The sequence below is a fragment of the Citrobacter sp. wls619 genome (assembly GCF_005281345.1).
Classification (GTDB): domain Bacteria; phylum Pseudomonadota; class Gammaproteobacteria; order Enterobacterales; family Enterobacteriaceae; genus Citrobacter.
On record NZ_SZXJ01000044.1, the window covers coordinates 409,179 to 466,145 of the forward strand.

Genomic DNA, 56,967 nt, shown 5'->3' on the forward strand with positions numbered 1-56,967 from the left:
GTCATGGTGATGGATGGCAAGGCTGGCAGGCTCGAGCGCCGTTTGACGCTATCATTGTGACGGCAGCACCGCCTGAGATCCCAACGGCATTGATGATGCAGTTGGATGAAGGCGGCATTCTCGTCTTGCCCGTGGGCGATGAGCACCAGTTTTTGAAACGGGTTCGTCGTCGGGGAGGCGAATTTATTATCGACACCGTGGAGGCCGTACGCTTTGTTCCCTTAGTCAAAGGGGAGTTAGCGTAGCTAACGCTGCTGAATACCTGGAGTTTTCCTGGATATTCTGGAATTAGTAAGCGTATCGTGGTCACGTTTTCCAGTGTCCAGTCCGATGCCTTGCACGGTGATTACGTCACTGGGTATTAACCAAATTTTCCTGGGGGATAAATGAGCGCGGGAAGCCACAAATTTACCGTTCGCCGTATTGCGGCATTGTCACTGGTTTCATTATGGCTGGCAGGTTGTTCAAACACCTCGAATCCACCAGCGCCGGTCAGCTCTGTTGGCGGCAACTCATCGTCGAACACCAGCTCCGGTATGCTGATCACGCCCCCACCAAAAATGGGATCAACGGCGACAGTACAACAAACGCCACAGATCCAACCGGTGCAACGCCCGGCGACTCAGCCAACACAGGTTCAGCCGGTTGCAGAGCAGCCTGTCCAGATGGAAAACGGGCGGATTGTGTACAATCGTCAATATGGGAATATTCCGAAAGGTAGCTATACGGGTGGCAGTACCTATACTGTTAAGAAAGGCGACACGCTTTTCTATATTGCCTGGATTACCGGGAACGATTTCCGTGACCTCGCACAACGCAATAACGTTCCGGCCCCGTATGGCCTGAATGTCGGACAAACTCTGCAAGTGGGCAACGCGTCGGGTGCACCGATTACCGGTGGTAATGCCATCACCCAGGCGGATGCAGCACAGCAAGGAGTTGTGACCAACCCTGCACAAAATTCCACCGTTGCTGTTGCTTCGAAACCAACAATTACGTATTCTGAGGATTCAGGTGAACAAAGTGCTAACAAAATGTTGCCGAACAACAAGCCTGCTGGGACCGTCGTCACAGCGCCTGTAACGGCTCCGGCAGTTAGTGCAACCGAATCGACTGCAAGCTCAACTTCTACCAGTTCGCCGATTTCTACCTGGCGCTGGCCGACTGACGGCAAAGTGATCGAAAACTTCGCAGCTACCGAAGGTGGCAATAAAGGGATCGACATTGCAGGCAGCAAAGGACAGGCTATTGTCGCGACCGCAGATGGACGCGTCGTGTATGCCGGTAACGCGCTGCGTGGTTACGGTAATCTTATTATCATCAAACACAACGATGATTACCTGAGTGCCTACGCCCATAACGATACAATGCTGGTCCGGGAACAACAAGAAATCAAGGCGGGGCAGAAGATAGCTACCATGGGTAGCACCGGAACCAGTTCTACACGCTTGCATTTTGAAATTCGTTACAAGGGGAAATCCGTAAACCCGCTGCGCTATTTACCGCAGCGATAATTCGGCGGAACCAGGCTTTCACGTGCTAGTTCCGTTAGGGATCACGGGTAGGAGCCACCTTATGAGTCAGAATACGCTGAAAGTTCATGATTTAAATGAAGATGCGGAATTTGATGAGAACGGAGTAGAGGCTTTTGATGAGAAAGCCTTGAGTGAAGAGGAACCCAGTGATAACGACCTGGCTGAAGAAGAGCTGTTATCGCAGGGGGCCACACAGCGTGTGTTGGACGCGACTCAGCTTTACCTTGGTGAGATTGGTTATTCGCCACTGTTAACAGCCGAAGAAGAAGTTTATTTTGCGCGTCGCGCACTGCGTGGAGATGTCGCTTCTCGCCGCCGCATGATTGAAAGTAACCTGCGTCTGGTGGTGAAAATTGCTCGTCGTTATGGCAATCGTGGTCTGGCGTTGCTGGACCTGATTGAAGAGGGCAATCTGGGGCTTATCCGTGCCGTCGAGAAGTTTGACCCTGAGCGCGGGTTCCGCTTCTCAACATACGCGACCTGGTGGATCCGCCAGACGATCGAACGGGCGATTATGAATCAAACCCGAACGATCCGACTGTCGATTCACATTGTAAAAGAGCTGAACGTCTATCTGCGTACCGCGCGTGAGTTGTCGCATAAACTGGACCACGAACCGAGCGCAGAAGAGATTGCGGAACAACTGGATAAACCGGTTGATGACGTCAGCCGTATGCTCCGACTCAACGAGCGCATTACCTCGGTAGACACCCCGCTGGGTGGCGATTCCGAAAAAGCGTTGCTGGATATTCTGGCCGACGAAAAGGAAAACGGTCCGGAAGACACCACGCAAGACGATGATATGAAACAGAGCATCGTCAAATGGCTGTTCGAACTGAACGCCAAACAGCGTGAGGTGCTGGCACGTCGTTTTGGTCTGCTGGGGTACGAAGCTGCGACACTGGAAGACGTGGGCCGTGAAATTGGCCTGACCCGTGAACGTGTTCGCCAGATTCAGGTTGAAGGTCTGCGTCGTCTGCGTGAAATCCTGCAGACGCAGGGGCTGAATATCGAAGCGCTGTTCCGCGAGTAAGCACAAGTTCTATCAAGAAAGGCCAGTTCTATTGGGACTGGCCTTTTTCTTTAGTGGATATGCAGACCGGGTAAGGCGGAGCCGTCATCCGGGACATTACCCCATCATCTTACGCACCAGATACGTAAACTGTTCGCGTTCTTGCGCGCTAAGCCGCCCGAGAAACTCATTATCTATACTGTCTCCCAGTTGTGTCACATGGGTAAGCAATGCATCACCCTCAGGCGTCAGATAGACAAATCGCCTGCGCTTATCTGCCGGATCGTGCTCGCGTTTTACCAGCCCCCGACTCTCCATCCGGCTCAGCATTTCCGCCAGTGTTGCTTTCGTACTCACCGCGGCCTCTGTTAAGTCAACTTGCTCGATACCAGGACGTTCAGCAATGGCCCGCATCACTGCGTACTGAGGTTTAGTCAGTTCCGGTAATGCCTGCTGCCAGCGAGCCGTATGCTTTTGAAAAAGCTGGCGTAGTAAGTGAAACGCGGTATTTCGTAACTCCATGGGAACTCCGGGCAAACGATCGGTCTCTATCATAGCGGGTAACGCGTGATTTTTTAACAAGCGCGACTTTAGCTATCTGTGCCAGGTGTCCTTGCCCGGAGTCGGTTGTGGGAGTATGTTAAGCAAAATGTTCGTACACGAACAATATTGAGAGGTTGAATGAGACTCATCGTAGGAATGACCGGGGCAACGGGAGCGCCGCTTGGCGTGGCGCTGCTACAGGCGCTGCGGCAAATGTCGGAAGTGGAAACGCATCTGGTGTTATCGAAGTGGGCGAAAACGACCATTGAGCTGGAAACGCCGTACAGCGTTCACGATGTGTCTGCGCTGGCGGACTACTGCCACCATCCGGCGGATCAGGCGGCGAGTATCTCCTCCGGATCGTTTCGGACCGACGGCATGGTTGTTATCCCCTGTAGCATGAAAACGCTGGCCGGTATTCGGGCTGGGTATGCGGACGGGCTGGTGGGGCGGGCTGCTGATGTGGTGCTAAAAGAAGGGCGCAAGCTGGTGCTGGTTCCGCGTGAAATGCCGCTGAGCACCATTCATCTGGAAAATATGCTCGCACTTTCCCGTATGGGTGTCGCAATGGTTCCGCCGATGCCCGCGTTTTATAACCATCCGCAAACGGTCGATGACATTACGCAGCATATTGTTGCTCGCGTTCTCGATCAGTTTGGTCTGGAACACCCAAACGCCCGTCGCTGGCAGGGATTACGGCAGGCGCAGAATTTTTCACAGGAGAATGAGTAATGGCATTTGATGATTTGCGCAGTTTTTTGCAAGCGCTGGACGACCAGGGACAATTGCTGAAAATCAGTGAAGAAGTGAACGCTGAACCGGATTTAGCGGCTGCTGCCAATGCCACCGGGCGTATTGGTGACAGCGCGCCTGCGCTGTGGTTTGACAACATTCGTGGATTTACCGATGCCCGTGTGGCGATGAACACTATCGGCTCCTGGCAGAACCACGCAATCTCGTTGGGTTTGCCACCGAATACGCCGGTGAAAAAACAGATCGATGAATTTATTCGCCGCTGGGATAAATTTCCGGTTGCACCAGAACGTCGCGCCAATCCGGCGTGGGCGGAAAACAGCGTCGACGGCGACGATATTAACCTGTTTGATATTCTGCCGTTGTTTCGTCTGAACGATGGTGACGGTGGTTTCTACCTTGATAAAGCCTGCGTGGTTTCGCGCGATCCGCTGGATGTCGACAATTTCGGTAAGCAGAACGTCGGTATTTACCGTATGGAAGTAAAAGGCAAGCGTAAGCTGGGCCTGCAACCGGTGCCGATGCACGATATCGCGCTGCACCTGCATAAGGCGGAAGAGCGCGGCGAGGATCTGCCAATTGCCATCACCCTTGGCAACGATCCGATCATCACTCTGATGGGGGCGACGCCGCTGAAGTACGATCAGTCTGAATACGAAATGGCGGGGGCACTGCGTGAAAGCCCGTACCCGATCGCCACCGCGCCGCTCACTGGTTTTGACGTACCGTGGGGCTCTGAAGTGATCCTTGAAGGGGTCATCGAAAGCCGTAAACGTGAAATAGAAGGGCCATTTGGTGAATTTACCGGTCACTACTCTGGCGGACGCAACATGACCGTGGTGCGCATTGATAAAGTGTCTTACCGTACGAAGCCGATCTTTGAATCGCTCTATCTCGGCATGCCGTGGACGGAGATCGATTACCTGATGGGCCCGGCGACTTGTGTGCCGTTATACCAGCAACTGAAAGCAGAATTCCCTGAAGTGCAGGCGGTTAACGCCATGTATACCCACGGTTTGCTGGCGATTATCTCCACTAAAAAACGCTACGGCGGCTTTGCCCGTGCGGTGGGGCTGCGGGCGATGACGACGCCGCATGGTCTGGGCTATGTGAAGATGGTGATTATGGTTGATGAAGATGTTGATCCGTTCAACTTACCGCAGGTGATGTGGGCGCTGTCGTCGAAGGTTAACCCGGCGGGCGATCTGGTGCAGTTGCCGAATATGTCGGTACTGGAACTGGACCCAGGCTCCAGCCCGGCAGGTATCACTGACAAGCTGATTATTGATGCCACTACCCCGGTTGCCCCGGATAACCGTGGCCATTACAGCCAGCCGGTATGTGATTTACCGGAAACGAAAGCCTGGGCTGAAAAGCTGACCGCCATGCTGGCCAACCGTAAATAAGGAGATGCAGATGATTTGTCCACGTTGTGCAGATGAACAGATAGAATTGATGGCGGTCTCGCCGGTGAAAGGTGTCTGGACGGTATATCAGTGTCAGCATTGTCTGTACACCTGGCGTGATACCGAACCGCTACGGCGTACCAGCCGTGAGCACTACCCGCAAGCGTTTCGCATGACGCAGAAGGATATTGATGACGCACCGATGGTGCCGAGTATTCCGCCACTGCTGGCAGAAGATAAGCGCTAATCAACATTGCCGGGTGCGGCTTCGCCTTACCCGGCCTACACATAGCGGTATTTTGTAGGCCCGACAAGCAAAGCGTCATCGGGCAGAACATACCAATATTAAGCCTCGGAATATCCGGGGCTTGTTATTTTGCGAGCAGGCTCGTAGCAAATGGCTTAATTTGTTCGAGGAGATGACACCTGGAATAGAATAGCTACGGGTGCTTGAGGCTTTCTGAGCTTTGAGCATTTGCAAGGTCCCGGAAAGACAAAAGCCCCAGGAGATAGTTCTATCAACCTGAGGCTAGCGTACAAACCTGAACAATTTGGATGTTAGTCTCTTCTTTGCAGGGAGGCAAGACATGCTGACAAAATATGCCCTGGTGGCGATTGTAGTGCTGTGTTTCACGGTGCTGGGATTTACGTTAATGGTACGAGATTCGCTGTGCGAGTTAAGTATCAAAGAGCGTAATATGGAGTTTAAAGCTGTTCTCGCTTACGAACCGAAGAAGTAGCAACAACGCGGGGGAAACCCCGCGTCTTGATGGTCTGGTTTCGGCCTCTCGCACCCATTTCAGAAGTACTCGCTTGTTGCCGTAGGCCCGATAAGCAAAGCGCCATCGGGCATTACAACGTTACACCAGACTCTTCAACCGGTAGATCCACTCCAGCGCCTGGCGCGGCGTCAGCGAATCCGGGTCGAGATTTTCCAGAGCTTCAACGGCAGGTGATGTCTCTTCCGGGGCACTGAGCAGTGACATCTGCGTACCATCAACCTGCGTTGCCGCGGCGTTTGGCGTGATGCTTTCCAGTTCGCGCAGTTTTTGCCGTGCGCGTTTGATAACCTCTTTCGGCACGCCAGCCAGTGCCGCGACCGCCAGACCATAGCTCTTACTCGCCGCGCCATCCTGTACGCTGTGCATAAAGGCGATGGTATCGCCATGCTCTAACGCATCCAGATGTACGTTCGCTACGCCTTCCATTTTTTCCGGTAACTGAGTCAGCTCGAAGTAGTGGGTAGCAAACAGCGTGAGTGCTTTGATTTTATTCGCCAGATTTTCAGCACAAGCCCAGGCCAGAGATAAACCGTCATAGGTAGAGGTCCCGCGTCCAATCTCATCCATTAGCACCAGGCTGTTCTCAGTGGCGTTATGCAGAATATTGGCCGTTTCGGTCATTTCTACCATGAAGGTTGAACGACCGGATGCGAGGTCATCCGCCGCGCCCACACGGGTAAAGATACGGTCGATTGGACCTATTTCTACCTTTTGTGCCGGCACATAGCTGCCGATGTAGGCCAGCAACGCAATCAGCGCGGTCTGGCGCATATAGGTGCTTTTACCGCCCATATTTGGCCCGGTAATAATCAGCATCCGCCGCTGCGGGGTAAGGCTAAGTGGGTTGGCGATAAACGGCTCACTCAGCACCTGCTCCACCACCGGGTGGCGACCCTCTGTAATACGGATACCGGGCTTATCGCTGAATGTCGGGCAGGTATAGTTCAGGGTATAAGCGCGTTCGGCCAGGTTGACCAGCACGTCCAGCTCTGCCAGTGCGCTGGCGCTCTGCTGTAAATCCGCCAGATGCGGCAACAGCATGTCGAACAGCTCGTCATACAGCTGTTTTTCCAGAGCCAGCGCTTTACCTTTTGAGGTCAGAACTTTGTCTTCGTACTCTTTCAGTTCAGGAATGATGTAGCGCTCGGCATTTTTCAGCGTCTGACGGCGCACATAGTTAATCGGCGCCAGGTGGCTCTGTCCACGGCTGATCTGAATGTAGTAACCGTGGACGGCGTTAAATCCAACTTTCAATGTGTCCAGGCCGGTGCGCTCGCGTTCGCGGATCTCCAGTCTGTCCAGATAATCAGTTGCGCCATCAGCCAGCGCTCGCCATTCGTCCAGCTCTTCGTTATAGCCCGGTGCGATAACGCCACCATCGCGTACCAGCACTGGCGGGGCATCAACCACGGCACGCTCCAGCAGTTCACGCAGTTCTGTGAACTCGCCCATTTTTTCGCGCAGCATCTGCACGGGAGCGCTGTTTACGTTTTCCAGTTGAGCGCGCAGTTCCGGTAATTGCTGGAAGGCGTGACGCATACGCGCCAGATCGCGTGGACGCGCGGTACGTAGTGCCAGACGCGCCAGAATACGTTCCAGATCGCCCACCTGACGCAGCACGGGTTGTAATTCGCTGGTGGCATCCTGTAGCGCGCCGATGGTCTGCTGGCGCTCGATCAGTATCTGCGTATCGCGCACCGGCATATGCAGCCAGCGTTTGAGCATACGGCTACCCATTGGCGTCACGGTACAATCAAGCACTGATGCCAGCGTGTTTTCTGCGCCACCGGCCAGGTTCTGGGTAATTTCCAGATTGCGGCGCGTGGCGGCATCCATAATGATGCTGTCCTGCTGGCGTTCCATGGTGATGGAGCGAATATGTGGCAGTGAGGTGCGCTGGGTATCTTTTACATATTGCAGCAGGCAGCCGGCAGCGCATAACCCACGCGGCGCGTTTTCCACACCAAAGCCGATCAGATCCCGAGTGCCAAACTGCAGGTTTAACTGCTGGCGGGCGGTATCAATTTCAAACTCCCACAGCGGACGACGACGCAGGCCGCGACGGCCCTCGATCAGCGATGTTTCTGCGAAATCTTCGGCATACAGCAACTCGGCAGGGTTGGTGCGCTGCAGTTCCGCAGCCATTGTCTCGCGGTCTGCGGGTTCACTGACGCGAAAACGCCCAGAGCTGATGTCCAGTGTGGCGTAGCCAAAACCTTTACTGTCCTGCCAGACGGCGGCCAGCAGGTTGTCCTGACGTTCCTGTAACAGCGCTTCATCACTGATGGTACCCGGCGTGACGATGCGTACCACTTTGCGTTCAACCGGCCCTTTGCTGGTCGCCGGATCGCCAATCTGCTCACAAATAGCGACAGATTCCCCCTGATTGACCAGCTTAGCGAGGTAGTTTTCCACCGCATGGTGGGGAATGCCCGCCATCGGGATGGGCTCGCCTGCCGATGCGCCACGTTTGGTTAGCGAGATATCGAGTAGCTGCGACGCACGTTTCGCGTCGTCATAAAACAGTTCGTAAAAGTCGCCCATGCGGTAAAACAGCAGGATCTCCGGGTGCTGAGCCTTCAGCTTGAGATACTGCTGCATCATGGGGGTATGGTTGGTGAAGTCCGTATCAAGTGACTCTTTCATATCGCCTTTGCTCTTTTTTTAATCTTTTTGGGTACCGGGGAAGTCTCATGTGAGCCCCTGGAAACTCACATAAACCCACAAATTTGTCATTCGAAAGCCGCCTAAAAGACAGTAACGGTGAGCGTTGGCTCAGACTGAATGCTGTATCTTATCACTGACAACCACTGAGATTCATCCGTCGGTTGTACCGGCAGAATGCCTGGCGATTACTCATTTTCCGGCAGAGCATAATTCTGGCAGTACAGATAGGGGATCCCTTCTTTGGTAATCAGATAGGTATCTCTGTTCAGTGCGAAAAGATCGACATTAGAGACGCTGGTGTTGGTCAGGAAGAAATCGGGCAGGATCTGCTGGATTAAACTGGCGGGAGCCGTTTCACGATTTGATACATGAATTTTCTGTGAGACCCATACCGGGCTGGTGCCGTAACTGGAGTGCGTAAAGAGCACCATGCGTTGTACAGTCTGTTCTTTATTAGTGGTGTCGCTAATAATGCCATCAATATTCACAATACCTTTAGTATCACCGCTTTTGATATCAATGATCCCCTTAAACGAGGCGGTATTACGCACGATATCAATGGCTGCCCGACAGGAAAGATTATGCAGGTGATTATGATTATTTCCGAGCCGCCAGATGCTGGCAATTGCAATTACGCAAAGGCAAAGCATCAGGATAATACCCGTCTGGGTACGGAAGCGGGGAGTGCGAGGAAGTAAATTCATTAGCTATCATACCGTGGGTAATAGACTGACTGACACGCGTTTTCTTGTTCGCCTTTCATTGGCGAGCGGCACAACAGCACCGACAATTTTTTTGATTCCGGATAGGTCGTGATATAGATAAATTTATTGTCCTGACACAACGCAGGATTTTTGTCGATAAACGCAGTATGCCGGGAAAAATTACTGGCATCGTTATTAAAATAATACTGACAGTCAGTTGATACTTGTGGCGCAGCAATATATCCGGAAAAATAATCATCACTGCTTTTCCACGGGAATACGATCAGCACGCAGATTATCAGTGTCAGTGCCATCATTATCGTTTCAGTGGGGGTTACCCGTGGTTTACGTGGTGTCTCTGCCAACAACGCCTCTATACCCGCTCCTGGTGTTAAGCCAGATTCGGGTGCTACCGGTATGTCAATGGCTAAAGGGATACTCTCCGGTGTTGCAATCTCCAGGATTTCAAACTCTTCATTAATAATCAGTCCCTTGCGAGGTATCGTTGTGATGAACGTTTGCTCCAGCTCCAGTTGCAGCAGGCTTTTGCGTAAAGACAGGATGCTCTGATAAAAGGCATTGAAGCTGACCTGGCGATGATTGCTACCCCAGCCAAACTCCAGCAATTCGTTCTGTGAGACGACCTTTCCGCGATGTTGAATAAGTAATAAAAGACATAGTGATGCCGAGTGTTTAAGTTTTATCTGCAGCCCGGGATGGTCTACCCGCGTCAGACACTGTGTGCCTGGCGTGAAGATTATTTTATTTTCAATTAGATAACTGACATTGCCAGTCTCGGACATAATGCCTCAGCTCTTGATGATGCACCCAGTGGTCAGTGGCTCATGATAACACTTTGTCCAAAAAAGACGCCAGAACCGCGCAGTGTTGCAATTCGATAGCATAATATTACAACAATAGTAACTTTTTAATGAAAATAAAGAGCATATAAATCAACGAATTGTGTCTTTTTGGCTATTGTACAAAGAGCAAAAAGACGAAATTGTGATGACAAAGGTGATAAACATTAATTCTTTGTGGACAGCGCAATATACTGCTCGACGCCACCACGCGAGAACAACGTCAGTGCCGTTAGCGCGTCAAAAGCACCAGGGAATGCTGGTGGTAGAGGTAGATAGGGATAAATGTCAGCTTGTATTAAAGCTGACATTTATTTTATCCGTTAACTAAATTCCACCATTATTTTGATGAAGCAATTATTTGCGTTAGAGAGTCCCATGTTCCAGAACGAAATAGACAAATCTGTAGTGCTGATTGGTGATGAAATAAAGAAATCGGATAACGCCTGGCTGTCCTTGCGTAAAAAACGTCAGCGCATAGATCTGAAAGTCGATGGAAATATCTTGTTTCTGGAGAAAGGGACGGTCTCTGTATATCGTGTAGAAAATGACTTAGTGACGGTAAGTATTTCTGCGCCGGCGATCCTTGGACTACCGCAAATGCGCACGGAGGTCGCTGGACACTATTTACGCTGCGACACCGATTGTGAAATGTGGGCCATGAGTGTACAGAACGCCGATCTTTTATTTACCGCTAAAAATCTCTGGAATCAGGCGTTTGATATCCTCGCGCACCATCTGCAACGCTATTTCCAGCGTGAAACATTGCAATCGCACAGAACCATTCGAGAGCTGATTATTGAACACGTTAAATATATTTGGGGGATGGAGCCCGCGGTACGTGAGAAAACATCCGTATATACCTTTATTTTGACCCGCAATCATATCTCGCGCAGTGCTATTCATAAGGTATTACAGGAGCTGGTGAATGACGGAAAAATCACTCTCAATCGGGGAAAACTGTCTGCTTATTCCGCGGCATAAACAGATGTTGTAATCTACGGCTAATATAGCCTCCTGCAGGAGGCTATATTAATGTCATGGCTATTTATCAACGTCAGAAATATTAGTCAACATGCCATTAAATGTTATTTATACATCATGCGACTGAAGCCGGCTTTCTGAATGACGATCGCGCAGCGTTGAATAAATAAAGGTGATGACAAACAGCAGGGAAAATAAAACGACAATCGTCGGCGCGGGGGCACTGTCGATGAAAAATGACAGGTATACACCCATAAATGACGTTGCAACCGATATGGCGGTAGCCAGTAACAATGCCTGGGCGAACCTGCGTGTCATTAAAATCGCAATCGCACCGGGGGCAATCAACAAGGAGATCGACAAAATAATACCCACCGACTTTAGCGTCGCGACGATAGTCAGGGCGATCATACACAGCAGACCATAATGCAGCAGTGTGGTGTTAAGACCGCTGGCCTTTGCCTGGTGCGGATCGAACGCATGAAGTAGCAGATCTTTCCATTTGAGCCCGATGATAAGCGCTATCCCTAAAGCGATAACCGCAGTCTGCGCAATATCGCCCAGCGAAACGCCCAGCATGTCACCGAACAAAATATGGTCCAGATGAATTTCAGACTGGATTGACACATACAGCACCAGTCCGGCGCCAAACATACCGGAAAAGACGATCCCCATCAGGGTATCGCGCTTGATACGGCTGTTATCGTCAAGATACCCGGTAGCGACCGCGCAGAACAATCCGGCGACAAAAGCGCCAATCGCCAGCGGAATACCCGCAATCCAGGCCAGTACAATCCCCGGAAAGACCGCATGGCTCATGGCATCACCCATCAGCGCCCAACCTTTCAACACCAAAAATACCGACAGCAGCGCGCAGGGTATGGCGACGATAACGGAGATAGTCAGCGCATTGACCATAAAGCTGAACTGAAAGGGTTCCAGTAATGTGGTTAAGAACATGAGGACTCCTTGTTCACCTGCCGGGCGCGGCGGCGGTTTGCCAGCAGACCGTGTTTGGGCGCAAACACGAACGCCAGCAGGAATAACAGCGTTTGCAGAACCACAATAATTCCTCCGGTTGCGCCGTCCAGCCAGTAGCTTAGCCAGGCACCAAAAAAGCTGGTCAGGCTACCGATAGCGACTGCAATAGTGAGCAGGCGTGGAAAACGATCCGTCAGCAACCAGGCGGTCGCGCCAGGCGTGACTACCAGGCAAATGACCAGAAACGCGCCGACGGTTTGCAGTGCGGCAACGGTGGAAACGGAGAGCAGCGTAAAAAATAGCAGCTTCAGCCGACCAGGATTCAGACCGATAGAGCGTGCATGGTTTTCATCGAAAAAGACCACCATCAGGTCTTTCCACTTCAGCAGCAGGATGGTCAGTGAGATAACGCCGATGATCGCCAGTTGCAAAATATCTTCCGGCGCAATCGCCAGCACGTTGCCGAGAATAATGGTCTGGATGTTCACCGACATCGGATTGAGCGACACCATAAACAGCCCGATACCGAAGAAAGAGGAAAATATCAGCCCGATGATGGCATCTTCCTTCAGTCGTGAGCGCTGATTGAGAAACAGCATACTGCCCGCAGCCAGTCCCCCGGAAAGAAATGCCCCCAGCGCGAAGGGAAGTCCTAACATATAGGCTCCGGCAACACCGGGTACGATGGAATGCGATAGCGCATCACCAATCAGCGACCAGCCTTTGAGCATCAGGTAGCACGAGAGGAACGCGCACAGGCCGCCGACCATCGCCGAAACCCACATGGCGTTGAGCATGTACTGGTAACCAAAGGGTTCTGTCAGCCAGTTCATGACTATTCCCCCTCGCGTGCCGCGCGACGCGAAATAAACGGGCGCTCATCATCGGTAATCACATGCTGCTCACCCCCGCTCAATGCGACGTGACGCAGAACGCCGCTAAATGCCTGTTCAAGGTTCTCGGTGGTAAAGGTGGTGTCAGTTGGGCCGCTTGCCAGCACGGTGCCTTTAATCATTACCGTGTAATCACAAAACTCGGTGACCGAGCCCAGGTTATGGGTGGAGACCAGCATGGTTCGGCCCTCATCACGCAATTCTCGCAGCAGACCGATGATACGTGCCTCGGTTTTTACATCTACGCCGGTGAAGGGTTCATCCAGCAAAATGACCTGCCCATCTTGTGCAATGGCCCTTGCGAGGAAAACGCGTTTTTTCTGCCCACCGGAAAGTTCACCAATCTGGCGATGGCGATAGTCCAGCATATCGACCCGCGCCAGCGCCGCATCCACGCAGGCGTGATCGTGCGCCTTTGGTCGGCGCAGCCAGCCCATATGGCCAAAGCGTCCCATCATGACCACATCTTCCACCAGCACCGGAAATGACCAGTCCACCTCTTCAGACTGGGGCACATACGCAATCAGATTCTGTTTTAGCGCCTTGCTGACCGGCTGTTGCAGGATAGATATTTCCCCCTGCGCCAGCCGGACAAACCCCATCAACGCCTTAAACAGTGTTGATTTCCCGGAACCGTTGACACCAACCAGCGCGGCAATCGAGCCGCCCGGAACCTGAAATGTGGCATCCCGCAGTGCGGTGTGGCCGTTGCGATACGTCACCGTAACCTGATTCACGGTAATCGCAGAGTGACTCATGGTTGGCTCTCCAGACCCTTGTTGATGCCGCTAACAATGGTTTGTGTGGTGACGCGCAGTAGATCCAGATAGGTCGGGACCGGGCCGTCGGCAGCGCTGAGTGAATCGACGTACAGCACGCCGCCGTAATGTGCGCCAGACTCCCGGGCTACCTGACGCGCGGGTTTGTCGGACACGGTGCTTTCGCTAAATACCGTGGGGATATGATGCTCTCTGATCGCATCGATCACCTTGCGTACCTGCTTAGGCGTACCTTGCTGATCGGCATTGATCGGCCACAGATAAAGCTCCTTGAGATTGTTATCACGAGCTAAATAAGAGAATGCGCCTTCGCTGGTGACAAGCCAGCGTTTATCAGCAGGGAGCTTTGCCAGTTCTGTATGCAGTGGCGCCAGTGTCTGCTGAATTTTCGCTTTATAATTCTGCGCATTATTCTGGTAGGTTGCGGCATTGTCCGGATCGTATTTGATCAGCGCATCGCGAATATTATCCACATAGATAAGCGCGTTCTCCGCTGACATCCAGGCATGCGGGTTGGGTTTTCCGTTGTACGGCCCTTCGCTGATGCCCATCGGTTGTACGCCGTTTGAAACCATCACTTCCGGTACGCCGGACAGATGCTGGTAGAAGCGGGCGAACCAGAGTTCCAGATTGAGACCATTAGAGAGAATTAACTGCGCGCCCTGCGCCCGCTTAATGTCGCCAGGCGTGGGCTGGTATTCGTGAATCTCTGCCCCGGGTTTGGTAATTGAACTGACGTCTGCCGCATCGCCTGCCACATTGCTAGCCATATCAGCAATAATCGTAAACGTCGTGATGACCTTGAACTTTTCTTTCGCCCAGGCAGGTGACAGCGTAAGTGCCGTCAACAGGCTGGCAAGGAGAACTGACTTCAGACGAGGCAGATGCGGCATAGTATCCCTCACAACAAAGTGGTTAATTAATCATCGAATATAGCCTTTGCTATGTTATATAGCACATGGCATAAATAAATGAAAATAATTCTTATTTGCGTAGGGTGCTAAGGAATAGACGGGGGATAATACGTTTCACACCGGCACGATTGCCGGCGTGAAGGGGACGAAAAAAACGGAGATTATGACTTCTGGAATTCAGTGACGGTTTCCCATGCTACCTGTTGTAACGCTTTGGCGGTGGCAGGGGTCATGTCTGTATCAACAGGAAGCGCGCCGCCGACCGGAGACTGGTTATACAGGGTGGCGAAGAATACGCAGGCGGCGAGATACGTACCAGAAATAGAAGGGTGTACACCATCATGATAATACAGGTTGATTTCCGGATGGGTCTTGCGCGCTTTCTCGAAAGCGAGACCTACCGGAGCGACATATCCCCCCGTTTTCTGCGCAATCGAGATATAAGCGTCCGCCAGCTTTTGGCTGTCTTCGGGTTTGTCTTTTTTCGGCCAGGTCATGAAATAGACAACTTTTGCACCCGCTTTATGTGCCATGTCGGCCATTTGGGTGGCAGAGTCAACGAAGTTTTGTCGGGTGCTTTCTTTCTTTGAAATCGTTTCTGTGGAGTTTCCCTGTAGCACCACCACATCCCATTTCTGTAATGTGTTCTGGTAGCGCATATTCTCAATCTGCCAGCCTAAATGACCGCTGGAAATCGTGATACCCCGATACTTATAGCCTTTGGCATGATCAGGCAGTAAAGACTGCGTCAAATCCCGTAATCGGGTATTGATATTGTTGTTATAGAACGTGAACGAGTTGCCATACAGCGCGACGATTTTATTCTCGCCATCCATTTTCGCATGTGCGGAAGGCGCCAATAACGTATCAGCGTGGGCACAGATACTGCTCAGTGCCAGGGCCGTTGCAACGGTAAGCAAAGTTATCTTTTTCATCGGTTATCTCTTAGAAATCATAACGAAGTCCAACGATGAGCGCATCATCATTGGTTTTTTTGTTCTTACTGGCGAATTCTTTATCGTAAGTAAATGATAACCATGTATCTTCAGCCAATGTTAATTGCGCTTCAGCACGCCAGTCTTCTTTTTCCGCAATATCTTTACCATCTTCATTTAGAAAACTATATCCTGTGAGAACCTTGACGGTGCCAAAGTTGTAGGAAATAAGTGAATCCATCCCTTTATAATTATTATCGCTTTTGTTATCGCGAGAAATAGACGTCCGTAATGCGGTTACCGCGACCTCATAGGCTTTATAACCGAGTTGCAATCCTCCCATAATTTGATCGTTTTGATTACGCCCATCGGTGGTCACTACGCCATCCTGTCGTTTGTAACGACTGGCCGCGAGTGCCGGTGTAATTCTAAAATCGCCAAATTTGAAAGACTTGCGATAACTGGCCATCGCGCCGTAATCCAGGGCTTCGTTATCGCTGTTGCCATTACCGGAGACCCATGCCAGTTGAATTTCGTTACCGGCAAATTTGGCGTTCCATTGAACGGTGCCGTCCTGTCGGTTGAACTGGTACGAATCATCAATGGTTGTAATGCCATAGCTATAGATATTAGGGGTGAAGTTTTTGTACTTATCGGTCATTTTCATGACCTGATACAACGGGTTTTTGGTTCTCCCGGTGATCAGTTCACCCCATGTTTTATTTGACAGACCGACATAGGAATAGCGGGCCTCCATATCGCTTTCACCGGTATTGTTATCATTTTTTTCGGTACGCACCTGCCATTCCAGGCGACCCACGATTTTAGTCTCTGGCAGAATATCCAGATCTCGGGTGAGATAAATACCTACACGGCCACCCAGATCGCTTCGGCTTTCACTGCCAGCAAATGAATTCTGGCCACTCGCAATTTTACCCTCAATGCGGCCATAGATATCCAGAGTATTGCCATCCTTATTATAGACGTTTAAGGCGAACGCCGAGGAACTCATACTCATAAGTAATATTAGCGAATAGTTTTTTAGCTTCATGTCATCCCTCAAACCAGCATTAATTTCCTGACCATAAAAATAAAGTTCACAGCGAGGTAATTGTTTGTGGAAAAGGATTGGCAGTGGTATGGGAATGATTTTTTCTCGTAATGAAATGTGACTATTCACGCATAAATATCTCTGAATTCGCTATTGTATTAATGGCTCTTATATTTAATAAGCATTTTTTTGGAAATATTACGGCTGCTTAAAATGTAATTTATAAATTACTGTGAAGTGCATCGCATTTCTAAAGAATGCAAAAACTGAAAATGGGAATATTGTATTCTCATAGCCATTTTTGGGGTGGGAATACTATTTTCCCCTATAATTTGGAAAACAGATCCCGCAAAATTGATTAATCACATTTTCGATTATGACGCATTCATTGGCCGGAGAGGCGCTGTATGTTCGGTAAGCAAACAACGGTATTTGATTCTGATCTTTATTCTTCATTGTTCACCCAAGGTCGGATGCGGGAAATATGGTCTGACGACAATCTGCTGCGGTGTTGGTTGCGGTTTGAAGCAACCGTCGCTCGCGTGCAAGGTGAGCTAGGGATTATCCCTGAGCAAGCCGCCGTCGAAATTGAAAAAACGTGCAGGGAAATACAGATAGATTGGCCGGCCCTGGCACAGGAAACACAGATAGTCGGTATGGCGATAAAACCGTTGATCGATCAGATCGCTGCCTGCGGTACTCCGTTGGTCAGCCAGTATCTGCACTGGGGATGTACAACTCAGGACCTGCTGGACTCTGGTATGGCGATGAGGTTGCAACAAACGCTGCAGCTGCTGCGTGAGCAATTGCTCGATGTTGGTGAAGCGATGAAGGCGATGGCAATACGCCACACCCGAACGGTGATGGTTGCGCGTACCAATTCGGTGGATGCTTCTGCGACAACATGGGGGTTGCATGTTTGCAGTTACCTGGCGGAGATAAACCGCCATCTGGCAAGACTGCAGCAGCTGTACCCGCGCGCAGTAACCGGGCTCTTTGGCGGTGCGGTAGGTAATCTGGCCTCGGTGGGTGAACAGGGAATGGAAACGCGTGAACGGCTGATGCGAGCGCTGGGTCTGAACGTGCCCTGCGGCATTAATAATGCCAGCCAGGATGCGGTGGTTGAAGTTGTGCAGTTTTTTGCTCTTGTTCATGGCACGCTGTGTCGTCTGGCCAACGACGTTGAAATAATGGGGCGCACGCCGATTGCTGAACTGCTTGAGGGGGAGGGCGGTGGCGGGTCGAGCACGATGCCGCATAAAGTTAATCCGCGCGCCAGTAACATGATGCAAACGCTGGCAAGGATGGGATGGATGTATGCGTCAGGCGCTCCGGCAATGCTGGATCAACAGGATGTACGCGCCGCCTCAATGAGGGTATTAAACTGGACTATCCTCCCTGAAGCCTCTAATGCGTTATCGACCAGCCTGACACGCGCAAAGAATCTGCTTTCACATCTCATCATTAATGAAGAGAAGATGCGCGCCAATTTTGACTGCTCGAAACACTTTATTATGTCGGAATCGCTGACGATGAAACTTGCCGCCAAAATCGGCAGAGAGTCCGCCTATAATTTAGTGAAAAACCTGCTAAAGCATGCAACCGGAGAGCACAGCTTCATGGCGATCATGCAGGCTAGCCCGGAAATCCGCGCATCATTGTCTGTAGAGGAAATTACCACCGCCTGCGAGCCGCTGTCATATATCGGGGCTAACGATGCGCTCATTGCTGAAACTATAGCTGAGTTCGATCGCGCGAAAACGGCAGAGATTGCCTGATTCGTCTTGCTGCCTGCCGGGAGGGATAACTCTCCTGGCTGCTGGCGGTGCTAAGTGTTGTGTGCTGATGCAGAAAACGTTTCGAAAAAGACAAATAATTCCTCTAGTTGCGCAAAATTCCCCTCGTTATCTCCTTTCTCATAAGCCAGATGCAATATGAGTTCGATAAAAAAGAAGCCGAGTATACGGCTTTGAAAAATGGATTGTACGTCGCTGGGAAGAACAAACTGCAGATCGCAGAATTTACCGTAAGGGTTCGCTTCTGAGTTGGTAACCAGCACCACGACGGCATTCTTTTTTCTGAACCATTTTGCAATATTGAGGGCAACCCGATTAAATCGATAGTAGGAGAACACAATCAGGACATCCCCCTCCTCAATATTGATGAGGCATTTGGGGAGTTCGCTGATGTCCGTCGGTAACAGAGTGATGTCACTGCGAAAGTACTTTAACAGTGTACAAAAATGCGTCGCCATTGCATGAGATGATGAAGGGCCGACGACATAAATATGACGTTGATTATTCAGTACCAGATCGATAAACGCATTAAGACTTTCAATATCGATGTTATTTTTAAATTGATTAAATAATTCTGATACTTTGTGGGTGAAATCAGTAACGATACTTTCGGTTGTGATGCTAGGATTGTTACGTAGTTTGATATTTTTCTCAAAAGGTGCAGATATTTTATTCTTAGACAGCGTAATGTCTAATGCTTTGCGGAAAGCAGCATAACCCGTAAACCCAATTTTATTTAAAAATCGGCCAATGGTTGCTTTGCTGACCATCGCATTTTGCGAGAGATCAACAATGCCATGATAGGGAAGCTCATTGAAGTGTTTATTAATGTACTCATTAAGTCGGTACTCAGATTCAGTCAGATCGCCCATATTAAGAGTAAGTGAGTTATACTCATCCAGACTTAATGTGTTTTTTTTGTACATAGATAACACCCGATGGCTGTTGTATATCAACGTTGTTATAGGGTAATACGCTTTCGACGTCAATCATAGAATGAATATGTTGGAAACCCGCATCCAGCCTTCGCTAAGGGATGCGACCACATTCAGATGAGTTGCGATCTTACTCACAAAAAGGGGTGGGAAAACACCTTTCCCGTATTTTGCAACCACACAACCCATTACAATTAAATCTCAATATTTGAGTATGTAATACGATAAATTTACGGACATGTTATAGCTGCTTATATATAGGTGTGATTTTTGCTTATCCTACATAAGCTATGATGAGATGACGGGTAACCCTACCAAATTTGTATGGCATAGGAATTGTTATTATGACGGCGTTTATTATAGCAATAGTGATAACAGTTATTGCTGCATGGTTAATTGTGAAAAATTATCAGCCGCAAACTGTTTTATTACTCGCTGGACTGGCATTATTGACCATTACCGTTCTGTTTTACCCTGAAAACAGCATTCTCTATGATAAAGCGAAATCCACGGGGTCAACCTGGCTGGATATCTTTAGCTTTGCAAAAGAATCGCTTACCACACAAATTGCAGGTATTGGTCTTATCATCATGGCGGCGGGTGGATTTGCCAGCTATATGGATCACATTAAAGCGTCGAACGCGATGGTCAATATGTGCATTCGACCGCTGCAGGTGATTAAAGCGCCTTACCTGATCCTCGCACTGGGGTATATCTGCGCACAGCTTCTGCATGTGGCCATTTCAAGTGCGGCGGGGCTGGCGATGTTGCTGCTGGTGACATTCTTCCCGGTTCTGGTTCGTCTGGGGGTCAGTAAAGCCTCTGCGGCCGCGATGATTGGTCTGTGCGCGTTTATGGATCTAGGGCCCGCGGTAGGTACGGCGAATCTGGCGGCCAAACATGCTGGCATGGAAAGCGCTATCTACTTTGCTCATTACCAGATGCCGGTGGCGGTGGTGGTGATGCTGGCCGTGGCGGTGGTGATTTACTTTAGCGCGAAGTATTTCGACAAAAAAGATGGTTTCGTTCCGGGGGCGCAAAGCGTGGCGCAAGCGGAAGAAGAAGGCCGTAAGGTACCCGCTATTTACGCGCTGTTACCCGTCCTGCCTGTCGTACTGGTGCTGGTCTTTAGCCCTTTGGTTATCAAGTCCATCAAAATTGACGTGGTCACGGCGATGATCCTTGGCGCTGTCGTCGCATTTTTCTTTGAACTGGTGGCTACCCGAGATTTCAAAAGCTGCTGCAAAGGGATACAGGTCTTTTTCAAAGGGATGGGCAGCATGTTTACCAGCATCGTTTCCTTGCTGGTGTGTGCGGATATCTATGCCCAGGGGCTGCAGAAAATTGGCGCGGTGGACTACCTGTTACAGTCGGTGCAAAACGCAGGTCTGGGCTTTACCAGCATGACGCTGGTGATGACCGCGCTGGTGGGCGTAACCGCCGTCCTGACAGGCTCTGGTGTTGCTGCCTTTTTCTCCTTCTCCGGCCTGGCCCCCTCCATTGCGGCAAAATTTGGTGAGAGCGCCGTCAATATGATCCTGCCTATGCAGTTAATGGCGGGAATGGGGCGCTCAATGTCCCCAGTGGCCGGCATTATTATTGCGGTGAGTAAAGCAGGAGAATGTTCACCGTTTATGATCGTCAGAAGAACGCTGCTTCCAGCGCTGGCCGGTATCGCGGCGATGCTGGTTGCCAACTATGTCCTGATTTGAATCCCGAGAGCCTGTTAATACAGGCTCTTATTTTTTTATCTGGTTGTAATTTATGGATGGCAACGTGACAAACGATGTTTTATACGTCCCGTTTACGGGGAAGTTACTGCTTGAGTCTCCGTTATTAAACAAGGGAAGCAGCTTCACGCAGCAAGAAAGGCATGACTTTAACCTGTGTGGGCTACTGCCTTGCGCCATTGAGAATATTGATGAACAAGCCGAACGGGCGTATCAGCAATATCTTGAGGCAGAATCCCATGACGCTCGACATATTTATCTGCGTAATATTCAGGATACCAACGAAACGTTATTTTATTACCTGCTGAAAAAGCATCTGCCAGAGATGCTACCCATCGTTTATACCCCGGTAGTCGGAGCCGCCTGCGAAAAATTCTCGTGGATATATCGTCGTGCTCGCGGTGTCTTTATCTCCTGGCCCGATCGCGATCGTATTGACGATATTTTGCATGATATTCCGCGGCACGATATCAAAGTCATCGTTGTCACTGATGGTGAGCGCATTCTGGGGCTAGGTGACCAGGGCGTTGGCGGTATGGGGATTCCTATTGGGAAACTATCGCTCTATACCGTCTGTGGCGGGGTAAATCCGGCGAATACGCTACCTATTTTGCTGGATGTCGGTACGAACAATACGCGGCTGCTGGACGATCCGCGCTATATCGGCTGGCGCCACCCGCGCGTAACTGGCGAAGAGTACTTCGTATTTATAGGAATGTTTATCGCCGCCGTAAAACGGCGCTGGCCTAACGTTCTGCTGCAGTTTGAAGATTTTGCCCAGCATACCGCGGTGCCGCTACTGGACCGTTATCGCGATGAGCTGTGCTGTTTTAATGATGATATTCAGGGCACGGCGTCGGTGGCTCTGGCGACTCTGGTTGCTGCCTGCCGAGGCAGCGGTCGTGACTTCCGTCAGCAATCAATCGTAATTGTCGGGGCGGGTGCTGCAGGATGTGGGATCGCCCGGCATATTATTGCCTGCCGCATCAGTGAAGGAATGAGCCAGACCGAAGCCAGACGGACCATTTTTATGGTGGATCGCGACGGTCTGGTGATGACCACCAATAATGCCTTAGCTGATTTCCAGCAACCGTTGGCGCAGCCTCCCGAGGCCGTATCTGACTGGCAGTATGAGGGGCAGGCACCGTCATTATTGGAGGTGATCCACAATGCCAAACCCACGGTGATGCTGGGTGTGTCGGGCCAGGCTGGGTTGTTCTCGCAGGAGGTCATTAGCACGATGTACCACTACTGCGACCGCCCGATCGTTATGCCGTTGTCGAATCCCACTTCGAGAATGGAAGCGCGACCAGAAGATATCATTCGCTGGACCGAGGGGCAGGCCATCATCGCGACCGGCAGTCCCTGCGATGTGATTGAATTTAATGGACGCTCCATTCCGGTGGCGCAGTGCAATAATGTTTATGTTTTCCCAGCCATCGGTCTGGGGGCTATCGCCAGCGGCGCGACACGCGTAACAGAGGCTATGCTGATGGCGGCAAGTCGTGTGCTGGCTGATGCTTCCCCGTTGGTACGTAACGGGGAAGGCGCTCTGTTGCCGGAGATTGGGACAATCTGCGAGGTGACCCGTAGCATTGCCTTTGAGGTCGGTAAGGCGGCACAGCAGTCGGGTGTGGCAGGTAATATGAGCGACGACGCGCTGTTGCAAAGCATAAAAGATAACTTTTGGTTACCGCACTACCGTCCTTATAAACGCAGGGCAATTTAGCAGTTGTGACGAGTAAGCGGTACTCGGGTCTTGGTTGCCTTCACGATTAAGGTGTATTATTTATGCAACTTAATTGTGGAGGCATCATGTCCGGCAAACGTATTGCTCGTGAAAAAATGACGATCCAAAAGATGATCTCGCTGTATGAAAGCCAGTGTCCGGAAGCTTCAGATGAGCAGGGGCATTACGATGCGTTGTTTGCTTATGCGCAAAAGCGCCTGGATAAGTGCGTGTTTGGCGAGGAAAAACCGGCCTGCAAACAGTGTCCGGTACACTGCTATCAGCCAGCCAAACGGGAAGAGATGAAGCAAATTATGCGCTGGGCCGGGCCGAGAATGCTCTGGCGTCACCCGATTCTGACCGTTCGCCATCTGATTGATGACAAGCGTCCTGTCCCGGAATTACCTGAGAAATATCAGCGCAAGAAGTAATCTGGTTATTTTGTGCCGGATGGCGGCGATGCCTTATCCGGCCTACAAGAGAAAGTGCACCGTCGCGTAGGCCCGATGAGCGTAGCGCCATCGGGCATTAACTATCCGGTACCGGGTGGCGGTTACGCTTTGGTGGCAATAAGAATGGCCGAGGCTTTGATCAGCGCGATGACCCGGCTTCCCTGGCTCAGTTTCATCTCTTGCTGACTTTCGTTCGTCACGACCGCGACAATGTCAAAACCGGCATCAGTTTTGATGTGTACGGTGGCGTTAACGGCGCCTTCGGTGACCTGTGAAACGCTACCGGCAAACTGGTTGCGGGCAGAGAACTTCAGACCGCAGTCTTCAGTCGCCAGCGTCACCCACGGCGCTTTGATCAGCGCAATGGCTTCTTTTCCTTTCGCCAGACCCAGTGCCTGCTGACTGCTATGGGTCACAATCGCGACCAGTTTTGCGCCGCCAGCCAGCGTCAGTTCAACTTCATCATTCACTGCGCCAGTGGCAACTGCACTGACTGTACCGGTTAATTGATTACGTGCTGATACCGCCATACTGCCTCCTTTCGTTGAGTTATCACCCAGTATAGCCACAATGGCTAAACCAGCGCATCCTTATCAATACCTAATCGCTTCATACGCGACAACAACGTGGTTCGTTTTAGCCCCAGCCGCTGCGCAGCACCTTTAGGGCCGGCGACAACGCCATTGGTCTCTTTCAGTACCCGCATAATCAGCTGGTATTCATCTTCGCCATCCTGTGCGACTTCAGTTGCGACCGGAGGCGGGGGCGTCTGCGTGGTGATATCCGGTAGGGATAATTGCAGCACGTTGCCTCGGGTCAGCAGAACGGCGCGTTCCACTACGTTTTCCAGTTCGCGGACGTTACCCGGCCACTCCATGCTGCTCAAGGTACGAAGCGCTTCGGCAGGAATACTGTCGATATTGCGCCCCATCCGGCGAGCGATTTTAAAGGTGAAGGCTTTCACCAGCAGTGGGATATCTTCCGGGCGCTCGCGCAGCGGAGGTAAATGGATCGGGAAAACGTTCAGCCGGTAATACAGATCGTTACGGAATTCCCGATCGGCAACCATTTTTTTCAGATCGCGGTTGGTGGCGGCGATCAACCGAACGTCGGTTTGGATCAGCTTGTTGCTGCCCAGGCGTTCAAATTCCTGCTCCTGAAGTACACGCAGTAACTTCGGCTGGAGTTCCAGCGGCATGTCACCGACTTCGTCGAGGAACAGCGAGCTTTTATCCGCCAGCTCGAAACGGCCAATTCGCTGTGTGCTGGCCCCGGTAAACGCGCCGCGCTCGTGACCAAACAGGTCGCTTTCCAGTAATCCGGCAGGCATTGCTGCGCAGTTCATCTTCACCATCCGGCGGGCATTACGTCCACTCAGATTATGAATCGCTCTGGCGATCAGCTCTTTACCCGTACCTGTCTCACCCAGAATCAAAACGGTACTGTCGCTTTGCGCCACCATTTCGACCTGTTTGAGTACGCTGTACATGGCTTCGCTGCGACCGATGATTTCGCCGAACTCACTGTCCACATTGTTCAGTTGCTCGGTCAGCGCCAGGTTTTCATCGACCAGACGTTCTTTCAGGCGATGTATCTCCTGATAGGCAAGCGCGTTATCTACCGCAATGGCTACGCGTTCGGCAATCTGGCGCAACAGTTTCAGGTTGGCGGTGGTGAAAACTTTTTCTTCACACTGCGCCAGTTTGAGCACGCCAAGCATCGTATTGCCGGACATCAGCGGCAGCAGGCACAGCGTTTGTAACTGGTTACCCCAGGTTTCGAACAGCATGCGTTCATAAGGCGCCAGGGTATCGCGTTCGCTCAGGTTAATCAGCAGCATCTCTTTGCTGCGGAACACCCGCTCGGAAAGCGTGCCCGCTTCATCCACTTCACTTTGTTCGTGAGCCGGATGATTCTCATCCAGATAGTGGGTGGAGTAGATGCTCAACTTATTTTTGCGATCGCTACGTAATACGATGCTGATGGCATCGATGTCGAAATAGTGGTGGATCTCTTTGGCGACTTCGCTGACCAGTTCGTCAATGTCCAGTCGGGAGAGTACCGCATTGGTGATAGCGACGAGGATACGAAAGTTATCACGTTCGCGGCACAGCAAATCGTAATCGACGTTGTTGCTGACCCTGCTCTGAATTTGTTCCGCAACGACGCCGACTATCTGGGTGAAGGTCTGTAGCCGGTTGTACTCTTTTTCACTCCACGGGCGATCCTCGTTGCGGATAAACTCGCAGCCGCCAAAGATGCGTCCGTCCGCCGCCAGCGGCAGCAAACAGTAGTGACCAAATTCAGAATACAACCCGCCAGAAGCCAGCTGTGGCCAGGTTTCCGAAAACTCATGATAGTTACAGTGCAGCGCATCGGGGCGAGACAGAATACGACGAACCGGACCGTGTGCCAGTACCGTTTCGTCTTCATAGTCGATGGGTTTACCATTTTCACGCGTCGCAAAATAACGCGCACGCTGCGTCTGTGCCTGCCATAACACAATAGCCGCGCAGTCGGCCAGCGCTGAACGCTTGACCAGCTGCGAAAGCGCCTCACTAAGAGACTGAAGATCGGGCTGCTGTAATAATGTACGAGTAATATCGAACAGGCCTTGCTGTCCGAGGTCACTCATCGGTGTATACGACATATTGCTTTTCCAGGGAAAACACCGCAGAACGGTGCGAAAACGGTAAATGAATTATAGGTATAAGTCGTAAATTATTGCCGGATGGGTCGGGTATTCAAACCATAGGCCTGATAAGCAAAGCGTCATCAGGCAGTAATACAGTGTTAATGCCGGATAACGACCCAAACGCGGTTTATCCGGCCAGGAACAGATTGCCAACCGGCTGCTAGCATATACGAGGTAATGGTTCGGCGTGTGGTAAATCGAGGGTCCGTTTCACGCCGTACAGTCCGGCAAGGCGTACGCCTTTACGTTCAACCACTTCACCGATTAGCGCAGCATCGCGTCCTAAAGGATGGGCGTGGAGTGCGGCGAGTACGGCTTCAGCAGCCTGACGTTCAACGGCAATCACCAGCTTGCCTTCGTTGGCAAAGTTGAGCGCGTCCAGACCCAGCAGTTCGCAAACGCCACGCACGGCAGGTTTCACCGGCAGTGCCGCTTCAGACAACTCAATGCCAAATCCGCAAGAGGCCGCAAATTCATGTGTTACCGCATTTACGCCGCCGCGGGTGGCATCACGCAGCGCTTTCACGCCAGGAATATCGCGTAGCGTCTGGATAAGCGGCGTTAACACCGCACAGTCGCTGACCAGTTCGCCATCAAGCCCCAGCTGTTCGCGCAGGTTGAGGATAGTCGCACCGTGATCGCCAAGCGTACCACTTACCAGCAGCACATCACCCACGCTCAGGGTTTGCGCCCCCCAGTGAATATTGGCGGGAATCGCGCCCATACCGGCAGTGTTGATGAACAGTTTGTCCGCGGCGCCGCGCTGCACCACTTTGGTATCGCCGGTTACGATAGCAATACCCGCTTCACGGGCGGTTGCTGCCATGCTGTTCACGACGGTTTTCAGCGTGTCCATTGGCAGACCCTCTTCGAGGATAAAACCGCAGGAGAGGTAGCGCGGTATCGCGCCGCTGACCGCGACATCGTTAGCCGTACCGCAGATTGCCAGCTTGCCAATGTTGCCACCGGGGAAGAACAGGGGGTCGATAACGTAGCTGTCCGTTGAAAACGCCAGACGATCGCCTTCTGCGACCAGTTGCGCCAGTTCCAGGCGCGCCTGATCTTCCTGTTCTGCCAGCCACGGGTTAGCAAAAGCTTCCATAAACAGACTGTTGATCAACTGCTGCATAGCCTGACCGCCGCTACCGTGGGCGAGTTGTACGCTGTTCATGCTTCACACTCCTGCTGACGATACTGATACCAGGCGGCACATGCGCCTTCGGAGGAGACCATCAGGGCACCAAATGCGGTCTCCGGGTTACAGGTTTTACCAAATAATGGGCACTGATGCGGTTTGCATCGACCAGTCAGTACCTCTCCGCAACGGGCGCGCGGATCGTCATAGACCTGCTGCGGCGCAGGCTGGAAATGCGCTTCGGCGTCAAAACGCTGATAGTCAGGCGTCAGGTGAACGCCGGATGATTCGATCACGCCCAGACCTCGCCATTCGCTGTCACCGTTGACACTGAATACGTCGGCGATAGCCTGTTGGGCTAACGCGTTACCGGCATCCGGTACCACGCGGCGATACTGGTTCTCAACCTGGCTTTGGGCCGCTATTTTCTGCTCAATCAGCATCACCACGCCTTGCAGTAGATCAAGCGGCTCGAAACCGGCGACCACCAGCGGGCGATGGAAATCTGAGGCAATGAAATTATAGGCGTCAGTGCCAATCACCATACTGACGTGACCCGGCGCCAAAAAGGCGTCGATACCGTTGTCCGGCTGTTCCAGCAGACTGCGCAGCGTTGGGATCAAGGTGATGTGCTGGCAGAAAAAGTAAAAGTTCTGCACATCGCGCTGTTTGGCCTGCTGCAGAGTGATGGCGGTTGTCGGCATGGTGGTTTCAAAACCCAGGCCAAAGAACACCACTTTGCGCGTTGGGTTTTCTTCGGCCAGCTTCAGCGCATCCATCGGGGAATAGACGATACGGACATCCGCGCCGCGTGCTTTGGCCTGTAGCAGTGAGCCCTGTTTTCCTGGGACACGCATCGCGTCGCCAAAGGTGCAGAAAATCACTTCCGGGTGGCTGGCGATTTCGACACAGCTGTCAATTCTGCCCATCGGCAGAACGCACACCGGACAGCCTGGACCGTGAATAAACTCCACGTTTGCGGGCAGAAGCTGATCGAGACCGAATTTAAAGATAGCATGGGTATGGCCACCACAAACTTCCATAATGCGTAGCGGGCGTTCAGCGGTGTAGGAGAGGTGAGCAGCACGTTCGCACAGATGCTCTATCAACTGCATCACCTGTTCTGGTGCGCGATATTCGTCAACAAAACGCATTTATTTTTCCTCGCCATACAGCAACGCGCCGACATCCGGCTCAACGTCAAACATGTTTTGCAGCGCGTCGAGCGTGTCGCGCGCTTCTGCTTCATTAATGATGCTCATGGCGAAACCGACGTGAACCAGTACCCACTGGCCCAGACGTGGCTCACCCTTTTCATCACAGCTCCCGACCAGCGTCAGATCGACGTCGCGCTGAATACCGCAAACATCGACCTTAGCCTGGTTGCCATCAATGGTGCGGATTTGACCCGGAACACCTATGCACATCGCTGATTCTCCAGCCATGACAGCCATTGATCCATCCCTTCGCCGCTGGTGGCGGAAATCAGGATGATTTCAATATCCGGGTTCACTTCCCGGGCGCTGGCGATGCACTTTTCAACATCAAAATTGAGGTAAGGCAGCAGATCCACTTTGTTGAGCAGCATCAGTGATGCAGCCGCAAACATGTGCGGGTACTTCAGCGGCTTATCTTCGCCTTCGGTAACAGAGAGCACGGCGACTTTATGACGCTCGCCAAGGTCAAAGCTGGCCGGGCAGACCAGGTTACCAACGTTCTCAATGAACAGAATGCCGTTGTCATCAAGCGGCAGACGTGGCGCGGCATCGGCAATCATTTGCGCATCGAGGTGACAACCTTTACCGGTGTTGACCTGGATTGCGGGGGTGCCGGTGGCGCGAATACGGGCGGCATCGTTAACCGTCTGCTGGTCGCCTTCAATGACGGCACATGGCACGCTGTCTTTCAGCTTCATCAGCGTTTCGGTCAGCAGCGTCGTTTTACCGGAGCCAGGGCTTGAGACAAGGTTCAGTACCAGATGCTGACGGGCAGCAAAGCGGGCGCGGTTGCGCTCGGCCAGACGATTGTTTTTGTCCAGCACGTCTATTTCGACTTCCAGCATGCGGCGCTGGCTCATGCCTGGCGCGTGGGTGCCTGCTTCACCGTGACCGTAGTGCAGATCGCCTTCAGCGGTCTGGCTCGGTGCGAAACTGGAGGTTTTCACACCGGTAATATTCAGTGCCGGGCGAGCCGCCGGGGCAAATGGCGCGCTGCGGAACGCCGAGTGGGGGTTATGTTCATCACCCTCTATATATAGGTTGCCTTCAGCGCAACCACATGTCGTACACATCGCTCACTCCTGATCTTTATCTTGCGGTATATCTGTTGCCGGGTGGCGGCTTTGCCTTATCCGGCCTGGCAGGTGTCACCGGAATTAGTCTTTGGCGTCGCCTATTTCAATTCTTCGAATCTGTAAGCCATCGTCGGCCACAATTCTCAGCATATCGCTATTGCATTGCGGACACCGACGCACGCGCTGCGTCAGCAACGTGACGTATTGCTGACAAGATTCGCACCAACATTCGGCTTCTTGTTCTTCGAGGTGGAGTTTACAACCTTCTGCAAGGGTGCCACGGCATACCAGATCAAAACAAAAGGCGAGAGCGCTGGTTTCTACGCAAGAAAATGCGCCAATTTTGAGCCAGACCCCAGTTACCCGCTTTGCGCCGTGTTGGGTGGCCTGTTGTTCAATCAATTCCAGTGCCCGTTGGCAGAGGGTTATTTCGTGCATATCGCCTCCTAAGATGTTGCCGTTTTAAAAGCAATAAACATGCCAGGTTGAATTTTTACGTTCGTGACAATGTCGACGATGACGAAATGACATGTCGTCATCGCACCATGAATCAATAACCATATGAAAATAAACAATATTAATTTTGGCATGAAATGTGCTTAAGGCTGTTCATCTCTGCTAAACGGGTAACCTGACATGACTATTTGGGAAATAAGCGAAAAAGCCGATTACATCGCTGAACGGCATCGTCGCCTACAGGACCAGTGGCGTATCTACTGCAACTCGCTGGTTCAGGGGATCACCCTGTCAAAAGCGCGTTTGCATCATGCGATGAGCTGCGCGCCGGACAAGGATTTGTGCTTTGTCCTTTTTGAACACTTCACTATCTACGTCACGCTGGCGGACGGCTTTAACAGCCACACCATCGAGTACTACGTTGAAACGAAAGACGGTGATGATAAGCAACTGATTGCACAGGCAGAGTTGACCCTCGACGGTAAAGTCGATGAGCGCATCAGCAACCGCGATCGCGAGCAGGTGCTGGAGCACTATCTCGAAAAAATCGCCAGCGTCTACGACAGCCTGTACACCGCGGTTGAAAACAATATGCCGGTGAATTTAAGCCAGCTGGTTGAAGGACATAACCCGGCTTAAGCCTCGGGTGTTGCCCACTTGAGTCATGATGCGGTTTGTTCTGCATCACGACGGTTTAGGGAATGGGCATGTCGAAAAATGTCGAAATGACATTTTACAGACATGTTTTCGTCAAAAATGACTATCACCTGAGGAATGCCTGGTGAATCGTTTTGTAATTGCTGACTCCACTCTTTGCATTGGCTGCCACACCTGTGAGGCCGCCTGCTCAGAGACACATCGCCAGCATGGCCTGCAGTCAATGCCGCGCCTGAAAGTGATGTTAAATGAAAAAGAATCTGCGCCGCAGCTTTGCCACCAGTGTGAAGATGCGCCTTGTGCCACAGTTTGCCCGGTTAATGCCATTAACCGTGTCGATGGCGCCGTACAGCTGAATGAAAGTCTGTGCGTCAGCTGCAAATTGTGCGGGATCGCCTGTCCGTTCGGCGCGATTGAGTTTTCCGGCAGCCGTCCGCTGCACATCCCGGCGAACGCCAATACGCCAAAAGCGCCCCCGGCTCCGCCGGCTCCTGCGCGTGTGAGCACGCTGCTGGACTGGGTTCCGGGCGTTCGCGCTATCGCGGTGAAATGCGATCTGTGTAGTTTTGACGAGCTTGGTCCGGCCTGCGTGCGCATGTGCCCGACCAAAGCCCTGCACCTGGTGAGCAATATAGATATCGCCCGCGCCAGCAAACGTAAGCGTGAGCTGACTTTCAATACCGATTTCGGCGATCTCACCTTGTTTCAGCAGGCTCAGAGTGGGGATGCAAAATGAGCGCAATTTCACTGATTAACAGCGGCGTGGCCTGGTTTACAGCGGCTGCGGTTCTGGCTTTTCTGTTTTCATTTCATAAATCGCTGAGCGGCTGGATTGCTGGGGTTGGCGGTGCGGTAGGCAGCCTGTGTACCGCAGCCGCCGGTTTTACCGTTCTGACCAATGCGCTGGCGGTGACTGGCGTGATGCCGTTTATCGGTCACAGTCTGCAAGTGACGCCGCTGAATGCTATCTGGCTGATTACGCTGGGCCTGTGCGGCCTGTTTGTCAGCCTGTACAACATTGACTGGCATCGTCATCCGCAGGTGAAGGCTAACGGCCTGCTGGTGAATCTGCTGATGGCCGCGGCAGTGTGCGCAGTGGTTGCCAGCAACCTCGGTACGCTGGTGGTGATGGCAGAAATCATGGCGCTGTGCGCGGTGTTCCTGACTGGCTGCAGCAAAGAAGGCAAGCTGTGGTTTGCGCTGGGGCGTATCGGTACGCTGCTGCTGGCGCTCGCGTGTTATCTGGTGTGGCAACGCTACGGCACCCTGGAGCTGCGTCTGCTTGACCTGCGTACCCAGGAGCTGCCGCTCGGCTCCGATATCTGGCTGCTGGGCGTGGCGGGCTTTGGCTTGTTGGCAGGGATTATCCCGCTGCACGGTTGGGTGCCTCAGGCACATGCTAACGCCAGCGCGCCGGCGGCGGCATTGTTCTCTACCGTGGTTATGAAAGTCGGTTTGCTGGGCATTCTCTCCCTGTCGCTGCTGGGCGGTAACGCGCCGCTGTGGTGGGGCGTTACGCTGCTGGTGTTAGGCATGATCACCGCGTTTGTCGGTGGGTTGTATGCGCTGATGGAACATAACATCCAGCGTCTGCTGGCGTACCACACGCTGGAAAACATCGGCATTATTCTGCTGGGGCTGGGCGCTGGTGTGACCGGGATTTCCCTCAATCAACCGGCACTGATTGCGCTGGGTCTGACTGGCGGTCTGTATCATCTGGTTAACCACAGTTTGTTCAAAAGCGTCCTGTTCCTGGGCGCGGGCAGCATCTGGTTCCGTACCGGTCATCGTGATATCGAAAAACTGGGCGGGATCGGTAAACGCATGCCGGTGATTTCTCTGGCGATGCTGGTTGGGCTGATGGCGATGGCTGCACTGCCGCCGCTGAACGGTTTTGCCGGTGAGTGGGTTATCTATCAATCCTTCTTTAAGCTCGGCAACAGCGGCGCCTTTGTCGGCAGTTTGTTAGGGCCGTTGCTGGCGGTCGGGCTGGCGATTACCGGCGCACTGGCGGTGATGTGTATGGCGAAAGTCTATGGCGTTACGTTCCTTGGCGCACCGCGCACGAAGGAAGCTGAAAACGCCTGCTGCGCGCCAATCCTGATGGGCGTGAGCGTGGTTGCGCTGGCTATCTGCTGCGTGATTGGCGGCGTGGCTGCACCGTGGCTGCTGCCGATGATTTCCTCTGCTGTTCCGCTGCCGCTGGAAACCGCGAACACCACCGTTTCTCAGCCAATGATCACGCTGCTGCTGATTGCGTGTCCGCTGCTGCCGTTCATCATCATGGCTATTTTCAAAGGCAACCGTCTGCCGTCGCGTTCACGTGGTGCGGCATGGGTGTGTGGTTACGATCACGAGCAGTCAATGGTCATTACCGCACATGGCTTTGCCATGCCGGTGAAAGAAGCCTTTGCCCCGGTACTCAAACTGCGTAAATGGCTGAACCCGGTATCACTGGTTCCGGGCTGGCAGAATGCAGCTGCCCCGGTGCTGTTCCGTCGCCTGGCGCTGATTGAGCTGGCGGTGCTGGTGGTGATTGTGGTTTCACGAGGAGCCTGAGAATGAGTGTTTTGTATCCGTTAATTCAGGCGCTGGTGCTGTTTGCCGTTGCGCCGCTGCTGTCCGGTATTACCCGCGTGGCGCGTGCGCGTTTGCACAACCGTCGCGGTCCAGGCGTGTTGCAGGAATACAGCGACATTATCAAACTGCTGGGCCGCCAGAGCATTGCGCCTGCGGATTCCAGCTGGGTTTTCCGCCTGACGCCGTTTGTGATGGTGGGCGTGATGCTGACTATCGCCACCGCGCTGCCGGTGGTGACCGTGGGTTCTCCGCTGCCGCAGCTGGGTGATTTGATAACCTTAATCTACCTGTTCGCGATTGCCCGTTTCTTCTTTTCTATCGCCGGTCTGGATACCGGTAGCCCGTTCACCGCAATCGGCGCCAGCCGTGAAGCGATGCTCGGCGTACTGGTTGAACCTATCCTGCTGCTGGGTCTGTGGGTCGCGGCGCAGGTTGCGGGTTCAACTCATATCAGCAATATCGCCGATACCGTTTATCACTGGCCTGCGGCGCGCAGTATCCCGCTGATTCTGGCGCTGTGCGCCTGTGCCTTCGCCACCTTTATCGAAATGGGCAAACTGCCGTTCGACCTGGCGGAAGCAGAACAGGAACTGCAGGAAGGTCCACTGACCGAATACAGCGGCAGCGGTTTTGCGGTGCTGAAATGGGGCATTAGCCTCAAACAGTTGGTGGTTCTGCAAATGTTCGTCGGCGTATTCCTGCCGTGGGGACAGATGGAAACCTTCACCGCGGGTGGGTTGCTGCTGGCGCTGGTGATTGCCATCGTCAAGTTGGTCCTCGGCGTGCTGGTCATCGCCCTGTTCGAAAACAGCATGGCGCGTCTGCGTTTTTGCGCCACTTCACGCGTGACCTGGGCCGGTTTTGGGTTTGCGTTTTTAGCGTTCGTCTCCTTGCTGGTGGCGTGATTTAAGAGAGTTTGAGCATGTCTGAAGAAAAATTAGGTCAACACTATCTCGCCGCACTGCACCAGGCCTTTCCGGGTGTGGTGTTGGATGAAGCCTGGCAGACCAAAGATCAGCTGACAATTACCGTCAAAGTGAACTATCTGCCTGAAGTGGTGGAGTTCCTGTACTACAAACAGGGCGGTTGGTTGTCCGTACTGTTTGGTAACGACGAACGCCAGTTGTGCGGTCATTACGCCGTTTACTACGTGATGTCGATGGAGCAGGGTACCAAGTGCTGGATAACCGTCCGCGTTGAAGTTGATGCCAATAAACTGGAATTCCCGTCTGTTACGCCACGCGTTCCGGCTGCGGTCTGGGGTGAGCGTGAAGTGCGTGATATGTACGGTTTGATCCCGGTGGGGCTGCCGGATGAACGTCGTCTGGTCCTGCCGGATGACTGGCCGGACGAACTCTATCCGCTGCGTAAAGACAGTATGGATTATCGTCAGCGCCCGGCGCCGACTACCGATGCCGAAACCTACGAGTTCATCAACGAACTGGGCGACAAGAAAAATAACGTGGTGCCAATTGGCCCACTGCATGTGACCTCCGATGAACCGGGGCACTTCCGTCTGTTTGTTGATGGCGAAAACATCATCGACGCCGACTACCGCCTGTTCTATGTCCACCGTGGCATGGAAAAGCTGGCAGAAACCCGCATGGGTTATAACGAAGTGACGTTCCTGTCGGACCGTGTTTGCGGCATCTGTGGTTTTGCCCACAGCACTGCGTACACCACCTCCGTTGAGAATGCGATGGGTATCGTGGTGCCGGAACGCGCACAGATGATCCGCGCCATTCTGCTGGAAGTTGAACGTCTGCACTCGCACCTGTTGAACCTCGGCCTTGCCTGTCACTTTACCGGTTTCGATTCCGGCTTCATGCAATTCTTCCGTGTACGCGAAACGTCCATGAAAATGGCGGAAATTCTCACCGGGGCGCGTAAAACATACGGTCTGAACCTGATCGGCGGGATCCGTCGTGACCTGCTGAAAGAAGACATGATCCAGACCCGCCAACTGGCGCAGCAGATGCGCCGTGACGTGCAGGAACTGGTCGACATGTTGCTCAGCACGCCGAACATGGAGCAGCGTACCGTGGGTATTGGTCGTCTGGATCCGGAAATTGCCCGCGACTTCAGTAACGTCGGCCCGATGGTCCGCGCCAGCGGTCACGCACGTGACACCCGCGCCGATCACCCGTTTGTCGGTTATGGTCTGCTGCCGATGGAAGTTCACAGCGAGCAGGGTTGCGACGTTATTTCGCGTTTGAAAGTCCGTATCAATGAAGTTTACACCGCTCTGAATATGATTGACTTTGGCCTGGATAACCTGCCGGGCGGTCCGTTGATGGTGGAAGGCTTTACCTATATTCCACACCGTTTTGCGCTGGGCTTTGCCGAAGCGCCACGCGGAGATGACATTCACTGGAGCATGACCGGCGACAACCAGAAACTGTATCGCTGGCGCTGCCGTGCGGCGACCTACGCGAACTGGCCGACGCTGCGCTACATGCTGCGTGGCAACACCGTTTCCGATGCCCCGCTGATTATCGGTAGCCTCGACCCTTGCTACTCCTGTACTGACCGTATGACCGTGGTCGATGTGCGTAAGAAGAAGAGCAAAGTCGTGCCGTACAAAGAACTTGAGCGCTACAGCATCGAGCGTAAAAACTCGCCGCTGAAATAAGGAATCGCCATGTTTACCTTTATCAAAAAAGTCATCAAAACTGGGGCGCCGACGTCGTCGTATCCGCTGGAGCCGATCGCGGTCGATAAAAACTTCCGTGGTAAGCCGGAACACAATCCACAGCAGTGCATTGGCTGCGCAGCCTGCGTGAATGCCTGTCCGTCCAATGCGTTGACGGTTGAAACCGATCTTGTCACCCATGAGCTGGCGTGGCAGTTCAACCTCGGTCGCTGCATTTTCTGTGCCCGCTGCGAAGAAGTTTGCCCGACGGCGGCAATCAAGCTGTCGCAGGAGTATGAACTGGCGGTGTGGAAGAAAGAGGATTTCCTGCAGCAGTCCCGCTTTGCGCTGTGTAATTGCCGCGTATGTAACCGTCCATTTGCGGTGCAAAAAGAGATTGATTACGCCATTGCGCTGCTGAAGCACAACGGTGATAGCCGTGCGGAAAACCACCGCGAAAGCTTTGAGACCTGCCCGGACTGTAAGCGCCAGAAATGTCTGGTGCCGTCTGACCGTATTGAACTGACTCGCCATATGAAAGAGGCCAGCTGATGAGCAATTTATTAGGCCCACGTGATGCCAACGGTATTCCGGTACCGATGACGGTGGATGAATCCATTGCCAGCATGAAAGCGTCGCTGCTTAAAAGCATCAAGCGTTCAGCGTACGTTTACCGTGTGGACTGCGGCGGCTGCAACGGCTGTGAAATCGAAATTTTCGCCACGCTTTCTCCGCTGTTTGATGCCGAACGTTTCGGTATCAAAGTCGTTCCATCACCGCGTCATGCGGATATTTTGCTGTTCACTGGCGCGGTAACCCGTGCCATGCGCTCTCCGGCACTGCGCGCCTGGCAGTCTGCGCCAGACCCGAAGATTTGTATCTCCTACGGTGCCTGCGGTAACAGCGGTGGTATTTTCCACGACCTATACTGCGTATGGGGCGGTACCGACAAAATTGTACCGGTGGATGTGTATATTCCTGGCTGTCCTCCGACGCCTGCGGCAACGCTGTACGGTTTTGCGATGGCGCTTGGCCTGTTGGAACAGAAAATTCATGCACGTGCGCCGGGCGAACTGGACGAACAACCTGCTGAAATTCTGCATCCGGATATGGTTCAACCGCTGCGCGTGAAGGTGGATCGCGAAGCGCGTCGTCTGGCAGGTTATCGCTATGGTCGCCAGATTGCCGATGACTATATGCTGCAGTTAGGGCAGGGTGAGCAGCAGGTGGCACGCTGGCTGGAGGCGGAAAACGATCCGCGTCTGACTGAGATCGTCACCCATCTTAACCATGTAGTCGAAGAGGCGCGTATCCGATGAGTGAAACGGTGGTGTTCAGTCAACTGAGCCGTAAGTTTATTGATGAGAACGATGCAACGCCCGCCGAGGCGCAGCAGGTTGTCTATTACAGCCTGGCGATTGGTCACCACCTGGGGATCATCGATTGCCTGGAAGCGGCGTTAACCTGCCCATGGGATGAATATCTGGCGTGGATTGCCACACTTGCCGAAGGCAGCGAAGCCCGACGTAAAATGGAAGGTGTGCCAAAATACGGGGAAATCGTCATCGATTTTAACCATGTGCAAATGCTGGCGCGCGCGTTTGACGACGCACGCGCCGTGCAGACGCCGCAGCAACAGGAATGGAGCAAGCTGATGCTGAGTATGCTTCATGACATTCACCAGGAAAGCGCTATCTATCTGATGGTGAGGAGACACCGTGACTGACGTTTTATTATGTGTGGGTAACAGCATGATGGGCGATGACGGCGCGGGGCCGCTGTTGGCGGAAATGTGTGCTGCAAATCCTCAGGGCAACTGGGTGGTCATTGATGGCGGCAGCGCGCCGGAGAACGATATCGTCGCGATCCGTGAACTGCGCCCTGAGCGTCTGTTGATTGTGGATGCCACCGATATGGGGTTAAACCCTGGTGAGATCCGTATCATCGATCCTGATGATATTGCCGAGATGTTCATGATGACCACGCACAACATGCCGCTGAACTACCTGGTCGATCAGTTGAAAGATGATGTTGGCGAGGTGATTTTCCTTGGCATTCAGCCGGATATCGTCGGCTTTTACTACCCGATGACACAGCCAATCAAAGAGGCGGTTGAAACCGTGTATCAGCGATTAGCCGGGTGGGAAGGCCACGGTGGATTCTCCGAGCTGGAAGTGCTGGAAGAGTAAACCGTATCAGTGCCGGATGTGAGTGACATCCGGCCTGTTTCCCTGCGTATCCTCGTCACTCAGTCGCCAGCTCAATAATTAATTTCCCCTGCATCACTGACACATTCACAGCCGTACCGGTAGGAAACCCGGCCTGTTCCAGCCAGTCGCCGTTCAGCGTGAGTGAAGCGTGCCGACTGATTCGTCGCGTGTAGCCCGTTTTGGGATCTTCATGGCGTTTTCTGACATAGCTGACTTTCAAACGACGCATGGGTTTGGTGATAGCTACTGCTATTTTGTCATTTTTATCAGACATGCCTTCTTCCTTGTAGTGAACGGCCAGGATTAAAAACTACTGAATAAAATGCCAGTAAAAAAGGATGAGGGCAAACCTGAAACTGGAAGGGCGATTCCACATTGAGAATGCAATTAATGAAATGAAAGTGTTTTGCGGGTAGATTTCATGGGCGATTTGCGTCGCGATTGGACGCCTTATCTTTATGCCGGGAGATGGGGTTTTTACACCGCCAAAAAGCTTCACCGGCGAGCTTATTTATCGCGACGCCATTGCTCCGTCAGTTTCACGTTGACCGCTGTCATTAGTCATCGTCACTAGTGACGATGACACCCCTTACTGTACCAGCATAAAATAAAAATCCTTAAATAACAGTTGATTAAATTCTGGCACGATTTGTGTATGTTTCGGCTGATAATCTGTCATTGCTGGAGAATTTGATGAACCGTTTCATCATTGCAGACGCCAATAAATGCATTGGTTGCCGTACCTGTGAAGTGGCCTGCGTGGTATCCCATCAGGATAACCAGGACTGCGCATCGCTGACCCCTGAAACCTTTTTACCCCGCATTCACGTGATCAAAGGCGTTAATGTCTCTACGGCGACGCTGTGTCGTCAGTGTGAAGATGCGCCGTGCGCTAACGTCTGCCCGAACGGTGCTATCAGCCGTGATAAAGGCTTTGTCCACGTGATGCAGGAACGCTGCATTGGGTGTAAAACCTGCGTTGTGGCGTGCCCTTACGGTGCGATGGAAGTGGTTGTGCGTCCGGTTGTGCGTAACAGCGGCGCGGGTCTGAACGTCCGTGCAGAAAAAGCCGAAGCCAATAAGTGCGACCTGTGCCACCACCGCGAGGCAGGTCCGGCCTGTATGGAAGTCTGCCCGACTCACGCGCTGATTTATGTGGATCGTAATAAGCTTGAGCAACTGAGCGCGGAAAAACGCCGTCGCGCGGCGCTGGATTCCACCGCATCTTTGCTGTTCTGATATCTGAAAATCCGCGTAAAATACGGTAGTACTTATGCCGGATGGCGGCTTTGCCTTATCCGGCCTACGGGGATAGATGACTGCGGGACTACTTAATGACAATAAACAACCACTCCGGCGTACAACTGCGTATTCGCGGCAAGGTACAGGGCGTCGGATTTCGCCCCTACGTCTGGCAACTGGCGCAGCGGTTACAACTGCATGGCGATGTGTGTAACGACGGTGACGGTGTGGTTGTGCGCTTACAGGAAGATCCGGCGGAGTTTATTGCGCAGTTGCATCAACACTGCCCACCGCTGGCGCGCATTGACAGCGTTGAGAGCGAACCATTCGCCTGGACGCAGCAGCCTGCCGATTTCTCGATTCGACAGAGCGCGGGCGGAACGATGAATACGCAAATTGTCCCCGATGCCGCGACCTGTCCTGAATGCCTGGTTGAAATGAACACGCCCGGCGAACGTCGCTATCGCTACCCCTTTATCAACTGTACCCACTGCGGCCCTCGCTTTACGATTATCCGCGCGATGCCGTATGACCGTCCGTTGACCGTCATGGCGTCTTTCCCGCTCTGTCCGCAGTGCGACAAAGAGTATCGCGATCCGTATGACCGTCGCTTCCACGCCCAGCCCGTTGCTTGCCCGGCATGCGGCCCGCATCTGGAATGGATCGGTACTGACGTGCGGGCTGAAAAAGAAGACGCCCTGCAGGCGGCGGTGTCACAACTGAAAGCGGGCGGTATTGTGGCCGTGAAAGGCATTGGCGGATTTCATCTGGTCTGCGATGCCCGTAACGATAATGCCGTGGCCCGACTCAGGCAGCGCAAACACCGTCCGGCTAAGCCTCTGGCGGTGATGTTGCCCGATGATAACGGATTGCCAGAGGCCGCTCGTCGTCTGCTGACAACCCCCGCCGCGCCGATCGTGCTGGTGAATAAACTCGATGTGGTTGCGCTCAGTGAGGGAATTGCGCCCGGGTTGACGGAAGTTGGGGTAATGCTACCTGCTAATCCATTACAGCATCTGCTGTTACAGGCACTGAATTGCCCACTGGTGATGACCTCCGGCAATCTCAGCGGCAGGCCCCCGGCCATTACCAACGCGCAGGCGCTGGAAGATTTACATGACATTGCCGACGGTTTCCTGCTGCACAACCGTGAAATTGTGCAGCGCATGGATGACTCCGTGGTACGTCAAAGCGGGGAAATGCTGCGCCGCTCCCGGGGCTACGTGCCGGATGCGGTTGCGCTACCGCCGGGCTTTCGCGATGTGCCGCCGATGTTGTGTTTAGGCGCAGATTTAAAAAATACTTTCTGTCTGGTGCGTGGCGAGCAGGCGGTTATCAGCCAGCATTTGGGCGATCTTAGCGATGATGGTATTCAACATCAGTGGCGTGACGCGTTGCGCCTGATCCAGAATATTTATGACTTTACGCCGCAGCGTATCGTCCATGACGCGCACCCTGGTTATGTTTCCAGCCAGTGGGCCAGCGAGATGAATCTGCCGACTGAAACGGTGCTGCATCATCATGCGCATGCTGCTGCGTGCCTGGCCGAGCACGGCTGGCCGCTGGACGGTGGCGATGTGATTGCACTGACGCTGGATGGAATCGGCATGGGCGAAAACGGGGTACTGTGGGGCGGCGAGTGTTTGCGGGTCAATTATCGCGAATGCGAACACCTCGGCGGCTTACCTGCCGTGGCGCTGGCCGGCGGCGATCTGGCGGCAAAACAGCCGTGGCGCAATCTGTTGGCGCAGTGCCTGCGTTTTGTTCCTGACTGGCAGCGTTACCCGGAAACGTCAGCGCTGCAACAGCAAAACTGGCCGGTGCTGGCTCGCGCCATCGAGCGTGGGATCAATACCCCGCTGGCCTCATCGTGCGGACGGTTGTTTGATGCCGTTGCCGCTGCACTCCAGTGCGCGCCGGAATCGCTGAGCTACGAGGGCGAAGCGGCCTGTGCCCTGGAGACGATGGCATCGCAATGTGCTGGCGTTGATCATCCTGTCACGGTGCCGCTTGATGGCAACCATCTGGACTTGGCGGCTTTTTGGCAGCAATGGCTGAACTGGCAGGCCAAATCTACAGAAAGAGCGTGGGCGTTTCACGATGCGCTGGCGCGTGGGTTTGCCAGCCTGATGCGGGAACAGGCCGAAGCGCGCAGGATTAAGACGTTAGTATTCAGCGGCGGCGTAATGCATAACCGTTTATTGTCATCGCGACTGGCATTTTACCTGGCCGATTTTACGTTATTGTTCCCGCAGCGTTTACCGGCGGGCGACGGTGGATTGTCATTGGGACAGGGTGTGATTGCCGCCGCGCGAGCGTTGGCACAAAAATAAAAAAGCCCCGGGACTGGCGGGGCAAGAAAAACATGTCGGGGCATACCGACAAATGGCAACGCACATCCATGTGCGTGAGGTTAATAAACCAGTAGCAGCGTAGCCGGATAAAGCAAAGCCGCCATCCGGCATCACGATTTACACGGGCAACGTTTTCAGCAACGCAAAGGCCTCTTTCATCCGGTCTTCACTGACGACAAACGCACAGAGCTGGCCTTCGTCGTTCATCCCTCGGGCGACCATCCCCTGCGCTTCGGCGGCAATATGCCAGTTCAGATCGCGACGCTGGGTTTCCCCGGCCAGATGTAACGGCAGTTCCGGCGTTTTGACTTTTACCAGCATGGCGGGCAGCTTCAACGGCGCGTTACCACCGAGCAGGTTTTTCGCCAGATACATGGCGCTTAACTGAATCGGTTGCAGGAAAGGCAGTACCTGACCGTTAATTTCCGCACAGTCCCCGAGTGCATAGATGTCCGGATGACTGGTTTGCAAGTAGCTGTCGACGCAAACGCCCCGATTGATGTTCAGTCCGGCGCGACGCGCCAGTGCGGTTTCCGGACGCAGACCGGTTGCAGCGATCACTGCATCAACGTCGACATTACGGTGACGATCGAGCGTGGCGCGGATACCGGTGCTGGTTTTCTCCAGACCCTGCAGTTGCGATTTCAACAGCAGATGCACACCCATATCGGTCAGTCGGTGCTGCAAACGGCTGCTGACTTCCGGCGGCATTAACGAGGCCAGAATGCTGGCGGCGTTATCGATTAGCGTCACCGCTTTACCGGCACGACAGAAATCCATCGCCAGTTCACTACCAATCAAGCCACCACCGACAATCAGTACCCGCCGGGCGTCACGCAGTTGTGTTTCACAGGCGCGGTACTCTTGCTGGCTATTCAAAGTGAGCATTAACTCACGCCCGGTAACCGGCGGCACAAAGGCCGATGCGCCCGTTGCCAGTACCAGTTTGTCGTATTCCCACTGCTGCTCCTGGCTTTTCACCACGTGAGCATCCGCGTCGATATCAGTAACCCAGGTATGCGGAAACAAGCGTAAGTTAAACTGTTCGGCAAACTCCCCCGCCGACTGGCGGGTGAGGTCGTCTGCGCGCTGTGCCTGACTGATCACGTGGCTGAGATCGGGCTTGTTGTACTCATCCATGCTGTCAGCGGCAATCAGGGTCAATGGAACCGTTGCATCCTGTTTACGGATATTTTTGACTAACTGGCGGGCGGCAAAGCCCGAACCAATAATGACAATTCCGCGGCTCATTTTGCCTCCGTTGCCAGTACGTCAAAGACGTCTTTACCTAATGAACATTCCGGGCACAGGAAGTTGTCCGGTACGTCGCTCCATGGTGTACCCGGTGCGACATCCTGCAGGGGTTCACCTTTTGCTGGATCGTAGATCCACTGGCAAACGCTGCACTGCATGCTTGGGCCTAGGTCCGCGGCAGCCGCAGCGGCACAGGCACAGGCTTCTTCCCTGGCGACGGCTTTCACGTGGGTTTCCGGCAGCGGAGCAAGTGCCCACTGACGTGCAATTTCTCGACCGTGCTGACGGCACAGTTCCAGCGCATCCAGATCCGGACGCCATTTTGCTTTCAGGCTCAGCGACATTTCAAAACCCGCATCCTGCAGGCGGGTGGACAAACGGTCTACCGCACCGCCGCTCCAGCCGTGTGAACCGAAGGCGCTGGCGCGTTTGTTACGAAAACGCAGGCCGGTCATTTCTTCCACCAGACCGGCGATTTTCGGCATCATCACGTTGTTCATGGTTGAGGTCCCGACCAGCACGCCTTTAGAGCGGAAGACGTTAGTCAGGACTTCGTTTTTATCGCTGCGGGCAACGTTGAAGATTTTCACCGCGACGTTCGGGTCCACTTCGTTGATGCCCTGGGCAATCGCATCGGCCATCATACGGGTGTTGTTCGACATGGTGTCGTAGAAAATGGTGATGCGGTCTTCCTGGTAATCCGCCGCCCATTTCAGGTACATCTCCACGATTTGTGTCGGGTTGTCGCGCCATACCACACCGTGAGAGGTGGCAATCATATCGACCGGCAGGTTGAAGCCGAGGATCTCCGTGATTTTCGGTGTGACCAGACGGCTGAACGGGGTCAGGATATTGGCGTAGTAGCGCTGACACTGTTCGAACAGTTCAGTCTGGTCAACTTCGTCGTTAAACAGACGTTCGTCGCAGTAGTGCTGACCGAAGGCGTCGTTACTGAACAGCACTGCATCGCCGGTCATGTAGGTCATCATGCTGTCCGGCCAGTGCAGCATCGGTGTTTCCACGAAGATCAGCTGTTTGCCGTTACCAATATCCAGCGAGTCGCCGGTTTTCACCACGTTAAAGTTCCATTCCGGGTGATGGTGGTGACCGTTGATGGAGTCAATGGCGTTGGCGGTGCAGTAAATCGGGGTATCCGGGATGCAGGACATCAGCTCGGTCAGCGCCCCGGCGTGGTCTTCTTCCGCATGGTTAATAATGATGTAATCGATATCTGCCAGGTCAATTTCACTGCGCAAGTTCTGCACGAATTCACGGCTAAACTTGTGGTCTACTGTATCGATCAGGACATTTTTTTCTTCACGGATAAGATAGCTGTTGTAGCTGCTGCCACGCAGCGTTTTGTATTCGGTTCCGTGGAAATCACGAACTTCCCAGTCACGTTGGCCAACCCAATGAATGTTATTTTTAACCAGAATAGACATAGCAACCTCAGTAATTAATTTCGCGTTTTTCTAAAAAAGATGTTTTGCTTATTGCAGATTGCGTGCCAACTTTTTATTTATTTGATTTATAACGATTTAATATTTATTGCCTACAAAGAGGTAGTCAAAATGACTATTCATTTCATTGTCAATATGACAATATGAATTGTCAAAATGACAATGAGGTGGTCATGAGCTTTTCTGTAGACGTGCTGGCAGGCATCGCCATTGAATTACAAAGCGGTATTGGGCATCAGGACCGTTTTCAACGCCTGATCACGACGTTACGTCAGGTGCTGGAGTGCGATGCATCGGCATTATTGCGCTATGAATCCCGACAATTTATTCCGCTGGCGATCGATGGACTGACGCAGGATGTTCTCGGCAGGCGCTTTACGCTGGAGGGGCACCCGCGGCTGGAGGCGATTGCCCGTGCCGGGGATGTGGTGCGTTTCCCCGCCGACAGCGATTTGCCCGATCCTTATGATGGGCTGATCCCCGGTCAGGAGAGCCTGAAGGTGCATGCCTGTATCGGATTGCCGCTGTTTGCCGGACAAAATCTGATCGGGGCGCTCACGTTGGATGGCATGGAACCCGATCAGTTCGATGTGTTCAGTGATGAAGAGCTTAGGCTGATTGCCGCGCTGGCGGCGGGCGCGCTCAGTAATGCGCTGCTGATTGAGCAACTGGAAAGCCAGAACATGCTGCCAGGCTCGTCAACGGCCTTCGAGCAGGTGAAAGAAACGCAAATGATTGGTCTGTCGCCCAATATGATGCAACTGAAAAAAGAGATCGAGATTGTTGCGGGCTCCGATCTCAATGTTTTGATCAGCGGTGAGACGGGAACCGGGAAAGAGCTGGTGGCGAAGGCCATCCATGAAGGTTCGCCGCGTGCGGTAAATCCACTGGTGTATCTGAACTGCGCGGCGTTGCCGGAAAGCGTGGCGGAAAGCGAGCTGTTTGGTCACGTCAAAGGGGCGTTTACCGGGGCTATCAGCAACCGTAGCGGCAAGTTTGAAATGGCGGACAACGGCACGCTGTTTCTGGATGAGATAGGTGAATTGTCGCTGGCGCTACAGGCCAAGCTGCTGCGCGTATTGCAGTACGGGGATATTCAGCGTGTGGGGGACGATCGCAGCCTGCGCGTGGATGTGCGGGTACTGGCAGCAACGAACCGTGATTTACGCGAAGAGGTGCTGGCCGGGAATTTCCGCGCGGATTTGTTTCATCGCCTGAGCGTCTTTCCACTTTCTGTGCCACCGCTGCGCGACCGCGGTGAGGATGTCGTTTTGCTGGCGGGATATTTTTGCGAGCAATGTCGGCTGCGACTGGGACTTTCCCGCGTGGTGTTAAGTGGCGGTGCGCGTAGTCATTTGTTGAACTACGGCTGGCCGGGAAACGTTCGTGAACTGGAACATGCTATTCACCGCGCCGTGGTGCTGGCAAGGGCGACAAGGGCAGGGGATGAAGTGGTTCTGGAAGCGCAGCATTTTGCCCTGCAGGATGACAGTTCCGTCCCGCCGCCGGAGGTTCTTCCCGAGGTTCCGCTGCATCATAACCTGCGTGAGGCAACAGAATCTTTCCAACGGGAGATGATTCGCCGGGCACTGGCGCAGAATAATCACAGTTGGGCGGCAAGTGCGCGGGCGCTGGAAACAGACGTCGCCAACCTGCACCGGCTGGCGAAGCGTCTTGGACTGAAGGATTAAATAATCCCTGCCTGATAGAAATCCTGCAGGTTGATAGCACCGGTGAGCTTACCGTTTTCGTCCACCACCGGCGCTGCGGTGATTTTGCGCTTCATCAGGACTTCCTTGGCATCAATCGCGCGGCTCTGCGCCTGCAGCGTGACGCCATTATGAGTCATCGCTTCGCTTACCTGAGTCGTAAGTGCGCCACCGCCAACCAGCCAGCGGCGCAGGTCGCCGTCGGTAAAGACCCCTTTCACCAGCGATTGATCGTCGCAGACCGCTACCAGCCCCAGACCTGTACGACTCAGTTCCAGCATGGCATCCATGACGCTGGTGGTGAGCGTTACCTGTGGCACAGCATCATCACGACGCATCAGGTGATGCACTTTATTTAACAGACGTGCGCCCAGCGCACCTGCCGGATGCGAGCGGGCGAAATCTTCTTCGTTAAACCCGCGTGCCTGCATCACGGCTATCGCCAGCGCATCGCCCATCATCAGCGTGTTGACGGTGCTGGAGGTTGGCGCCAGACGCATCGGGCAGGCTTCACGCTCTACTGAAATATCCAACACCGCTTTGGCTGCCAGGCCCAGTGGCGAGGTCGGTTTTCCGGTCATTGCCAGCAGGGTGACGGATTTGTCTTCCAGGCGTGGAATGATGAGATCCAGCTCTTTAGCTCCGCCAGAGTAGGAGATAAACAGCATGACATCGCGACTTTCAATCATGCCTAAGTCGCCGTGCAGCGCTTCTGCCGGATGCACAAAAAAGGCGGGTGTGCCGGTACTGGCGAGGGTTGCCGCGATTTTTTTGCCAATATGGCCTGACTTGCCAATCCCGGAAACAATCACTTTGCCTTCACAGTGGATGATAGTATTGGCGGCCCGAACAAAATCATCGCCCAGTCGCTCTGGCAGTCGACTGGCTTCCTGTAATTCCAGCATTAACGTCTGACGGCCCGCGTTCAGTAGTGCATCACTCATTGGTCTCTCCGGTTATAATCACTTCAATCCCTTTTGCTTCCAGCGCCTGACGAAACGCAGGGTTAATACCCGCATCGGTAATCAATTTGTCGACGCTTTCCAGACTGCACACAACATTGGGACTTTTGCGCCCAAATTTTGACGAGTCAGCCATCAGAATGACTTCGCGAGCGGCATTGCACATCGCTTTACTGACGCTAAACACCTCATTAAATGTGGTTACGCCGGCATTGAGATCGATGCCGTCGGTGCCCATGAAGAGTTTATCAAAGCTGAACTGCTCAAAGGCATTTTCTGCCAGCTGTCCGTGAAATGACGCAGATTTTTTACGGAATGTCCCGCCGGGCATCAGGATGGTTTGCTCGTTGTCCAGCTCTGAAAGCGCATTAACAATGTGCAGGCTGTTGGTCATGACGGTGATGTTGCTAAAGCGGCTGAGCATCGGCACCATCTGCAGCACCGTACTGCCCGCATCCAGAATTATGGAGTCGCCATCGTGAATAAAGCGAACGGCAGCTTCGGCAATTTGCTCTTTTTTATGCGTGTTGATCAGCGTCTTGTGATCGATTGGCGGGTCAGATTCGTCTTTATTCAATACTACGCCGCCGTAGGTGCGAATGACGGTTCCGGCATTTTCCAGAGTGACCAGATCTTTACGAATGGTCGTACCGGTGGTGTCAAAGTAGTGGGCCAGTTCTTCAACTGAGCATTTTCCCTGCTTTTGCAAGTGCTCCAGTATGGCAGCCTGACGCTGACGAGGTTTCATAGGCGTGATTACCCTGACTTAATAAGTTGCAAAATGATAATTTCGCAAGCTATTAGCATTCACAACGAAATTACCCATGTTTCAGTTTAAGCGCCAATGATAGTGCATTCTGCGAAAGCGGATCATGGGGAAAGATCACATCAGGCTGTAATTCATCAAGATGTTTGCCCATTATTGTGGCAATTTTGCCAGGTCTTGCAAAAACGGTAAGACCTTTCATAAATAACGTATCGGCAACCCGCTGTTGCTCATCCAGTGCGATAGCGACCACAACACGGGGTTTAAAACGCCCGCCGGAGCGGCCCACGCCGACCCGGCCCCGCTGGCAGAGCTTATCGAAAGCCCGATTAAAACGGGATATTTGCCAGCCTCCCAACGCCAGTTGCAGACACCACGCAATGGCGGCGACGGTAATCAGTGCGGAAACCATAATGTGCTCCTTTGATTTTGCCGGATGGCGGCTGCGCCTAATCCGGCCTACATAATATTCGTAGGCCCGGTAAGCGCAGCGCCACCGGGCAATCATACCTCTTAAAACATCACCTGACCGCCGGTCACGTTGATGGACTGCCCGGTGCAGTAAGACGCTTTTGGACTGGCGTAAAACAGCAGCATATTCAGTACGTCCTGATAATCGCAGCCGCGCTTGAGTGGCACTTTATCAATGTAGTACTGCTCCACTTCGTCCGGCTTGAGGCCAAGTTTAGTGGCATATTGCGGTAATAATGACTGGAACATTGGGGATTTCAGCAGATTACCCAGCATCAGCGAATGTACGGTAATGCCGTATTCCGCCAGGTCCAGCGCCAGCGATTGCGTTAAGCCTACGCCGCCAAATTTCGCCGCGCTATAACCCGAGTTGTGCTTGCTACCCACTTTTCCCGATTTGGAGTTGATCTGGATAATGCGGCCCTGGACGCCATCACGGATCATCAGGCGCGAGAATTCACGTGCACAGAGGAAATAGCCGACCAGATTCACCTGCAGTGAACGGTCGAAATCCCCCAACTGAAAGTCGCTGATAAACGCGGCTTTAGCGATACCCGCGCTGTAAACCAGCAGGTCAACGCGACCGAATATTTCATCGACTCCGCGCGACAGCGCCAGCACGCTCTGCTCGCTGGTGGCATCGGCACCAAAACCGTAAGCGGTGCCTTCGCCGAATTCGGCGTTAATTTCCTGTGCCACATTCGCCGCTTTATCGCTTTGAATATCGACGACCGCAACGCGGTAACCTTCTGTTGCAAGCCCACGGCAAAGGAATGCCCCCAGGGTCTGGCCTCCACCAATGACAACGGCAACTTGATTCATTTTTCTCTCCTTTACTCTTAAGCGACAAACTTCAAAATACAGCCCGGAACGATATCGTCCGGTACGGGCCCCGCTATGTGCACGGTGCCGGGAAATTCCGCTTCGCTTAGTCCGTCGAAGCGCAGGGTGATATGCCCGAGTTCACGTAAGTTTTGTTCTGCCACGCTGCCGACAGCTGTAACCGGGTAGTGATGCTGGCCCAGTTCGAAACGGATACCGGCTTGCAGAGAACCGTTCAGCACGCCATGGCAATGAATGAAGCAAAACTCTTCGATATCCGCAGGGGCGCCTTCACGAAAGGTAATCAGCATCTGGTCGCACAGCGCATCCGCTGCGCTTTGGCCGATACGGGTGATGGTGGTCTGATAAATCACGGTCATTTCTGAGTGCCTCTTATTGGTAGATAAAGCCGGAAACAAACCAGGCGATGAGAACGGTAGGCGCACCGGTGAGGAAGCGGCTTACCAGAACAGATGGCACACCGACGCGCACGGTGTCCTGACGAGCCTCGGCCAGCGACAGGCCAACCGGGATAAAATCGCATGCGGCCTGGGCGTTAATGGCAAACAGAGCGGGTAGTGCCAGATGTGGCGGGATATTCCCCAGACCAATTTGCACGCCGATCAGTACCCCGATAACCTGGGCAATCACTGCACCAGGGCCGAGGAAAGGCGACAGCAATGGGAATGAGCAAATTAGCGCCAGGGTCACCAGCCCCAGAGGGTGGCTGGCCAACGGCGCAAGACCATGGGCTATCCAGTCACCTAAACCGGAAGCCATGATGATGCCAATCAGTGCCGAGACGAACGCCATAAACGGCAGAATGGTTTTCAGCACGGTATCAATCGTGTCGCGTCCAGACTGGAACAGCACCGCAACGGCGGAGCCCATGCCCATACCGACTTTTGCCAGCAGGCCATCGCTTTGTTCAGTGATTTTTTTGCTGGTGTCGTAATCGCGACCGATAGTGCTGCTTGCAGGCTGCGGCGTAGTGGATGCTTCACCGACAACGGTGATGTTTTCTTCTTTCACGCCAGAGACATAGATATCTTCAACAATGTATTGTGCCAGTGGGCCGGATTTCCCGGTCGCGTGAATATTTACCGTCGGTATACGACGTTTCGGATAGATCCCGCAGCGCAACGTACCGCCGCAGTCGATGATTGCTACACCGATTTCATTCTCTGGTGGTTCACCTTCTTTGAAGCCATCAACGGCCTGCCAGCCGGTCAAACTGGCCAGTTTGTCGACAATTGCAGGACGTGTCCCGGCCGTGATATAGACAATTTTCTTGCCCGGAACGGCATCCAGTTCAAGCGGACCACCCCAGCCGCCTGTGCCTTTTTCAATACGAATACGCGTCATGATGTTGCTCCCGCCAGATGCACTTTCTGCTCAAGTTGAATGCCCATTTTTTTCTCAAAGATGGCGGTGGTGAAATCGGTCACCCAGCCACGGAAGAAGTTGGTGACCAGACCGACCAGTAAATAGCTCACGGCGAGTGGGCCGAGCGGGAGGCCCAGCGTCGTCAAGCCGCTGGCGATCCCCAGATAGACAAACAGCTCTCCGGGGTTAATGTGTGGGAACAAGCCGTTCATTGAGTGGCAGCTATAGGACGCGGCTGCGTAATAGCTGGGCTTATATCGCTCTGGCATAAAACGGCCCAGGCTCAGCGTCATGGGGTTACAAAAAACGAATGTGCCGATGCACGGCAGCAGCAGATAGCGGGACAATGGGTTTCCGGCGCAGCGCTGGGCAAAACGTTCGATACGCTGCTGACCAATAAAGTTAATCAGCGCATTCATGATGACCAGCAGGCTAATCAGCAGTGGAAGAATACCGGTCACCATGCCGGTAAACACTTCTCCGCCTTTCTGGAACAGCCCGATAAACCACTCAGCACCGAGTGTGATGGTGTCGATCATTATTCTCTCCTGTAGGGATTTTAGTTACCTTGCCAAACGGTAATTAATTTTAATCAGATCGAAAGATTTAAAATTGTTATTTTGATCTCAAAATGAAAGAAAAATATTTTAATTTGAAAGTTATTGCGTGGGTGCTCGCAAATGTGCGGGTCAGAGATGAAAGGGGATGTAAATTCTGTGAAGGAGAGCGACTACCGCTTCCTTGTATGACGGGGGATGCTTTACCATACTTCCCCCAGGCTGAATTTGTTTAATGGATGTCTCATGTTCAAGCGTCGTTATGTAGCGTTACTCCCCCTTTTCGTACTGCTCGCTGCCTGTAGCAGCAAACCCAAACCTTCAGAGACTCAAACGACTACCGGTGCGCCATCCGGCGGCTTCCTGCTTGAGCCACAGCACAACGTCATGCAAACAAGCGGTGATTTCGCCAATAACCCGAATGCACAGCAGTTCATCGAGAAAATGGTGAACAAGCATGGTTTTGATCGTCAGCAATTGCAGGAAATCCTGTCGCAGGCTAAGCGCCTGGACTCAGTATTGCGTCTGATGGACCGCCAGGCGCCCACAACGCAGCCGCCAGCCGGACCTAATGGCGCATGGCTGCGCTATCGCAAGCAGTTCATCACCCCGGACAACGTGCAAAATGGTGTGGCGTTCTGGAACCAATATGAAGATGCGCTGAACCGTGCGTGGCAGGTATACGGAGTACCACCAGAAATTATCGTTGGCATTATCGGCGTTGAAACGCGCTGGGGCCGCGTGATGGGTAAAACGCGTATTCTGGATGCGCTGGCGACGCTGTCCTTCAACTATCCGCGCCGTGCGGAATACTTCTCTGGCGAGCTGGAAACCTTCCTGCTGATGGCGCGAGATGAAAGCGATGATCCGCTCGATCTAAAAGGTTCCTTTGCGGGTGCGATGGGTTACGGTCAGTTTATGCCATCCTCCTATAAACAATATGCCGTTGATTTCAATGGCGATGGGCACATTAACCTGTGGGACCCCGTCGATGCTATCGGCAGCGTGGCGAACTATTTCAAAGGGCACGGCTGGGTGAAAGGCGATACCGTGGCAGTACCTGCAAATGGTCAGGCGCCGGGTCTTGCGAACGGCTTTAAAACGCAATACAGCATTGCTCAGCTTGCCGCTGCAGGCCTGACACCGCAGCAGTCGTTGGGGAATCATCAGCAGGCCAGCCTGCTGCGTCTGGATGTTGGCACCGGCTACCAGTACTGGTATGGACTGCCGAACTTCTACACCATCACCCGCTATAACCACAGCACGCATTACGCGATGGCGGTTTGGCAGTTGGGGCAGGCGGTAGCGCTGGCTCGGGTGCAGTAATCGCTGGTTACCGGCCTACAGGAAGATTTCGCTTGTAGGCCGGATAAGATGCGCTGGCATCGCTATCCGGCAGGTCTTATTTATGCCACGGAGCAATTTTTGGAATCCCCCTCGTAAAACGTTCTCCTCATCCCCATCTTGGTTGTGAAAGTGCTATCTTGTCCGGCATATTTTTTTAACTGACAGAGGCTGAAATGACCGACAGTGAACTGATGCAGTTAAGTGAGCAGGTGGGGCTGGCGTTAAAAGTACGCGGAGCAACGGTGACAACAGCGGAATCCTGCACCGGCGGTTGGGTGGCAAAAGCCATTACCGATATTGCCGGTAGCTCAGCCTGGTTTGAGCGCGGGTTTGTCACTTACAGCAACCAAGCCAAAGCGCAGATGATTGGCGTACGTGAAGAAACGCTGACGCAGCATGGGGCGGTGAGTGAACCGGTGGTCGTTGAAATGGCGATTGGCGCGCTAAAAGCCGCCCGTGCAGACTTCGCCGTCTCGATTAGCGGTATCGCAGGACCCGATGGCGGTAGTGAAGACAAACCCGTGGGTACGGTATGGTTTGCCTTTGCCAGCGTCAGCGGTGAGGGGATTACCCGACGGGAATGCTTCAGCGGCGACCGTGAGTCGGTACGTCGCCAGGCGACCGCGTATGCGTTACAAACCCTGTGGCAACAATTTCTACAAAATACTTGATACTGTATGAGCATACAGTATAATTGCCTCAACAGAACATTATCTTTCACGTTTCGCGGTTTAATCCGAAAGCGGCATGACAGGAGTAATTAATGGCTATCGACGAAAACAAACAGAAAGCGTTGGCGGCAGCGCTGGGTCAGATCGAAAAGCAATTCGGTAAAGGCTCCATCATGCGCCTGGGTGAAGACCGTTCCATGGACGTGGAAACCATCTCTACCGGTTCGCTTTCTCTGGATATCGCATTGGGCGCGGGCGGTTTGCCGATGGGACGCATCGTCGAAATTTATGGGCCTGAATCCTCCGGTAAAACAACGCTGACGCTGCAAGTTATTGCTGCTGCACAGCGCGAAGGTAAAACCTGTGCATTCATCGATGCAGAACACGCGTTGGATCCTGTCTATGCGCGTAAGCTTGGCGTTGATATCGATAACCTGCTGTGTTCTCAGCCGGATACGGGTGAACAAGCTCTGGAAATCTGTGACGCGCTGGCGCGTTCTGGCGCAGTCGACGTTATCGTGGTTGACTCCGTTGCTGCACTGACGCCGAAGGCTGAAATCGAAGGCGAGATCGGTGACTCTCATATGGGCCTTGCGGCACGTATGATGAGCCAGGCAATGCGTAAGCTGGCGGGTAACCTGAAGCAGTCCAACACATTGCTGATTTTCATCAACCAGATCCGTATGAAAATTGGCGTTATGTTCGGTAACCCGGAAACGACTACCGGTGGTAACGCCCTGAAATTTTACGCCTCCGTCCGTCTGGATATCCGTCGTATTGGCGCGGTGAAAGAGGGCGATAACGTGGTTGGTAGCGAAACCCGCGTTAAGGTCGTAAAAAACAAAATTGCAGCACCGTTTAAACAGGCTGAATTCCAGATTCTTTACGGCGAAGGTATTAACTTCTACGGCGAACTGGTTGACCTGGGCGTGAAAGAGAAGCTGATTGAAAAAGCGGGCGCATGGTATAGCTACAACGGTGACAAAATTGGTCAGGGTAAAGCGAATGCGACCAACTGGCTGAAAGAAAACCCGGCTGCCGCAAAAGAAATTGAGAAAAAATTACGCGAGCTACTGCTCAATAACCAGGATTCAACGCCAGATTTCTCCGTTGATGACAGTGGTCAAGACGTAGCAGAAACCAACGAAGATTTCTGATAGTCTGACGTAATCGCATATAAAAGGGCTGCATATCATGCAGCCCTTTTCCATTTCTGAAGGCTCAATATGACAGATTCAACTTCCCGCCGCTCTGCTTACTCCCGATTACTTGACCGCGCAGTGCGAATACTTGCGATGCGCGACCACAGTGAGCAGGAACTGCGGCGTAAACTGGCTGCTCCGGTGATGGGGAAAAATGGACCAGAAGAAATTGATGCCACGCCGGAGGATTACGACAAGGTTGTCGCCTGGTGTATTGAAAGCCGTTATCTTGATGATGACCGATTTGTTCAGCAATTCATCACCAGCCGTAGCCGTAAAGGTTATGGGCCAGCGCGTGTGCGCCAGGAATTAGGTCAGAAAGGGATCGCCCGTGAGGCCATTGAGCGGGCAATGCGGGAATGTGAAATTGACTGGGCGCTGCTTGCGCGTGAGCAGGCAATCAGAAAATATGGCGAACCCTTACCTGTCGATTTTTCAGAAAAGGTTAAGGTTCAGCGTTTTTTGCTCTATCGCGGCTATCTGATGGAAGATATTCAGGCAATATGGCGAAATTTTGACGATTGAGCGCATACGGGATTTTACTTCCCAGTAAAGAAAACTTATCTTATTCCCACTTTTCGATTGCCAGAGGCGCAGTTTGCATGCCGATGCTGGTAATGACATTTCGTTAGCTTGATTTCTTCAGGATAATTATGAGCAAGAGCACCGCTGAGATCCGTCAGGCGTTTCTCGATTTTTTCCATAGTAAAGGACATCAGGTAGTTGCCAGCAGCTCCCTGGTACCCAACAATGACCCTACTTTGTTGTTTACCAACGCCGGGATGAACCAGTTCAAGGATGTATTCCTTGGCCTCGACAAGCGTAATTATTCCCGCGCAACCACTTCGCAGCGTTGCGTACGCGCGGGCGGTAAGCACAACGATCTGGAAAACGTCGGTTACACTGCACGTCACCACACCTTCTTCGAAATGCTGGGCAACTTCAGCTTCGGCGACTACTTCAAACACGATGCTATTCAATACGCATGGGAACTGCTGACCGGTGAAAACTGGTTTGCTCTGCCAAAAGAGCGTCTGTGGGTCACCGTCTACGAAACTGACGATGAAGCCTATGAAATCTGGGAAAAAGAAGTCGGTATTCCGCGCGAACGTATCATCCGTATTGGAGATAACAAAGGCGCTGCGTATGCATCCGACAACTTCTGGCAGATGGGTGATACCGGTCCTTGCGGTCCGTGCACCGAGATTTTCTACGATCACGGTGATCACATTTGGGGTGGCCCTCCGGGAAGCGCAGAAGAAGATGGCGATCGCTACATTGAGATCTGGAACATCGTCTTCATGCAGTTCAACCGTCAAGCCGACGGCACCATGGAACCGCTGCCGAAGCCGTCCGTGGACACCGGTATGGGTCTGGAGCGTATTGCGGCCGTGCTGCAACACGTTAACTCCAACTACGAAATTGACCTGTTCCGCTCACTGATCGAAGCCGTAGCGAAAGTGACCGGTGCGACCGATCTGAGCAATAAATCACTGCGCGTTATCGCCGACCATATTCGTTCCTGCGCATTCCTGATTGCCGATGGCGTTGTCCCGTCGAATGAAAACCGTGGCTATGTGCTGCGCCGTATCATTCGTCGCGCGGTACGTCATGGCAACATGCTGGGCGCGAAAGATACCTTCTTCTACAAGCTGGTTGGTCCGCTGGTGGACGTCATGGGCTCAGCAGGTGAAGAACTGAAGCGTCAGCAGGCTATGGTTGAGCAGGTTCTGAAAACCGAAGAAGAGCAGTTTGCGCGTACGCTGGAACGTGGTCTGGCACTGCTGGATGAAGAACTGGCGAAACTGTCTGGCGATACGCTGGACGGCGAAACCGCATTCCGCCTGTATGACACTTACGGTTTCCCGGTTGACCTGACGGCAGACGTTTGCCGCGAGCGCAACATTAAGGTTGATGAAGCTGGCTTTGAGGCCGCAATGGAAGAACAGCGCCGTCGTGCGCGTGAAGCCAGCGGTTTTGGCGCAGACTACAATGCGATGATTCGTGTTGATGGTGCCTCTGAATTTAAAGGCTATGAGAACCTGGAACTGAACGGCAAAGTGACCGCGCTGTTTGTTGATGGTAAAGCGGTAGATGCCATTAACGCCGGTCAGGACGCTGTCGTTGTTCTGGACCAGACGCCGTTCTATGCAGAATCCGGTGGCCAGGTTGGCGATAAAGGTGAACTGAAAGGCGCCGGTTTTGCCTTTGCCGTGAACGACACGCAAAAATATGGCCAGGCAATTGGTCATATTGGCAAGCTGTCTGCGGGTTCTCTGAAAGTGGGCGATGCGGTGCAGGCTGATGTGGATGAAGCGCGTCGTGCGCGGATCCGTCTCAATCACTCCGCAACGCACCTGATGCACGCGGCGTTGCGTCAGGTTCTGGGCACGCATGTGGCGCAGAAAGGTTCACTGGTAAACGATAAAGTGCTGCGCTTCGATTTCTCGCATACCGAAGCGATGAAGCCTGCTGAAATTCGTGCTGTTGAAGATCTGGTGAATGCGCAAATTCGTCGCAACCTACCGATTGAAACGAACATCATGGATCTCGAGGCAGCGAAAGCCAAAGGTGCAATGGCGCTGTTTGGTGAGAAATACGATGACCACGTGCGTGTTCTGAGCATGGGTGATTTCTCTACCGAACTGTGTGGTGGTACTCATGC

58 protein-coding genes and 1 pseudogene (2 of these 59 running past the window's edge) are annotated in these 56,967 nt (G+C 53.0%); 30 read left to right on the forward strand and 29 right to left on the reverse strand.

Annotated features, from left to right (window positions below; genetic code table 11):
- The 3 genes from FDX19_RS11185 to rpoS form a co-directional block, all read left to right on the forward strand.
- Positions 1-245: the 3' end of a protein-L-isoaspartate(D-aspartate) O-methyltransferase gene (locus FDX19_RS11185; RefSeq protein ID WP_061068474.1), read on the forward strand. The gene continues 382 nt to the left of window position 1, outside the view; only the last 245 of its 627 coding nucleotides appear in the window; the start codon falls outside the window, past its left edge; its stop codon occupies positions 243-245.
- Positions 246-431: 186 nt separating this feature from the next.
- Positions 432-1,514: a murein hydrolase activator NlpD gene (gene nlpD / locus FDX19_RS11190; protein WP_249357549.1), complete on the forward strand. Its 1,083-nt coding sequence runs from the start codon at positions 432-434 to the stop codon at positions 1,512-1,514.
- A gap of 61 nt (positions 1,515-1,575) precedes the next feature.
- Positions 1,576-2,568, forward strand: a complete 993-nt coding sequence (rpoS, locus tag FDX19_RS11195; protein WP_052961632.1) for an RNA polymerase sigma factor RpoS — start codon at positions 1,576-1,578, stop codon at positions 2,566-2,568.
- 96 nt (positions 2,569-2,664) lie between these two features.
- Here the strand turns inward: rpoS and FDX19_RS11200 are convergent, their stop codons facing one another.
- Positions 2,665-3,069 (reverse strand): MarR family winged helix-turn-helix transcriptional regulator, encoded by a 405-nt coding sequence (locus tag FDX19_RS11200; protein WP_121584982.1) that lies wholly within the window; start codon positions 3,067-3,069, stop codon positions 2,665-2,667.
- 159 nt (positions 3,070-3,228) lie between these two features.
- On the opposite strand from FDX19_RS11200, the gene FDX19_RS11205 reads away from it, so the two are divergent.
- The 4 genes from FDX19_RS11205 to FDX19_RS11220 all read left to right on the forward strand — a co-directional run bounded on the left by FDX19_RS11205 (position 3,229) and on the right by FDX19_RS11220 (position 5,989).
- Positions 3,229-3,822 carry a non-oxidative hydroxyarylic acid decarboxylases subunit B gene (locus FDX19_RS11205; RefSeq protein ID WP_137382757.1) on the forward strand — a complete coding sequence of 198 codons (594 nt, stop codon included), beginning with the start codon at positions 3,229-3,231 and terminating at the stop codon, positions 3,820-3,822.
- A complete protein-coding gene (locus FDX19_RS11210; protein WP_048213052.1) occupies positions 3,822-5,249 on the forward strand; it encodes a non-oxidative hydroxyarylic acid decarboxylases subunit C in 1,428 nt (475 codons plus the stop codon). The genes FDX19_RS11205 and FDX19_RS11210 overlap by 1 nt, the downstream gene beginning before the upstream one ends.
- A gap of 10 nt (positions 5,250-5,259) precedes the next feature.
- On the forward strand, positions 5,260-5,496 hold the full coding sequence (locus tag FDX19_RS11215; RefSeq protein ID WP_137382758.1) for a non-oxidative hydroxyarylic acid decarboxylases subunit D: 237 nt from the start codon (positions 5,260-5,262) through the stop codon (positions 5,494-5,496).
- 340 nt (positions 5,497-5,836) lie between these two features.
- Positions 5,837-5,989 carry a Hok/Gef family protein gene (locus tag FDX19_RS11220; RefSeq protein ID WP_043017378.1) on the forward strand — a complete coding sequence of 51 codons (153 nt, stop codon included), beginning with the start codon at positions 5,837-5,839 and terminating at the stop codon, positions 5,987-5,989.
- A gap of 120 nt (positions 5,990-6,109) precedes the next feature.
- Here the strand turns inward: FDX19_RS11220 and mutS are convergent, their stop codons facing one another.
- The 4 genes from mutS to FDX19_RS25095 all read right to left on the reverse strand — a co-directional run bounded on the left by mutS (position 6,110) and on the right by FDX19_RS25095 (position 10,573).
- Positions 6,110-8,677 (reverse strand): DNA mismatch repair protein MutS, encoded by a 2,568-nt coding sequence (gene mutS, locus FDX19_RS11225; protein ID WP_137382759.1) that lies wholly within the window; start codon positions 8,675-8,677, stop codon positions 6,110-6,112.
- 206 nt (positions 8,678-8,883) lie between these two features.
- Positions 8,884-9,402: a hypothetical protein gene (locus tag FDX19_RS11230; RefSeq protein ID WP_137382760.1), complete on the reverse strand. Its 519-nt coding sequence runs from the start codon at positions 9,400-9,402 to the stop codon at positions 8,884-8,886.
- Positions 9,402-10,205: a winged helix-turn-helix domain-containing protein gene (locus tag FDX19_RS11235; RefSeq protein WP_137382761.1), complete on the reverse strand. Its 804-nt coding sequence runs from the start codon at positions 10,203-10,205 to the stop codon at positions 9,402-9,404. Before FDX19_RS11235 ends, FDX19_RS11230 begins: the two co-directional genes overlap by 1 nt.
- Positions 10,206-10,429: 224 nt before the next feature.
- The gene (locus FDX19_RS25095) at positions 10,430-10,573 is read right to left on the reverse strand and encodes a hypothetical protein (protein WP_170974368.1); all 144 of its coding nucleotides are present in this window, start codon (positions 10,571-10,573) and stop codon (positions 10,430-10,432) included.
- Positions 10,574-10,640: 67 nt separating this feature from the next.
- Between FDX19_RS25095 and FDX19_RS11240 the strand changes: the two genes are divergently transcribed.
- On the forward strand, positions 10,641-11,246 hold the full coding sequence (locus FDX19_RS11240) for a helix-turn-helix domain-containing protein (RefSeq protein ID WP_137382762.1): 606 nt from the start codon (positions 10,641-10,643) through the stop codon (positions 11,244-11,246).
- 108 nt (positions 11,247-11,354) lie between these two features.
- Here the strand turns inward: FDX19_RS11240 and sitD are convergent, their stop codons facing one another.
- From sitD to FDX19_RS11270, 6 genes are all read right to left on the reverse strand, one after another.
- On the reverse strand, positions 11,355-12,206 hold the full coding sequence (gene sitD, locus FDX19_RS11245; protein WP_137382763.1) for an iron/manganese ABC transporter permease subunit SitD: 852 nt from the start codon (positions 12,204-12,206) through the stop codon (positions 11,355-11,357).
- Complete coding sequence (sitC, locus tag FDX19_RS11250) at positions 12,197-13,060, reverse strand: iron/manganese ABC transporter permease subunit SitC (RefSeq protein WP_048213040.1); 864 nt, start codon at positions 13,058-13,060, stop codon at positions 12,197-12,199. The genes sitD and sitC overlap by 10 nt, the downstream gene beginning before the upstream one ends.
- Positions 13,061-13,062: 2 nt before the next feature.
- Positions 13,063-13,878: an iron/manganese ABC transporter ATP-binding protein SitB gene (sitB, locus tag FDX19_RS11255; protein WP_137382764.1), complete on the reverse strand. Its 816-nt coding sequence runs from the start codon at positions 13,876-13,878 to the stop codon at positions 13,063-13,065.
- On the reverse strand, positions 13,875-14,792 hold the full coding sequence (locus FDX19_RS11260) for a metal ABC transporter substrate-binding protein (protein WP_137382765.1): 918 nt from the start codon (positions 14,790-14,792) through the stop codon (positions 13,875-13,877). Before FDX19_RS11260 ends, sitB begins: the two co-directional genes overlap by 4 nt.
- 182 nt (positions 14,793-14,974) lie before the next feature.
- On the reverse strand, positions 14,975-15,748 hold the full coding sequence (locus tag FDX19_RS11265; RefSeq protein ID WP_137382766.1) for a DUF4886 domain-containing protein: 774 nt from the start codon (positions 15,746-15,748) through the stop codon (positions 14,975-14,977).
- A gap of 10 nt (positions 15,749-15,758) precedes the next feature.
- Positions 15,759-16,799: a porin gene (locus tag FDX19_RS11270; protein WP_137382810.1), complete on the reverse strand. Its 1,041-nt coding sequence runs from the start codon at positions 16,797-16,799 to the stop codon at positions 15,759-15,761.
- 407 nt (positions 16,800-17,206) lie between these two features.
- Here FDX19_RS11270 and FDX19_RS11275 point away from each other — a divergent pair, with 407 nt between their 5' ends.
- A complete protein-coding gene (locus FDX19_RS11275) occupies positions 17,207-18,577 on the forward strand; it encodes an adenylosuccinate lyase family protein (protein WP_137382767.1) in 1,371 nt (456 codons plus the stop codon).
- A gap of 50 nt (positions 18,578-18,627) precedes the next feature.
- Here FDX19_RS11275 and FDX19_RS11280 read toward each other — a convergent pair whose 3' ends face one another.
- Entirely contained in the window at positions 18,628-19,521 is an 894-nt protein-coding gene (locus FDX19_RS11280) for a MurR/RpiR family transcriptional regulator (protein ID WP_137382768.1), read from the reverse strand.
- A 353-nt stretch (positions 19,522-19,874) separates the two neighbouring features.
- Between FDX19_RS11280 and dcuC the strand changes: the two genes are divergently transcribed.
- The 3 genes from dcuC (at position 19,875) to FDX19_RS11295 (ending at position 23,420) form a co-directional block, all read left to right on the forward strand.
- On the forward strand, positions 19,875-21,242 hold the full coding sequence (dcuC, locus tag FDX19_RS11285; protein WP_079938759.1) for a C4-dicarboxylate transporter DcuC: 1,368 nt from the start codon (positions 19,875-19,877) through the stop codon (positions 21,240-21,242).
- 52 nt (positions 21,243-21,294) lie between these two features.
- On the forward strand, positions 21,295-22,989 hold the full coding sequence (locus tag FDX19_RS11290) for an NAD-dependent malic enzyme (RefSeq protein ID WP_137382769.1): 1,695 nt from the start codon (positions 21,295-21,297) through the stop codon (positions 22,987-22,989).
- 86 nt (positions 22,990-23,075) lie between these two features.
- Positions 23,076-23,420, forward strand: a complete 345-nt coding sequence (locus FDX19_RS11295; protein ID WP_048213037.1) for a nitrous oxide-stimulated promoter family protein — start codon at positions 23,076-23,078, stop codon at positions 23,418-23,420.
- 122 nt (positions 23,421-23,542) lie between these two features.
- Here FDX19_RS11295 and FDX19_RS11300 read toward each other — a convergent pair whose 3' ends face one another.
- The 7 genes from FDX19_RS11300 to hypA all read right to left on the reverse strand — a co-directional run bounded on the left by FDX19_RS11300 (position 23,543) and on the right by hypA (position 30,002).
- Complete coding sequence (locus FDX19_RS11300) at positions 23,543-23,971, reverse strand: molybdopterin-binding protein (protein WP_003037421.1); 429 nt, start codon at positions 23,969-23,971, stop codon at positions 23,543-23,545.
- 44 nt (positions 23,972-24,015) lie between these two features.
- Positions 24,016-26,091, reverse strand: a complete 2,076-nt coding sequence (gene flhA, locus FDX19_RS11305; RefSeq protein WP_137382770.1) for a formate hydrogenlyase transcriptional activator FlhA — start codon at positions 26,089-26,091, stop codon at positions 24,016-24,018.
- Positions 26,092-26,296: 205 nt separating this feature from the next.
- A complete protein-coding gene (gene hypE, locus FDX19_RS11310; RefSeq protein WP_061068461.1) occupies positions 26,297-27,307 on the reverse strand; it encodes a hydrogenase maturation carbamoyl dehydratase HypE in 1,011 nt (336 codons plus the stop codon).
- Complete coding sequence (hypD, locus tag FDX19_RS11315) at positions 27,304-28,425, reverse strand: hydrogenase formation protein HypD (RefSeq protein WP_137382771.1); 1,122 nt, start codon at positions 28,423-28,425, stop codon at positions 27,304-27,306. The genes hypE and hypD overlap by 4 nt, the downstream gene beginning before the upstream one ends.
- The gene (gene hypC / locus FDX19_RS11320) at positions 28,426-28,698 is read right to left on the reverse strand and encodes a hydrogenase 3 maturation protein HypC (RefSeq protein ID WP_061068460.1); all 273 of its coding nucleotides are present in this window, start codon (positions 28,696-28,698) and stop codon (positions 28,426-28,428) included.
- A complete protein-coding gene (gene hypB, locus FDX19_RS11325) occupies positions 28,689-29,561 on the reverse strand; it encodes a hydrogenase nickel incorporation protein HypB (protein ID WP_124020831.1) in 873 nt (290 codons plus the stop codon). Before hypB ends, hypC begins: the two co-directional genes overlap by 10 nt.
- Before the next feature lie 84 nt (positions 29,562-29,645).
- The gene (gene hypA / locus FDX19_RS11330) at positions 29,646-30,002 is read right to left on the reverse strand and encodes a hydrogenase maturation nickel metallochaperone HypA (protein ID WP_137382772.1); all 357 of its coding nucleotides are present in this window, start codon (positions 30,000-30,002) and stop codon (positions 29,646-29,648) included.
- Between the two features lie 198 nt (positions 30,003-30,200).
- Between hypA and hycA the strand changes: the two genes are divergently transcribed.
- From hycA to hycI, 9 genes are all read left to right on the forward strand, one after another.
- The gene (hycA, locus tag FDX19_RS11335; RefSeq protein ID WP_048213032.1) at positions 30,201-30,659 is read left to right on the forward strand and encodes a formate hydrogenlyase regulator HycA; all 459 of its coding nucleotides are present in this window, start codon (positions 30,201-30,203) and stop codon (positions 30,657-30,659) included.
- Between the two features lie 142 nt (positions 30,660-30,801).
- Entirely contained in the window at positions 30,802-31,413 is a 612-nt protein-coding gene (gene hycB, locus FDX19_RS11340; RefSeq protein ID WP_137382773.1) for a formate hydrogenlyase subunit HycB, read from the forward strand.
- A complete protein-coding gene (gene hycC, locus FDX19_RS11345) occupies positions 31,410-33,236 on the forward strand; it encodes a formate hydrogenlyase subunit 3 (RefSeq protein WP_137382774.1) in 1,827 nt (608 codons plus the stop codon). Before hycB ends, hycC begins: the two co-directional genes overlap by 4 nt.
- A gap of 2 nt (positions 33,237-33,238) precedes the next feature.
- Positions 33,239-34,162, forward strand: a complete 924-nt coding sequence (locus FDX19_RS11350; RefSeq protein WP_137382775.1) for a respiratory chain complex I subunit 1 family protein — start codon at positions 33,239-33,241, stop codon at positions 34,160-34,162.
- Positions 34,163-34,179: 17 nt separating this feature from the next.
- Positions 34,180-35,889 carry a formate hydrogenlyase subunit HycE gene (gene hycE / locus FDX19_RS11355; protein ID WP_005130590.1) on the forward strand — a complete coding sequence of 570 codons (1,710 nt, stop codon included), beginning with the start codon at positions 34,180-34,182 and terminating at the stop codon, positions 35,887-35,889.
- A 9-nt stretch (positions 35,890-35,898) separates the two neighbouring features.
- Entirely contained in the window at positions 35,899-36,441 is a 543-nt protein-coding gene (gene hycF, locus FDX19_RS11360; RefSeq protein ID WP_016154185.1) for a formate hydrogenlyase subunit HycF, read from the forward strand.
- Positions 36,441-37,208 carry a formate hydrogenlyase subunit HycG gene (gene hycG, locus FDX19_RS11365; RefSeq protein ID WP_137382776.1) on the forward strand — a complete coding sequence of 256 codons (768 nt, stop codon included), beginning with the start codon at positions 36,441-36,443 and terminating at the stop codon, positions 37,206-37,208. The genes hycF and hycG overlap by 1 nt, the downstream gene beginning before the upstream one ends.
- The gene (locus FDX19_RS11370; protein WP_003037385.1) at positions 37,205-37,615 is read left to right on the forward strand and encodes a formate hydrogenlyase maturation HycH family protein; all 411 of its coding nucleotides are present in this window, start codon (positions 37,205-37,207) and stop codon (positions 37,613-37,615) included. Before hycG ends, FDX19_RS11370 begins: the two co-directional genes overlap by 4 nt.
- Positions 37,608-38,078 (forward strand): hydrogenase maturation peptidase HycI, encoded by a 471-nt coding sequence (hycI, locus tag FDX19_RS11375; protein ID WP_137382777.1) that lies wholly within the window; start codon positions 37,608-37,610, stop codon positions 38,076-38,078. The genes FDX19_RS11370 and hycI overlap by 8 nt, the downstream gene beginning before the upstream one ends.
- A gap of 55 nt (positions 38,079-38,133) precedes the next feature.
- Here hycI and FDX19_RS11380 read toward each other — a convergent pair whose 3' ends face one another.
- Complete coding sequence (locus FDX19_RS11380; RefSeq protein ID WP_137382778.1) at positions 38,134-38,373, reverse strand: SymE family type I addiction module toxin; 240 nt, start codon at positions 38,371-38,373, stop codon at positions 38,134-38,136.
- 166 nt (positions 38,374-38,539) lie between these two features.
- Here FDX19_RS11380 and FDX19_RS25455 point away from each other — a divergent pair.
- From FDX19_RS25455 to hypF, 3 genes and pseudogenes are all read left to right on the forward strand, one after another.
- Positions 38,540-38,647, forward strand: a pseudogene (locus FDX19_RS25455) (transcriptional regulator); the annotation flags it as partial.
- 145 nt (positions 38,648-38,792) lie between these two features.
- On the forward strand, positions 38,793-39,338 hold the full coding sequence (hydN, locus tag FDX19_RS11390; RefSeq protein WP_003037366.1) for an electron transport protein HydN: 546 nt from the start codon (positions 38,793-38,795) through the stop codon (positions 39,336-39,338).
- A 95-nt stretch (positions 39,339-39,433) separates the two neighbouring features.
- Entirely contained in the window at positions 39,434-41,674 is a 2,241-nt protein-coding gene (hypF, locus tag FDX19_RS11395) for a carbamoyltransferase HypF (RefSeq protein WP_137382779.1), read from the forward strand.
- Between the two features lie 138 nt (positions 41,675-41,812).
- Here the strand turns inward: hypF and norW are convergent, their stop codons facing one another.
- Entirely contained in the window at positions 41,813-42,946 is a 1,134-nt protein-coding gene (gene norW, locus FDX19_RS11400) for an NADH:flavorubredoxin reductase NorW (protein ID WP_137382780.1), read from the reverse strand.
- Positions 42,943-44,391, reverse strand: coding sequence for an anaerobic nitric oxide reductase flavorubredoxin (gene norV / locus FDX19_RS11405; protein ID WP_137382781.1), 1,449 nt, complete (start codon positions 44,389-44,391; stop codon positions 42,943-42,945). Before norV ends, norW begins: the two co-directional genes overlap by 4 nt.
- Positions 44,392-44,582: 191 nt before the next feature.
- Between norV and norR the strand changes: the two genes are divergently transcribed.
- Positions 44,583-46,100 carry a nitric oxide reductase transcriptional regulator NorR gene (gene norR, locus FDX19_RS11410; protein WP_137382782.1) on the forward strand — a complete coding sequence of 506 codons (1,518 nt, stop codon included), beginning with the start codon at positions 44,583-44,585 and terminating at the stop codon, positions 46,098-46,100.
- Here the strand turns inward: norR and gutQ are convergent.
- From gutQ to srlA, 7 genes are all read right to left on the reverse strand, one after another.
- Positions 46,097-47,062, reverse strand: a complete 966-nt coding sequence (gene gutQ, locus FDX19_RS11415) for an arabinose-5-phosphate isomerase GutQ (protein ID WP_137382783.1) — start codon at positions 47,060-47,062, stop codon at positions 46,097-46,099. The two genes, norR and gutQ, sit on opposite strands and share 4 nt — an antisense overlap.
- Positions 47,055-47,828: a DNA-binding transcriptional repressor gene (locus FDX19_RS11420; RefSeq protein WP_137382784.1), complete on the reverse strand. Its 774-nt coding sequence runs from the start codon at positions 47,826-47,828 to the stop codon at positions 47,055-47,057. The genes gutQ and FDX19_RS11420 overlap by 8 nt, the downstream gene beginning before the upstream one ends.
- Positions 47,829-47,898: 70 nt before the next feature.
- Positions 47,899-48,258, reverse strand: coding sequence for a transcriptional regulator GutM (gene gutM, locus FDX19_RS11425; RefSeq protein WP_137382785.1), 360 nt, complete (start codon positions 48,256-48,258; stop codon positions 47,899-47,901).
- Positions 48,259-48,359: 101 nt separating this feature from the next.
- Positions 48,360-49,139, reverse strand: coding sequence for a sorbitol-6-phosphate dehydrogenase (gene srlD / locus FDX19_RS11430; protein WP_003037345.1), 780 nt, complete (start codon positions 49,137-49,139; stop codon positions 48,360-48,362).
- A gap of 17 nt (positions 49,140-49,156) precedes the next feature.
- Complete coding sequence (gene srlB, locus FDX19_RS11435; protein WP_137382786.1) at positions 49,157-49,519, reverse strand: PTS glucitol/sorbitol transporter subunit IIA; 363 nt, start codon at positions 49,517-49,519, stop codon at positions 49,157-49,159.
- Positions 49,520-49,532: 13 nt separating this feature from the next.
- Positions 49,533-50,504, reverse strand: coding sequence for a PTS glucitol/sorbitol transporter subunit IIB (gene srlE / locus FDX19_RS11440; RefSeq protein WP_137382787.1), 972 nt, complete (start codon positions 50,502-50,504; stop codon positions 49,533-49,535).
- A complete protein-coding gene (gene srlA / locus FDX19_RS11445; protein ID WP_048213017.1) occupies positions 50,501-51,064 on the reverse strand; it encodes a PTS glucitol/sorbitol transporter subunit IIC in 564 nt (187 codons plus the stop codon). Before srlA ends, srlE begins: the two co-directional genes overlap by 4 nt.
- Before the next feature lie 264 nt (positions 51,065-51,328).
- On the opposite strand from srlA, the gene mltB reads away from it, so the two are divergent.
- The 5 genes from mltB to alaS form a co-directional block, all read left to right on the forward strand.
- Positions 51,329-52,408: a lytic murein transglycosylase B gene (mltB, locus tag FDX19_RS11450; protein WP_170974369.1), complete on the forward strand. Its 1,080-nt coding sequence runs from the start codon at positions 51,329-51,331 to the stop codon at positions 52,406-52,408.
- 194 nt (positions 52,409-52,602) lie between these two features.
- Positions 52,603-53,100 (forward strand): nicotinamide-nucleotide amidase, encoded by a 498-nt coding sequence (gene pncC / locus FDX19_RS11455; protein WP_137382789.1) that lies wholly within the window; start codon positions 52,603-52,605, stop codon positions 53,098-53,100.
- 92 nt (positions 53,101-53,192) lie between these two features.
- A complete protein-coding gene (recA, locus tag FDX19_RS11460; protein WP_137382790.1) occupies positions 53,193-54,257 on the forward strand; it encodes a recombinase RecA in 1,065 nt (354 codons plus the stop codon).
- Positions 54,258-54,326: 69 nt separating this feature from the next.
- Positions 54,327-54,827, forward strand: a complete 501-nt coding sequence (gene recX, locus FDX19_RS11465; protein ID WP_137382791.1) for a recombination regulator RecX — start codon at positions 54,327-54,329, stop codon at positions 54,825-54,827.
- 128 nt (positions 54,828-54,955) lie between these two features.
- On the forward strand, positions 54,956-56,967 hold the 5' portion of the coding sequence (gene alaS / locus FDX19_RS11470; RefSeq protein WP_137382792.1) for an alanine--tRNA ligase. The gene runs 616 nt beyond the window's last position; only the first 2,012 of its 2,628 coding nucleotides appear in the window; it begins with the start codon at positions 54,956-54,958; its stop codon lies off the right edge, out of view.

Coding starts and splice junctions, on each gene's coding strand:
- FDX19_RS11260 (WP_137382765.1), bottom strand. CDS start 14,792: ATGCCGCATCTGCCTCGTCTGAAGTCAGTTCTCCTTGCCAGCCTGTTG.
- FDX19_RS11275 (WP_137382767.1), top strand. CDS start 17,207: ATGTTCGGTAAGCAAACAACGGTATTTGATTCTGATCTTTATTCTTCA.
- FDX19_RS11205 (WP_137382757.1), top strand. CDS start 3,229: ATGAGACTCATCGTAGGAATGACCGGGGCAACGGGAGCGCCGCTTGGC.
- hydN (WP_003037366.1), top strand. CDS start 38,793: ATGAACCGTTTCATCATTGCAGACGCCAATAAATGCATTGGTTGCCGT.
- gutM (WP_137382785.1), bottom strand. CDS start 48,258: ATGGTTTCCGCACTGATTACCGTCGCCGCCATTGCGTGGTGTCTGCAA.
- FDX19_RS11290 (WP_137382769.1), top strand. CDS start 21,295: ATGGATGGCAACGTGACAAACGATGTTTTATACGTCCCGTTTACGGGG.
- FDX19_RS11265 (WP_137382766.1), bottom strand. CDS start 15,748: ATGAAAAAGATAACTTTGCTTACCGTTGCAACGGCCCTGGCACTGAGC.
- FDX19_RS11370 (WP_003037385.1), top strand. CDS start 37,205: ATGAGTGAAACGGTGGTGTTCAGTCAACTGAGCCGTAAGTTTATTGAT.
- mltB (WP_170974369.1), top strand. CDS start 51,329: ATGTTCAAGCGTCGTTATGTAGCGTTACTCCCCCTTTTCGTACTGCTC.
- srlB (WP_137382786.1), bottom strand. CDS start 49,519: ATGACCGTGATTTATCAGACCACCATCACCCGTATCGGCCAAAGCGCA.
- hycF (WP_016154185.1), top strand. CDS start 35,899: ATGTTTACCTTTATCAAAAAAGTCATCAAAACTGGGGCGCCGACGTCG.
- sitC (WP_048213040.1), bottom strand. CDS start 13,060: ATGAACTGGCTGACAGAACCCTTTGGTTACCAGTACATGCTCAACGCC.
- FDX19_RS11220 (WP_043017378.1), top strand. CDS start 5,837: ATGCTGACAAAATATGCCCTGGTGGCGATTGTAGTGCTGTGTTTCACG.
- srlE (WP_137382787.1), bottom strand. CDS start 50,504: ATGACGCGTATTCGTATTGAAAAAGGCACAGGCGGCTGGGGTGGTCCG.
- hypE (WP_061068461.1), bottom strand. CDS start 27,307: ATGAACAGCGTACAACTCGCCCACGGTAGCGGCGGTCAGGCTATGCAG.
- FDX19_RS11420 (WP_137382784.1), bottom strand. CDS start 47,828: ATGAAACCTCGTCAGCGTCAGGCTGCCATACTGGAGCACTTGCAAAAG.
- FDX19_RS11210 (WP_048213052.1), top strand. CDS start 3,822: ATGGCATTTGATGATTTGCGCAGTTTTTTGCAAGCGCTGGACGACCAG.
- FDX19_RS11235 (WP_137382761.1), bottom strand. CDS start 10,205: ATGTCCGAGACTGGCAATGTCAGTTATCTAATTGAAAATAAAATAATC.
- dcuC (WP_079938759.1), top strand. CDS start 19,875: ATGACGGCGTTTATTATAGCAATAGTGATAACAGTTATTGCTGCATGG.
- sitD (WP_137382763.1), bottom strand. CDS start 12,206: ATGTTCTTAACCACATTACTGGAACCCTTTCAGTTCAGCTTTATGGTC.
- mutS (WP_137382759.1), bottom strand. CDS start 8,677: ATGAAAGAGTCACTTGATACGGACTTCACCAACCATACCCCCATGATG.
- FDX19_RS11380 (WP_137382778.1), bottom strand. CDS start 38,373: ATGTCTGATAAAAATGACAAAATAGCAGTAGCTATCACCAAACCCATG.
- hycG (WP_137382776.1), top strand. CDS start 36,441: ATGAGCAATTTATTAGGCCCACGTGATGCCAACGGTATTCCGGTACCG.
- FDX19_RS11270 (WP_137382810.1), bottom strand. CDS start 16,799: ATGAAGCTAAAAAACTATTCGCTAATATTACTTATGAGTATGAGTTCC.
- FDX19_RS11200 (WP_121584982.1), bottom strand. CDS start 3,069: ATGGAGTTACGAAATACCGCGTTTCACTTACTACGCCAGCTTTTTCAA.
- flhA (WP_137382770.1), bottom strand. CDS start 26,091: ATGTCGTATACACCGATGAGTGACCTCGGACAGCAAGGCCTGTTCGAT.
- recX (WP_137382791.1), top strand. CDS start 54,327: ATGACAGATTCAACTTCCCGCCGCTCTGCTTACTCCCGATTACTTGAC.
- hypA (WP_137382772.1), bottom strand. CDS start 30,002: ATGCACGAAATAACCCTCTGCCAACGGGCACTGGAATTGATTGAACAA.
- FDX19_RS11215 (WP_137382758.1), top strand. CDS start 5,260: ATGATTTGTCCACGTTGTGCAGATGAACAGATAGAATTGATGGCGGTC.
- rpoS (WP_052961632.1), top strand. CDS start 1,576: ATGAGTCAGAATACGCTGAAAGTTCATGATTTAAATGAAGATGCGGAA.
- recA (WP_137382790.1), top strand. CDS start 53,193: ATGGCTATCGACGAAAACAAACAGAAAGCGTTGGCGGCAGCGCTGGGT.
- FDX19_RS11280 (WP_137382768.1), bottom strand. CDS start 19,521: ATGTACAAAAAAAACACATTAAGTCTGGATGAGTATAACTCACTTACT.
- hypF (WP_137382779.1), top strand. CDS start 39,434: ATGACAATAAACAACCACTCCGGCGTACAACTGCGTATTCGCGGCAAG.
- norW (WP_137382780.1), bottom strand. CDS start 42,946: ATGAGCCGCGGAATTGTCATTATTGGTTCGGGCTTTGCCGCCCGCCAG.
- gutQ (WP_137382783.1), bottom strand. CDS start 47,062: ATGAGTGATGCACTACTGAACGCGGGCCGTCAGACGTTAATGCTGGAA.
- FDX19_RS11240 (WP_137382762.1), top strand. CDS start 10,641: ATGTTCCAGAACGAAATAGACAAATCTGTAGTGCTGATTGGTGATGAA.
- FDX19_RS25095 (WP_170974368.1), bottom strand. CDS start 10,573: ATGTCAGCTTTAATACAAGCTGACATTTATCCCTATCTACCTCTACCA.
- norR (WP_137382782.1), top strand. CDS start 44,583: ATGAGCTTTTCTGTAGACGTGCTGGCAGGCATCGCCATTGAATTACAA.
- FDX19_RS11230 (WP_137382760.1), bottom strand. CDS start 9,402: ATGAATTTACTTCCTCGCACTCCCCGCTTCCGTACCCAGACGGGTATT.
- norV (WP_137382781.1), bottom strand. CDS start 44,391: ATGTCTATTCTGGTTAAAAATAACATTCATTGGGTTGGCCAACGTGAC.
- FDX19_RS11300 (WP_003037421.1), bottom strand. CDS start 23,971: ATGGCGGTATCAGCACGTAATCAATTAACCGGTACAGTCAGTGCAGTT.
- hypB (WP_124020831.1), bottom strand. CDS start 29,561: ATGTGTACGACATGTGGTTGCGCTGAAGGCAACCTATATATAGAGGGT.
- hycE (WP_005130590.1), top strand. CDS start 34,180: ATGTCTGAAGAAAAATTAGGTCAACACTATCTCGCCGCACTGCACCAG.
- srlA (WP_048213017.1), bottom strand. CDS start 51,064: ATGATCGACACCATCACACTCGGTGCTGAGTGGTTTATCGGGCTGTTC.
- hypD (WP_137382771.1), bottom strand. CDS start 28,425: ATGCGTTTTGTTGACGAATATCGCGCACCAGAACAGGTGATGCAGTTG.
- FDX19_RS11295 (WP_048213037.1), top strand. CDS start 23,076: ATGTCCGGCAAACGTATTGCTCGTGAAAAAATGACGATCCAAAAGATG.
- sitB (WP_137382764.1), bottom strand. CDS start 13,878: ATGAGTCACTCTGCGATTACCGTGAATCAGGTTACGGTGACGTATCGC.
- hycC (WP_137382774.1), top strand. CDS start 31,410: ATGAGCGCAATTTCACTGATTAACAGCGGCGTGGCCTGGTTTACAGCG.
- hycA (WP_048213032.1), top strand. CDS start 30,201: ATGACTATTTGGGAAATAAGCGAAAAAGCCGATTACATCGCTGAACGG.
- srlD (WP_003037345.1), bottom strand. CDS start 49,139: ATGAATCAAGTTGCCGTTGTCATTGGTGGAGGCCAGACCCTGGGGGCA.
- hypC (WP_061068460.1), bottom strand. CDS start 28,698: ATGTGCATAGGTGTTCCGGGTCAAATCCGCACCATTGATGGCAACCAG.
- FDX19_RS11350 (WP_137382775.1), top strand. CDS start 33,239: ATGAGTGTTTTGTATCCGTTAATTCAGGCGCTGGTGCTGTTTGCCGTT.
- pncC (WP_137382789.1), top strand. CDS start 52,603: ATGACCGACAGTGAACTGATGCAGTTAAGTGAGCAGGTGGGGCTGGCG.